50 protein-coding genes (2 of these 50 cut by a window edge) are annotated in these 57,671 nt (G+C 29.1%); 22 read left to right on the forward strand and 28 right to left on the reverse strand.

Translation table 11 applies throughout. From position 1 onward, the window contains the following. The 3 genes from Q0731_RS05345 to fabG form a co-directional block, all read left to right on the forward strand. Positions 1-335, forward strand: partial view of a UDP-3-O-(3-hydroxymyristoyl)glucosamine N-acyltransferase gene (locus Q0731_RS05345; protein WP_299060913.1) — the 3' end only. Its footprint begins 583 nt before the window's first position; 335 of the gene's 918 nt are visible here — the last part of the coding sequence; its start codon lies beyond the left edge, outside the window; the stop codon is at positions 333-335. A 127-nt stretch (positions 336-462) separates the two neighbouring features. Then, entirely contained in the window at positions 463-1,335 is an 873-nt protein-coding gene (gene sucD, locus Q0731_RS05350) for a succinate--CoA ligase subunit alpha (RefSeq protein WP_299060916.1), read from the forward strand. Positions 1,336-1,481: 146 nt separating this feature from the next. Beyond that, positions 1,482-2,225 carry a 3-oxoacyl-[acyl-carrier-protein] reductase gene (gene fabG, locus Q0731_RS05355; protein WP_299060919.1) on the forward strand — a complete coding sequence of 248 codons (744 nt, stop codon included), beginning with the start codon at positions 1,482-1,484 and terminating at the stop codon, positions 2,223-2,225. A 55-nt stretch (positions 2,226-2,280) separates the two neighbouring features. Here fabG and Q0731_RS05360 read toward each other — a convergent pair whose 3' ends face one another. Then, complete coding sequence (locus tag Q0731_RS05360; RefSeq protein ID WP_299060922.1) at positions 2,281-3,180, reverse strand: EamA family transporter; 900 nt, start codon at positions 3,178-3,180, stop codon at positions 2,281-2,283. 468 nt (positions 3,181-3,648) lie between these two features. Here Q0731_RS05360 and Q0731_RS05365 point away from each other — a divergent pair, with 468 nt between their 5' ends. Both Q0731_RS05365 and Q0731_RS05370 read left to right on the forward strand, forming a co-directional pair. Continuing rightward, positions 3,649-5,115: a circularly permuted type 2 ATP-grasp protein gene (locus tag Q0731_RS05365; RefSeq protein WP_299060925.1), complete on the forward strand. Its 1,467-nt coding sequence runs from the start codon at positions 3,649-3,651 to the stop codon at positions 5,113-5,115. 6 nt (positions 5,116-5,121) lie between these two features. Then, on the forward strand, positions 5,122-6,144 hold the full coding sequence (locus tag Q0731_RS05370; protein ID WP_299060927.1) for an alpha-E domain-containing protein: 1,023 nt from the start codon (positions 5,122-5,124) through the stop codon (positions 6,142-6,144). Positions 6,145-6,206: 62 nt separating this feature from the next. Here the strand turns inward: Q0731_RS05370 and Q0731_RS05375 are convergent, their stop codons facing one another. The 3 genes from Q0731_RS05375 to Q0731_RS05385 are packed head-to-tail and all read right to left on the reverse strand — an operon-like array spanning position 6,207 to position 13,101. Continuing rightward, a complete protein-coding gene (locus Q0731_RS05375) occupies positions 6,207-7,169 on the reverse strand; it encodes a transglutaminase family protein (RefSeq protein WP_299060930.1) in 963 nt (320 codons plus the stop codon). Positions 7,170-7,171: 2 nt separating this feature from the next. Further along, the gene (locus Q0731_RS05380; RefSeq protein WP_299060933.1) at positions 7,172-9,742 is read right to left on the reverse strand and encodes a circularly permuted type 2 ATP-grasp protein; all 2,571 of its coding nucleotides are present in this window, start codon (positions 9,740-9,742) and stop codon (positions 7,172-7,174) included. 26 nt (positions 9,743-9,768) lie between these two features. Then, a complete protein-coding gene (locus tag Q0731_RS05385; RefSeq protein WP_299060936.1) occupies positions 9,769-13,101 on the reverse strand; it encodes a DUF2126 domain-containing protein in 3,333 nt (1,110 codons plus the stop codon). A gap of 670 nt (positions 13,102-13,771) precedes the next feature. On the opposite strand from Q0731_RS05385, the gene Q0731_RS05390 reads away from it, so the two are divergent. From Q0731_RS05390 to Q0731_RS05400, 3 genes are all read left to right on the forward strand, one after another. Further along, positions 13,772-14,560: an SHOCT domain-containing protein gene (locus tag Q0731_RS05390; protein WP_299060939.1), complete on the forward strand. Its 789-nt coding sequence runs from the start codon at positions 13,772-13,774 to the stop codon at positions 14,558-14,560. 126 nt (positions 14,561-14,686) lie between these two features. Further along, positions 14,687-16,027, forward strand: coding sequence for a DEAD/DEAH box helicase (locus Q0731_RS05395; RefSeq protein WP_299060942.1), 1,341 nt, complete (start codon positions 14,687-14,689; stop codon positions 16,025-16,027). A gap of 2 nt (positions 16,028-16,029) precedes the next feature. Beyond that, on the forward strand, positions 16,030-17,340 hold the full coding sequence (locus Q0731_RS05400) for a DEAD/DEAH box helicase (RefSeq protein WP_299060943.1): 1,311 nt from the start codon (positions 16,030-16,032) through the stop codon (positions 17,338-17,340). A 572-nt stretch (positions 17,341-17,912) separates the two neighbouring features. On the opposite strand, the gene Q0731_RS05405 is transcribed toward Q0731_RS05400, so the two are convergent. Then, complete coding sequence (locus tag Q0731_RS05405) at positions 17,913-18,875, reverse strand: TIM barrel protein (protein WP_299060944.1); 963 nt, start codon at positions 18,873-18,875, stop codon at positions 17,913-17,915. 140 nt (positions 18,876-19,015) lie between these two features. Between Q0731_RS05405 and Q0731_RS05410 the strand changes: the two genes are divergently transcribed. The 3 genes from Q0731_RS05410 (at position 19,016) to Q0731_RS05420 (ending at position 21,646) form a co-directional block, all read left to right on the forward strand. After that, complete coding sequence (locus tag Q0731_RS05410) at positions 19,016-20,551, forward strand: SDR family oxidoreductase (RefSeq protein WP_299060948.1); 1,536 nt, start codon at positions 19,016-19,018, stop codon at positions 20,549-20,551. Positions 20,552-20,775: 224 nt separating this feature from the next. Beyond that, positions 20,776-21,042, forward strand: a complete 267-nt coding sequence (locus Q0731_RS05415; RefSeq protein ID WP_299060950.1) for a hypothetical protein — start codon at positions 20,776-20,778, stop codon at positions 21,040-21,042. Positions 21,043-21,454: 412 nt separating this feature from the next. Then, on the forward strand, positions 21,455-21,646 hold the full coding sequence (locus Q0731_RS05420; RefSeq protein WP_299060952.1) for a cold-shock protein: 192 nt from the start codon (positions 21,455-21,457) through the stop codon (positions 21,644-21,646). Between the two features lie 715 nt (positions 21,647-22,361). Here Q0731_RS05420 and Q0731_RS05425 read toward each other — a convergent pair. Together Q0731_RS05425 and Q0731_RS05430 are read right to left on the reverse strand one after the other, a co-directional pair. Beyond that, positions 22,362-23,000, reverse strand: coding sequence for a thiamine phosphate synthase (locus Q0731_RS05425; protein ID WP_299060955.1), 639 nt, complete (start codon positions 22,998-23,000; stop codon positions 22,362-22,364). A 59-nt stretch (positions 23,001-23,059) separates the two neighbouring features. Continuing rightward, the gene (locus Q0731_RS05430) at positions 23,060-23,671 is read right to left on the reverse strand and encodes a DEAD/DEAH box helicase (RefSeq protein ID WP_299060958.1); all 612 of its coding nucleotides are present in this window, start codon (positions 23,669-23,671) and stop codon (positions 23,060-23,062) included. Between the two features lie 316 nt (positions 23,672-23,987). Between Q0731_RS05430 and Q0731_RS05435 the strand changes: the two genes are divergently transcribed. After that, positions 23,988-25,310: an ATP-binding protein gene (locus Q0731_RS05435; RefSeq protein WP_299060960.1), complete on the forward strand. Its 1,323-nt coding sequence runs from the start codon at positions 23,988-23,990 to the stop codon at positions 25,308-25,310. 70 nt (positions 25,311-25,380) lie between these two features. Here the strand turns inward: Q0731_RS05435 and Q0731_RS05440 are convergent, their stop codons facing one another. Together Q0731_RS05440 and Q0731_RS05445 are read right to left on the reverse strand one after the other, a co-directional pair. Then, positions 25,381-25,761, reverse strand: a complete 381-nt coding sequence (locus tag Q0731_RS05440; RefSeq protein WP_299060963.1) for a DUF2237 domain-containing protein — start codon at positions 25,759-25,761, stop codon at positions 25,381-25,383. A 50-nt stretch (positions 25,762-25,811) separates the two neighbouring features. Continuing rightward, positions 25,812-28,076: an acyl-CoA dehydrogenase gene (locus Q0731_RS05445; protein ID WP_299060965.1), complete on the reverse strand. Its 2,265-nt coding sequence runs from the start codon at positions 28,074-28,076 to the stop codon at positions 25,812-25,814. A gap of 294 nt (positions 28,077-28,370) precedes the next feature. On the opposite strand from Q0731_RS05445, the gene Q0731_RS05450 reads away from it, so the two are divergent. From Q0731_RS05450 to Q0731_RS05460, 3 genes are all read left to right on the forward strand, one after another. Then, positions 28,371-30,749, forward strand: coding sequence for an outer membrane beta-barrel family protein (locus Q0731_RS05450; protein WP_299060967.1), 2,379 nt, complete (start codon positions 28,371-28,373; stop codon positions 30,747-30,749). Positions 30,750-30,915: 166 nt separating this feature from the next. Continuing rightward, the gene (locus Q0731_RS05455) at positions 30,916-31,458 is read left to right on the forward strand and encodes a pyridoxamine 5'-phosphate oxidase family protein (protein ID WP_299060969.1); all 543 of its coding nucleotides are present in this window, start codon (positions 30,916-30,918) and stop codon (positions 31,456-31,458) included. Positions 31,459-31,581: 123 nt separating this feature from the next. Further along, a complete protein-coding gene (locus tag Q0731_RS05460; RefSeq protein ID WP_299060971.1) occupies positions 31,582-32,181 on the forward strand; it encodes a DUF6642 family protein in 600 nt (199 codons plus the stop codon). Between the two features lie 89 nt (positions 32,182-32,270). On the opposite strand, the gene Q0731_RS05465 is transcribed toward Q0731_RS05460, so the two are convergent. After that, positions 32,271-32,621: a helix-turn-helix transcriptional regulator gene (locus Q0731_RS05465; RefSeq protein ID WP_299060973.1), complete on the reverse strand. Its 351-nt coding sequence runs from the start codon at positions 32,619-32,621 to the stop codon at positions 32,271-32,273. Between the two features lie 500 nt (positions 32,622-33,121). Between Q0731_RS05465 and Q0731_RS05470 the strand changes: the two genes are divergently transcribed. From Q0731_RS05470 to Q0731_RS05485, 4 genes are all read left to right on the forward strand, one after another. Continuing rightward, positions 33,122-34,180, forward strand: a complete 1,059-nt coding sequence (locus Q0731_RS05470; protein WP_299060975.1) for a M14 family zinc carboxypeptidase — start codon at positions 33,122-33,124, stop codon at positions 34,178-34,180. A gap of 75 nt (positions 34,181-34,255) precedes the next feature. Further along, positions 34,256-34,735 (forward strand): winged helix-turn-helix transcriptional regulator, encoded by a 480-nt coding sequence (locus tag Q0731_RS05475; protein ID WP_299060978.1) that lies wholly within the window; start codon positions 34,256-34,258, stop codon positions 34,733-34,735. A gap of 142 nt (positions 34,736-34,877) precedes the next feature. Continuing rightward, positions 34,878-35,882, forward strand: coding sequence for an NADP-dependent oxidoreductase (locus Q0731_RS05480; RefSeq protein ID WP_299060980.1), 1,005 nt, complete (start codon positions 34,878-34,880; stop codon positions 35,880-35,882). After that, positions 35,882-36,067: a CPXCG motif-containing cysteine-rich protein gene (locus tag Q0731_RS05485; protein WP_299060982.1), complete on the forward strand. Its 186-nt coding sequence runs from the start codon at positions 35,882-35,884 to the stop codon at positions 36,065-36,067. The genes Q0731_RS05480 and Q0731_RS05485 overlap by 1 nt, the downstream gene beginning before the upstream one ends. Before the next feature lie 110 nt (positions 36,068-36,177). Here Q0731_RS05485 and Q0731_RS05490 read toward each other — a convergent pair whose 3' ends face one another. From Q0731_RS05490 to Q0731_RS05530, 9 genes are all read right to left on the reverse strand, one after another. After that, positions 36,178-36,882, reverse strand: a complete 705-nt coding sequence (locus tag Q0731_RS05490) for a pseudouridine synthase (RefSeq protein WP_299060984.1) — start codon at positions 36,880-36,882, stop codon at positions 36,178-36,180. Between the two features lie 8 nt (positions 36,883-36,890). Beyond that, a complete protein-coding gene (locus Q0731_RS05495) occupies positions 36,891-38,021 on the reverse strand; it encodes a TlpA disulfide reductase family protein (RefSeq protein WP_299060987.1) in 1,131 nt (376 codons plus the stop codon). Between the two features lie 268 nt (positions 38,022-38,289). Next, positions 38,290-38,712: a DUF805 domain-containing protein gene (locus tag Q0731_RS05500; RefSeq protein ID WP_299060990.1), complete on the reverse strand. Its 423-nt coding sequence runs from the start codon at positions 38,710-38,712 to the stop codon at positions 38,290-38,292. A gap of 41 nt (positions 38,713-38,753) precedes the next feature. After that, entirely contained in the window at positions 38,754-39,146 is a 393-nt protein-coding gene (locus tag Q0731_RS05505; protein ID WP_299060993.1) for a DUF805 domain-containing protein, read from the reverse strand. 49 nt (positions 39,147-39,195) lie between these two features. Further along, positions 39,196-40,530 carry a DUF58 domain-containing protein gene (locus Q0731_RS05510; RefSeq protein ID WP_299060996.1) on the reverse strand — a complete coding sequence of 445 codons (1,335 nt, stop codon included), beginning with the start codon at positions 40,528-40,530 and terminating at the stop codon, positions 39,196-39,198. Positions 40,531-41,589: 1,059 nt separating this feature from the next. Next, entirely contained in the window at positions 41,590-42,594 is a 1,005-nt protein-coding gene (locus Q0731_RS05515; protein WP_299060998.1) for a MoxR family ATPase, read from the reverse strand. A gap of 3 nt (positions 42,595-42,597) precedes the next feature. Then, positions 42,598-43,806 carry a DUF4350 domain-containing protein gene (locus tag Q0731_RS05520; RefSeq protein ID WP_299061000.1) on the reverse strand — a complete coding sequence of 403 codons (1,209 nt, stop codon included), beginning with the start codon at positions 43,804-43,806 and terminating at the stop codon, positions 42,598-42,600. Next, complete coding sequence (locus Q0731_RS05525; protein WP_299061001.1) at positions 43,806-44,528, reverse strand: DUF4129 domain-containing protein; 723 nt, start codon at positions 44,526-44,528, stop codon at positions 43,806-43,808. The genes Q0731_RS05520 and Q0731_RS05525 overlap by 1 nt, the downstream gene beginning before the upstream one ends. After that, on the reverse strand, positions 44,525-45,490 hold the full coding sequence (locus Q0731_RS05530; protein WP_299061332.1) for a stage II sporulation protein M: 966 nt from the start codon (positions 45,488-45,490) through the stop codon (positions 44,525-44,527). The genes Q0731_RS05525 and Q0731_RS05530 overlap by 4 nt, the downstream gene beginning before the upstream one ends. 22 nt (positions 45,491-45,512) lie before the next feature. Between Q0731_RS05530 and Q0731_RS05535 the strand changes: the two genes are divergently transcribed. Beyond that, positions 45,513-46,325: an RDD family protein gene (locus Q0731_RS05535; protein WP_299061002.1), complete on the forward strand. Its 813-nt coding sequence runs from the start codon at positions 45,513-45,515 to the stop codon at positions 46,323-46,325. A 769-nt stretch (positions 46,326-47,094) separates the two neighbouring features. On the opposite strand, the gene Q0731_RS05540 is transcribed toward Q0731_RS05535, so the two are convergent. From Q0731_RS05540 to Q0731_RS05550, 3 genes are all read right to left on the reverse strand, one after another. Next, positions 47,095-48,264, reverse strand: coding sequence for a hypothetical protein (locus Q0731_RS05540; protein ID WP_299061004.1), 1,170 nt, complete (start codon positions 48,262-48,264; stop codon positions 47,095-47,097). A 279-nt stretch (positions 48,265-48,543) separates the two neighbouring features. Beyond that, positions 48,544-49,818, reverse strand: coding sequence for a serine hydroxymethyltransferase (gene glyA, locus Q0731_RS05545; protein WP_299061006.1), 1,275 nt, complete (start codon positions 49,816-49,818; stop codon positions 48,544-48,546). Between the two features lie 152 nt (positions 49,819-49,970). Then, on the reverse strand, positions 49,971-50,297 hold the full coding sequence (locus tag Q0731_RS05550) for a hypothetical protein (protein WP_299061009.1): 327 nt from the start codon (positions 50,295-50,297) through the stop codon (positions 49,971-49,973). 288 nt (positions 50,298-50,585) lie between these two features. On the opposite strand from Q0731_RS05550, the gene Q0731_RS05555 reads away from it, so the two are divergent. Then, the gene (locus tag Q0731_RS05555; protein WP_299061012.1) at positions 50,586-51,221 is read left to right on the forward strand and encodes a DUF937 domain-containing protein; all 636 of its coding nucleotides are present in this window, start codon (positions 50,586-50,588) and stop codon (positions 51,219-51,221) included. 64 nt (positions 51,222-51,285) lie between these two features. Here Q0731_RS05555 and bshA read toward each other — a convergent pair whose 3' ends face one another. From bshA to dnaB, 6 genes are all read right to left on the reverse strand, one after another. Next, positions 51,286-52,422 carry an N-acetyl-alpha-D-glucosaminyl L-malate synthase BshA gene (bshA, locus tag Q0731_RS05560; protein WP_299061015.1) on the reverse strand — a complete coding sequence of 379 codons (1,137 nt, stop codon included), beginning with the start codon at positions 52,420-52,422 and terminating at the stop codon, positions 51,286-51,288. Between the two features lie 188 nt (positions 52,423-52,610). After that, positions 52,611-53,456 (reverse strand): transketolase, encoded by an 846-nt coding sequence (locus Q0731_RS05565; RefSeq protein ID WP_299061017.1) that lies wholly within the window; start codon positions 53,454-53,456, stop codon positions 52,611-52,613. Positions 53,457-53,653: 197 nt separating this feature from the next. Beyond that, on the reverse strand, positions 53,654-54,838 hold the full coding sequence (locus tag Q0731_RS05570) for an asparagine synthetase B (RefSeq protein WP_299061335.1): 1,185 nt from the start codon (positions 54,836-54,838) through the stop codon (positions 53,654-53,656). 79 nt (positions 54,839-54,917) lie between these two features. Further along, the gene (locus Q0731_RS05575) at positions 54,918-55,343 is read right to left on the reverse strand and encodes a PIN domain-containing protein (RefSeq protein WP_299061020.1); all 426 of its coding nucleotides are present in this window, start codon (positions 55,341-55,343) and stop codon (positions 54,918-54,920) included. Next, complete coding sequence (locus Q0731_RS05580; protein WP_299061023.1) at positions 55,344-55,598, reverse strand: DUF6364 family protein; 255 nt, start codon at positions 55,596-55,598, stop codon at positions 55,344-55,346. It lies immediately after the preceding gene. A 214-nt stretch (positions 55,599-55,812) separates the two neighbouring features. After that, entirely contained in the window at positions 55,813-57,324 is a 1,512-nt protein-coding gene (gene dnaB / locus Q0731_RS05585; RefSeq protein WP_299061026.1) for a replicative DNA helicase, read from the reverse strand. A gap of 211 nt (positions 57,325-57,535) precedes the next feature. Here dnaB and Q0731_RS05590 point away from each other — a divergent pair, with 211 nt between their 5' ends. Then, positions 57,536-57,671, forward strand: the beginning of a protein-coding gene (locus Q0731_RS05590) for a DUF3810 domain-containing protein (RefSeq protein ID WP_299061029.1). 959 nt of this gene lie beyond the right edge of the window; 136 of the gene's 1,095 nt are visible here — the first part of the coding sequence; it begins with the start codon at positions 57,536-57,538; the stop codon falls past the right edge of the window.

Here is a 57,671-nt window from a genome sequence, read left to right on the forward strand (position 1 = left end):
ATAAAGGGGTTACAGGAGATACAAGGATTGGAAAAGGAACAAAAATAGACAATCAAGTACATGTTGGTCATGATACTGTTATTGGTAAAAAGTGCTTAATAGCTTCACAAACAGGAATTGCAGGTTGTGTAATTATAGAAGATGAAGTAACCATTTGGGGACAAGTTGGTACAAATAGCGGAATTACAATAGGTAAAGGAGCTGTTATTTTAGGTCAAACAGGCGTTACAAAATCTGTTGCAGGAGGAAAAAGTTATTTTGGAACACCCATAGAAGAATCAAGAGAAAAATTAAAACAATTAGCAGGATTAAAAAGACTGCTAAAAGAAAAATAAATAACAAATAAGTTTTTTATAAAAGTAAACAAAAAGCTATTTTTGTTCTATAATTTAAATATAACTCCATTTTAATTTCTTTCAAGGAAAAATCCGATAGGAAAATGGGCTAAACAAATACAAATCAATGAGTGTTTTAGTAAATAAGAATTCAAAAATTATTGTACAAGGTTTTACAGGTAGTGAAGGTACTTTTCACGCAGGTCAAATGATTGATTATGGAACGAACGTTGTTGGAGGTGTAACTCCAGGAAAAGGAGGTCAAGAACACTTAGGAAAACCTGTTTTTAATACTGTAAAAGAATCTGTAGATAAAGTAGGAGCAGATACTTCAATTATATTTGTACCACCAGCTTTTGCTGCGGATGCAATTATGGAATCTGCTGATGCAGGCATTAAAGTAATTATCTGTATTACAGAAGGAATTCCTACTGCAGATATGGTAAAAGTAAAAGCATACATCGATTCTAAAGAATGTAGATTGGTTGGGCCTAACTGTCCAGGTGTTATTACACCAGATGAAGCTAAAGTTGGTATTATGCCAGGTTTTATCTTTAAAAAAGGAAAAGTTGGTATTGTTTCTAAATCTGGTACTTTAACGTACGAAGCTGCAGACCAAGTTGTAAAACAAGGTTTTGGAATTACAACAGCAATTGGTATTGGAGGAGATCCTATTATTGGAACGACTACAAAAGAAGCGGTTGAGTTATTAATGAATGATGATGAAACAGAAGCAATTGTAATGATTGGTGAGATTGGTGGAAACCTTGAAGCAGAAGCTGCAAAATGGATAAAAGCTGATGGTAACAGAAAACCAGTTGTTGGTTTTATTGCAGGACAAACTGCACCTGCAGGAAGAACAATGGGACATGCAGGAGCAATTGTTGGTGGAGCTGATGACACTGCACAAGCTAAAATGAAAATTTTAGCAGAAAACGGAATTCATGTGGTAAGTTCTCCTGCTAAAATTGGTGAAATGATTGCAAAAGTTTTAAAATAAACAAAACGTCATTACGATTGATAGTAAAGAAATCTTTTGATGAAAAAAGAAAACTTTATTGATTTTGCAGTAATGACAATTAGATATAATTCCCGTGAAAACGGGAATTTCTTTTTTATATTTGATTATCAAATAAATAGTAAATTATGAAATTATTAGAAAATAAATCGGCAATTATTACAGGAGCTACAAGAGGTATTGGACGTGGAATTGCTATTGAATTTGCAAAACAAGGAGCAAATGTGGCTTTTACATACAGTTCTTCTGTAGATGCAGCAAATGCTTTAGAAGCAGAATTGAAAGCTTTTGGTGTTTTAGCTAAAGGATACCAATCTAACGCAGCAGATTTTGATGCAGCTCAAGAATTGGCCAAAGATGTTTTAAAAGAATTTGGTACTATTGATATTTTAGTCAATAATGCTGGTATTACCAAAGACAATTTGTTAATGCGTATTTCTGAAGATGATTTTGATAAAGTGATAGAAGTAAACTTAAAATCGGTTTTTAACTTAACAAAAGCAGTTATTCGTCCGATGATGAAACAAAGAAACGGCTCTATTATAAATATGAGTTCAGTTGTTGGTATCAAAGGAAATGCGGGTCAATCTAATTATGCAGCTTCAAAAGCAGGTATTGTTGGTTTTTCTAAATCGGTTGCTTTAGAATTAGGTTCTAGAAACATTAGAAGCAATGTTGTTGCTCCTGGTTTTATAGAAACAGAAATGACTGCAAAATTAGACGAAGCAACTGTACAAAGTTGGCGAGATGGAATTCCTTTAAAAAGAGGAGGACAGCCAATTGATATTGCAAACGCCTGTGTGTTTTTAGCTTCAGATATGTCTGGTTATATTACAGGGCAAACATTATCTGTAGATGGAGGAATGAACTAATAATTACTATCTATAAACATATAAAAGCTTCAATTTTAATTAATTGAGGCTTTTTTTATGAGTATAATATTAAAAAAACGCCTAGCATAATCCCAAAAAGAGGAACTAATTTTTTTCGTTTATTTTGTTCTTTAAATAGCAAGCCACCAACTACAACTGCAATAATAATCTGACTTCTTTTGATGGCTGATAACAACATAATTAAAGCATCAGGATCTTGCAAAGCTTTAAAATAAAAATAATCTGCAGTTTGTAATAAGATTCCAACTGCTGGTATAGACCATCTAAATTTAAATGCCTTTCTTTTATCAGCATAAGGAAACCAATTTATTGATAAAATGATTAACAAAATAAGAGTTGTGTAAAAACAAAACCAAAACAACAGTGTTTGTGGGTTTAAATGTAAACTTTGAACAAGAAATTTATCATACAAACCACTACAAGCACCTAAAAATGTTGCACCTATTATAGCAAAAATCCATTTATTTCTTTTAAAGTTAATACCTTCTTTTTTTCCTATCCTAGAATATAGTAATACAGATAGAATTATCAGAAAAAAACCAATCCATTGCCAAAAATTAGGACTCTCTTTGTAAATAAAAATTGCTCCAATAAACGTAAAAAATGGTCCAGCAGAACGAATAGGAGTTACAATAGTGATTGGCAAATGTTTTAAAGCTTGATACGCCAAAACCCAAGATGATGCCATAATCATCGATTTTATAAAAATAAAACCATGTGTTTGCCAAGAAATAGCCATAATATAAAAACCAATTTCTTTTAGGTATTCAGGGTAAAATATTGATCCTAGATAGAAAGGAAATATCAGAAAAAAACCTGCAGAAATAGTTCCTAATAAAACAGGAAAAACTTCATTGCCTTGTACTGCATGTTTTTTACATAAATTGTGTAATCCTAAAAATAAAGCCGCTAAAAGTCCTAAGTACATCCACATAATGCGCGCGAAGATACTAGAATATACAAAAATGAAGCTTTTAAATATTACTATTTTTATAAAAGTAAAGAAATGAATCTTATTGTTTGATAAATGATTGAAAAAGAAAGCTTTAATAAATTAAATAAAAATATATTTTGAAAACCTTATTTTTTATGACTTCATGTAAATAATTAGTCATATCTTTTCTAAGTTTTCAATAAAAAAGAGTGTAATTTCACTCAGAATCAACAAAAAAAGTTCAATTATTAATGATTTTTGCCTTTTTTATTGGAAAATACACGTTTTATAAAAGAATATATTTTTTTATATGTATCCTTTTGTATTATTGAGAAAAATCCTGTGTTTTTTTGTTATTATCACAAAAAAATCAATTTAATTAATAGGTTGTTGCAATAATCATATCATATTTTAAAAACCATTGATTTTTTCATAAAATAAATTTATATTTACTAAAAATTAGAAGATTTGAAAAAACCTACCACACTGCCGCTATTTTCAACTTACGAATTAGATTCTAGGTTTTACGATGAACTTTTTAAAAAAAATAAAGAATTAAGAGAAGTTTATAAAACCTTATATAATTTATTTGGTTCTTATTCTGTAACTGAATTTAATCGTTTAAACAAACAAGCAAAAGATTCTTTTTTTAATTTAGGAATTACATTTCAAGTTTATGGAGAAAAGGAAGTTAAAGAACAAATTTTTCCTTTTGATTTATTTCCAAGAATTATCAATAATAAAGAATGGACGACCATAGAAAAAGGTGTTTTACAGAGAAGTAAAGCTTTAAATCATTTTTTGTGGGATGTGTATCATGATCAAAAAATAATAAAACAAGGCATTGTGCCAAAAGAATTAATTACATCTTCAGTAAATTTTTTGCCAGAAATGGTTGGCTTAAATCCTCCAGGTAAAATATACAATCATATTTCTGGTACCGATTTAATAAAACATTCAGATGGTAAATATTATGTTTTAGAAGACAATATAAGATGCCCTTCTGGTGTAAGTTATGTAGTTGGTAATAGAAATGCAGTTAAACATGCTTTATTTGGTGTTTTTAATCAGTATAATGCACACACAGTTGTAGATTATGGAGCTCGTTTATTAGAAACTATGGAATCTGTAAAACCAAAAGGAGTAGATGCTCCTGTTTGTGTTATTATTACTCCTGGGGTTTACAACTCTGCTTATTATGAGCATTCTTTTCTTGCAAAACAAATGGGGGTTATTTTGGTAGAAGGAAGAGATTTATTTGTAGAAAATGGTTTTGTATATATGAGAACTATTTATGGTCCAGAAAAAGTAGATGTAATTTACAGAAGAGTAGATGATTTATTTATAGATCCATTAGTGTTTAAAAAAGATTCGCTTTTAGGAGTTCCTGGTTTGTTTTCTGTGTATCAAAAAGGAAATGTAACTTTAGTAAATGCACCTGGAACTGGGGTTGCAGATGACAAAGCAGTGTACACTTACATGCCTCAAATTATTAAATATTATTTAGATGAAGAACCTATTTTAAATAATGTACACACCTATCATTGCAGTAGAAAAGACGAGTTAAAGTATGTGTTAGAAAACATAGATAAATTGGTTGTAAAACCTGTAGATGAATCTGGTGGTTATGGAATTTCTATAGGTAGTAAATTAACTAAAGAAGAAATTAAAAAAGTACAAAAAACAATTATTGCAGAGCCAAGAAAGTATATAGCACAGCCAATAATGTCTTTATCTACACACCCAACTTATATTGATGAAAATGAGTCTTTTGAGTCTAGACATGTAGATTTAAGAACCTTTACATTATTAGGTAAAGACACTGATTTTGTTTTAAAAGGAGGTTTGACAAGAGTGGCACTTAAAAAAGGAAATTTAGTAGTAAATTCATCTCAAGGTGGAGGCTCAAAAGATACTTGGGTTTTAAAAAAATAAAGAAATATGTTAGCAAGAGTAGCCAATAACCTTTTTTGGATGGGAAGATATGTTGAACGTTCTGAACATTTAGCAAAGTTTTTAAGTGTCAATTATTTTTCTTCTTTAGATGCACCAGATGAATTATCTCAATCTAGAGAATTTGTACTAAGATCTGTAATGTATATGTCTGCAAATGAAATTATTGAAGCAGATGTTACTTTACAAGAAGAGGCCGTTTTATTTAATGTAGGTTTAAATTTAGAAAAACCTTATTCTATTGTAAATACATTTATCAATGCTCATGAAAATGCAAGAAGTGCTAGAGATTTAATTTCAACTGAATTGTTTGAATGTGTCAATAGAATTAATCATAACATAAAAGCATATCCAATTGAAACGTTTGTAAAAAGTGGCTTGTATGAGTTTACAACTTTAGTATCTCAATCTTCATCAGAAATAAGAAGTAAAATTAAAACAACACTTTTACATGATGAAGTACATGCTATTATAATGTTAGGTGTACATTTAGAAAGAGCCATACAAGTTGCTAGAATTATTAATTCTAAATTAAGTGATGTTGCTGCTGCCAAAGAGATTTATGGAGATACTAATGATGGAAGCTATCATTGGGCTACACTTTTAAAATGTGTTTCTGTTTATGATATGCAACGTCGCTCTTATAAAAAAACACCTGCTAGAAAATCTACTTTAGAATTTTTAATCTTAAATGAAGAGTGCCCAAGATCTATTAAGAATAGTTTAAATGAAATTTACAAATACATTTGTATTATTTCTAAAAACAGAGAAATTAAACATGATTCTGCTGCTTTTTTAATTGGTAAAATAAAAGCTGATTTTGAATATAAATTAATTACTGATATTGATAATAACTTAGAAGGCTTTATTTCTGATTTAATTAGCAAATTGATTTTAATTGCAGAAAAATTAGAAGATAATTATTTTAATATTTCTGATGCAATAGCAGTAAATGAAGATGATGTTAAAGTTGATGAAAAGCCTGAAAAGCAAACTCAAACTCAGAAGTAAAAAATCATAACATAAATTAAATAGAAAACCTCACAATTTTTAATATTGTGAGGTTTTATTATTTAATAATATTGATTTTGTTGCTGTTGCTGACTCTGTTGCTGTTGCTGACTCTGTTGTTGTTGCTGATTTAAATCTACAGCAGGTCTTAAATCTACAGAAACATCCATTTTATTATTTCCTGTACTATAAATCACACCTTTTAAAGGAGGTACATCATAATAATCTCTACCATGAGCAACTATAATATGTTGGTTTTTTGGTATTTGATTGTTGGTTGGATCAAAATCTACCCAACCAAAAGTTGGGATAAAAACAGAAAACCAAGCATGAGAAGCATCTGTACCAATTAACTTTACTTTTCCTTCTGGCGCAACAGTTTCTATATAACCACTTACATATCTTGCAGGCAATCCCATAGCTCTAATACAAGCAATTGCTATTTGTGCAAAATCTTGACAAACCCCTTTTTTTTCCTTCATTACTTCTTTTAAAGGTGTTGCAATATTTGTAAAACCTGCAACAAAATCAAAATCTGTAAAAATACGTTGCATTAATTCATAAGAAGCATCGTATAAAGAGCGTTCTGGTTTAAAAGAAAGCAATGCATATTCTTTAATTTCTGCACTCATATCAAAAATTAAAGGAGAAGCTAACACAAATTGTCTTGCTTCAATAATATCTGGTTGAATACCTTTCATTAATTTTAGAGCTGCTGCTACCGTAACTTTTTTACCTTCAATTAAATTTTCATTTTCAACTTGCAGGTTGTAGTCTCTTACCACTTTACTTTTTGCAGTTACTATTAACTCTTTATGGTTTTGTTGAATAGAAAAACGAGTAACCGTATTTCCAAAAAAATCGAGTCTTTCTGAAATGTCTGTTGGTTTAGGACTAATTTCTAAATTGTATTCTAACAACTTTTGCCCTTTAAAACTTTTAGGTTTTAAGGTGGTTATATTATGACAAAACGATGCTCCGTTTTCATAACTATATTTTGTTTTATGCCAAAGATCAAAAATCATAATTAATTAGAAATTTTTCTATCTACCAACTGTTTTTGTTGTTGAGAATGGTTAAAATACGTATCTGAAATAGACAAAGAAGTAATATGTAATAAATCGCTTAAATCTGATAAAAGTTCGTCTAAATTTTTACGCATATTAGAGGTTTTATCAATCTCTAAAATTTGTTGAAGCGTTAAACTCTGAATTTTATTAATAACTGTATCAATGTTTTTTTGACAATTTGTCATTTCTATTGTGGTATCTTCTTTAGGTAAAATATTAATATCTTTTTTAATTCTTTGAAATTGATACATTAAAGAACGAGAATATTCTTTATCTAAAAGCAATAACCTCAATACATTTTCTACACTTAGGTAAGATTTGTAGCTATATCTATAAATATTTAAACTCTCATGGCTGTTTAAAAGAGCTTCTAAAACTTCATATTCTAGTTCATCATCATAATTCACAATAATTAACGATCTAAATTTTTCTATAGTCATAGAAGCTTGTTCAACTTGTAAACCAATAAAGTAGAGTAGCAATCCTTGTCTTACTAAAATGCTTTCTTCTGTTAATGCTTTAAAGGCGATTAATCTAGTTATAATTTTATCAAAAAATTTAGATAAAGAATATACAGAGTGCGTTTCTTCTTCTTTTAGATTTTTTAAATGTTTTTCAATTCCATCAAAAACACGCCACATATCTTTGGACCATAGATTTCTTAATGAAAAATAAGCATTTTTAAAACTTTGCATAGATTGTGCAAAACTCCCTATTTTTTGACTATCTAAAGTTAGTGCTGTAATTTCTTTTAATGGGTTATTAAGAGCCTCATCTTCATTTTTACCTGTAAAACCAGGAAAAGTAGACGTTATATTAGTAACAGATTGAAATAGTATTTTTAAACTCTCAGATTCAGATTTACGATCGTTATTATATTGTACGTGTGTCATTTGGTTTAAAACCATACGTAAGTACCTTGCAGTAACTAAGGTTCTACCTAAATATCTACCAGACCAAAATAAATTTTCTGCAGTATTACTAGGCACATCATTTATGCTAGCTGCTTGGTTAGAAAGGCTTTTATTCCAAGAGTAATTTTGCATGTAATTTTGCTTTTCATCACTTACAACCCAAAAATCTTTACTAGTGCCTCCTCGTTGGTTAGATACAAATAACTCTTCTCTTTCTGCTGCAACTCTAACCAAACCTCCAGGCATTACACTATACCCATTTTCTTTTGCTACAGAAAAAGTTCTACATAAAATTTTACGCGGTTCTAATTCTGTATTCACAAAATTAGGAGCAGTTGAGAAAGATATTTTTTCTTGTGCAATAAAACGATTTGGATTTGCTAAAATTTCTTCTTCTAGATTTTTAAGTTCTTCTTTACTTAAAAATTCGCAGAAATAAATGTTTTCTCTATGAGATTTATCGATTCTTTTAAGCACATAAGAAGACAAATCTTTTAAAACATGTTTTCTTTCCTTTTCTTGTCCACACCACCAAGAAGCAATTTGAGGTAGAATTAACTTTTCATTTAAGAAAAATTTACAAATGTTTTCCATAAATGGGATAAGTGCTGGGTTTTCTAAAATACCACTTCCTATTGGGTTTACAATCGCTACGTTTTGTAAGCGAACTACCTCTAACAAGCCAGCAACTCCTAAATAAGAATCTTCTCTTAATTCTAAAGGATCCATAAAACTGTCATCAACACGTCTTAAAATAACATCAACTTGTTTTAATCCTTTTAAAGATTTTAACCAAACTTTACCATGTCTTACAGCCAAATCATTTCCTTTTACTAAAGGATGTCCTAAAAATGACGATAAGTAAGAATGTTCAAAATAAGTTTCATTATGAGGTCCAGGCGTTAAAATAACTACTGTTGGGTTTTCTTTATTATTAGGTGCAACGTTTAACAATAATTGGTTAAAATCATTAAAAAAAGTAGAAGGCTGTTTTACATTGATATTATGAAACATATCTGGAATGGTTTTACTTGTAGAAAACCTATTTTCTAAAGCATACCCCATTCCAGAAGGAGCTTGAGTTCTATCATTTACAACCCACATTCGGCCATCTTTACCTCTTGCTAAATCTACTGCATGGATTAATAACTGTTTGTCTATTTTATAAGTTATTTGATCACAAGCTCTTAAAAAACCACTATGTGCATAAATAACCTCTGGAGGTATAATTCCCTTTTTTAATAATGTACGTTTACCATACAAATCCTTTAAAATAAGATTTAAAATTTCTGATCTTTGTTGAATACCTTTTTCAATTGTATTCCATTCTTTTTGATGCATTAAAAAAGGAACAACGTTCAAATTCCAAGGTCTATTTAATCCCTTAGGATCATTATAAACATTGTAAGTAACCCCATTTTCAGATAGCAACCAATTTAATTCAACTTGTTTAGAAGCTAGCTTTTTAGGGCCAATTTCCTGTAAATTGTCAATTAAGACTTTCCAGTCTGATGTATTGTCCATTTTAGAATTTAATAATTCATCATTTTTATTTTTATTTAAAAAATAATTTTCAAAAATTGTCTTTTCAATTGTGGTATCAACAGTCTTCATAATGCACACTTCCTATAAAAAAATCTTTACTTTTTTCTTAAATCTAACGTGTAAGGAAACTCAAAATTAACAGGTAATTCTTTAAATCTAAAACGTTTAGAACTGGTGTTTTCTTTTACATTTCTATTTACTGTTTCTGTATTTGGGTTGATGTTTTCTACAGGATTAATTTCCCCTTGTGTATGTCCAAATTCCCAGAAACGATTAATTCTTCTTGATTCTGCTTCATAACTATTTACAGGATATTCATCATAACTTCTACCTCCTGGATGTGCTACAAAATACGTACAACCACCAATTGAACGCTTATTCCAAGTATCTACAATATCAAAAACCAAAGGTGTATCAACAGGAATTGTTGGATGCAAAGCAGAGAACGGATCCCACGCTTTATAACGAACTCCAGCAACAAATTCTCCATGTACTCCAGTACTATTTAATTGTACTTTAACACCATTACAACTTAAAACAAAACGATCTTCGTTAAAATGAGATACTTTCACTTGCAATCTTTCTAAGGAAGAATCTACATATCTAGCAGTTCCTCCACCAGTCATTTCTTCTCCTAAAACATTCCAAGGTTCAATACCTGCTCTTAATTCTAAATGAATATTGTTAATATCTACCATCCCATGTAATGGGAATCTAAACTCGAAGAAAGGGTCAAACCAATCTTCTTTAAAATCATAACCAGCTTTGTTTAATTGATTTACAATATCTTTAATATCTTTTCTAACATAATGTTCAATTAAAAACTTGTCGTGTAATTCTGTTCCCCAACGCACTAAATTATGTTCGTAAGGTTTTTTCCAGAACCAAGCAACCAAAGTTCTAACCAATAACATTTGTACCAAACTCATTTTTGGATGTGGAGGCATATCAAAACCACGTAATTCTAAAATACCTAATCTTCCTGTGGATGAATCTGGAGAATATAATTTATCAATACAAAATTCTGCTCTGTGAGTATTACCTGTTAAATCGGTTAATAAATGTCTAAACAAACGGTCTGTTAACCAATAAGGAACTTCACCATCTTTAGGAATTTGACTAAAAGCAATTTCTAATTCGTATAAATTATCTAAACGAGCTTCATCAACTCTAGGAGCTTGACTTGTTGGACCTACAAAAGAACCTGAGAATAGATAGGTTAATCCTGGATGATGTTGCCAAAAAGTTAATAGACTTCTAAGTAAACTAGGTTTTCTTAATAATGGACTATCAGCAGGACTTGTACCACCTAAAGTAACATGGTTTCCTCCACCAGTTCCTGTATGTTTACCATCTAACATAAACTTTTCAGTACCTAATCTTGCTTTTTTAGCCTCCTCATAAAAAGTGAAAGTGTTTTTACACAAGTCTTTCCAATTAGTAACAGGATGTACATTTACCTCAATAACAGCAGGATCTGGTGTTATTTTTAGCGATTCTAATCTGTTGTCTTTTGGGGGTTCATAACCTTCCATAATAACAGGAATATTCAGTTCTTTTGCTGTCATTTCTATGGCAGCAATTAAATCTAAAAACATTTCTGCAGATTCTAAAGGCGGTAAAAATAAGTATAACTTTTGGTCTCTAATTTCAGTACAAAGTGCCGTTCTAACAAAATAATTAGGTTGGTTGTTGTCTAAGCCAAAATCTAAAAACTCTTGGTATCTTTTTTTAACAATATTTTTAAAGCTCGGTAAACGTTTCTTTTTAGAAAACAAATCGGGTTCATAAACAGGAAAAATTTCATGTTCTGGTTTAGACATTAATGAATCTAAAGGCAACCTTAATCCCATAGGAGAATTTCCTGGCGTTAAAAAGATATGTTGTCTTCTAAAAGTCCAAGCACTTGTAAACCATGCATCTTTGGTTTTATTTAAAGGTAGTAAATATCCAACAGGTGTAGAGGCTCCTTTTTCATAAATCTCTTGCATTTTTTTACGAGCTAAAGAACCATCTTTGTCTTTTACAGGATCTATATCTACAGGTAAATTACCCTGTTCCCATAAATGATAAAAAGGATCTTCGAAACCAGGTAAAATATGTTCTTTAGAAACACGTAAATACTTTGAAAGTGTTTCTAAAAATAGTTTATCAGAATTTTCTGGAACAATCGGGTTTTCTGCAAAAGTGGATAAGTATTTTGGGTTGTACCAAATAGGTCTACCATCTTTTCGCCAGCAAATTTCTATTTGCCATCTTGGTAAAGGTTCTCCAGGATACCATTTACCTTGGGCATGATGTAAAACAGCTCCATTCCCAAATTTATCATACAAACCTTTGGTTAGTTCTCCTGCTAATCTTCTTTTATTTGGGCCATCTGCAGTTGTATTCCATTCTGGAGATTCTAAATCATCTATAGAAATAAAGGTAGGTTCACCACCCATTGTTAAACGAACATCGCCTTTTTTAAGTTGTTTTTCTACTTTATTCCCTAATTTATAAACTTCTTTCCATTGCTCATCTGTATAAGGTTTTGTAACTCTTGGCGATTCTAAAATTCGCGTTACTTTATTCTCGAAAAAGAATTCTGTTTCACATTTATCAGTCATTCCAGAAACTGGTGAGGCACTTTCAAAAGAAGGTGTACAAGCTAGTGGAATATGCCCTTCACTTGCCAAAAGACCAGAAGTGGCATCAAAACCAATCCAACCAGCACCAGGTAAATAGACTTCTGCCCAAGCATGTAAATCTGTAAAATCTTCTTCTGGACCAGAAGGCCCATCTAACGATTTTTCATCAGATTTTAATTGTACCAAATACCCAGATACAAAACGTGCTCCAAAGCCTAAATGACGTAAAGTCTGTACAAATAACCAAGCATAATCTCTACAAGAGCCATTTTTCTGATGTAAAGTTTGCTCACAGGTTTGCACCCCAGGATCCATTCTAATATTGTAATTTAAAAACTCATATATTTTCTGATTGATATCAATTAAAAAGTAAATGGTTTTTCTTGGCGTATAATCGATTGTTTTTATAAATTCTTTTAATAATATACCTTTATCTGTAATCTCTAAATAAGGTTGTAATTCCTTTTTTACAGTTTCTGTATACACAAAAGGGTATTCTTCAGCATATTCCTCTATAAAGAAATCAAAAGGATTGATGGTTTTTAAATCGGCTATAATTTCAACATCAATAGACATTTCATCTGTTTTTTCAGGAAAAACCAAACGTGCTACATAATTACCAAAAGGATCTTGTTGCCAATTGAAGAACTGTTCTTCTGGCGTAATTTTTATGGAATAAGATTCTATAGGTGTTCTTGAATGAGGAGCAGGTCTTAGCCTAAAAATATGAGGAGATAATGAAACCTTACGATCATATTTGTAGGTAGTCTTGTGTGAAATTACAATTTTTAATGCCATGTATACAGAATATTAAGAGTGTAAATTAATTTAGTCAGTTTTAAATAACCTTTTTTAATAAAGCGAAAAAAAATGTCGGCAAATTTAAGTATTTATTATTTGAATATGATACTTAAAAATGTCAATAAAAACACACTTTTTAATGTATTTTAATTAAATACTAAGTTTATTTTTAAGAACATTTTACAATGCTTTTATTTTTTATAAATTTAGGAATAAAACTACAGAAAAGAGTCATGAATTAAGATATATTAATCCATAAAATTGATTTTATAATAATACTTTCAATAAAAAATATTAAAATGATAATTTGATGATAAAGAGCAACTATTTTATTTTCTTTTTAAATTTAATTTGCTGAGAAAAGAAACGAATAGTTAAAAAACAAAAATCATATTAACTTCTTCTTTAGAGTATGTAGAATTAACCTTTTTAATTGGATAAAAAATATAAAAACATAGATAACTACAGATTGATAATAAATATAAAACTTGATAAAAGCATATTTTTTTTAATAGATATTGATAATTCTTTTATCAGAATAAAACAGTGTTAAATTATTGAAAATAAAAATTAAAAGTAGCTAATTAACAGGAGTATAGTCTACTTTTGCAGCAAAATTGTTAGAGTAACATTTTTTAGTTACACAAAGTAATACCCATACAAAATAATGAATACACTATTTACAGAAGTTAGTTTTCAAAACATGACAAACGTAGCCAATAAATATGGAATAAGTACAAATGCTGTTACAGATTTAACGATTGCGTTAATGAATAGTAATGGAACCATGGCACAATTTTATATACCAGAATTAGGTGGTGGAGGCCAATGGATGCAAGGAGGAATGACAATGGTTGGAGATATGTTTAACAACCAATTAAAATCTACTGTAGATGGACTTTGTGTAGAAATTTCTAATTTAATACATCAAGGAGCTATTCAATACAAACCTTTACCTCAAAAAGGAGAAGCTGGTTTTGTTCCAAATTGGTGGGGAGATTTAGGTTTTCCTAATTCAACTGGAAGCCAAAATGGAACGAGTTATGCCATTTTTTCGAACATCAATCGTTTAGCGATTCAAGAAAACGGGCAAGTGACTGTTTTTGATACTTTAGACAATCAAATTGGTGGTGTTGGTCAGCAACAAGGTGGTAATTATGCTGTAACTTTTACAAGTCAATATGGCACTGTAAACTTAAATTCGTTGCCTATAATTTCTGGAGAACAAAACAATCAGCAAGCAGCACAATTTCAAGAACCGATTAAAAATGATTTTATTGAAAATCCAATAATACCTAATAAACCTGAGCCTATTCAAGAATTCACTACCAATAACAATGGTTTAGAAGAAGATATTTTTGATAAAATAGAAAAGTTAGCAGGTTTAAAAGACAAAGGCATTTTGTCTAAAGAAGAGTTCAATACTAAAAAAACAGAATTGTTAAGTAGATTGTAACATCAACAAAAAATAAAATTGAAACACCTGTTATGATAGCAGGTGTTTTTTATTTAAAATTAATAACAATTTAAATTGATAGTAATCCCTAAAAAAGTGTGACTATCTTTGCAAAAACTTTATTTAATGTCAAAAACTTTTTCATCTTTAGGTATTCATAAAGAATTAGAAGCACGTTTAGCAAAATTAGAAATTACAGTTCCTACTGCAGTTCAAGAAAAAACCATTCCTTTTATTTTACATAAAAAGAAAGATATGGTGGTTTTGGCAAAAACAGGTACAGGTAAAACGGCTGCTTTTGGATTGCCTTTATTGCAAAAAATTAAAGCGGATGAAAACCATATTCAAGTTTTAATTTTAGCACCAACAAGAGAATTAGGGCATCAAATTTACAATAACATACTTTCTTTTTCTTCGGATAAACAAAAAGAAAGAATAATTGCTATTTATGGAGGAACTCCAATAAAACCTCAAATAGAAGCGATTAAAAACAAGCCAAATATTGTTATTGCAACTCCTGGACGTTTGGTAGATTTAATGAAACGTGAAGCGATTGACATTACAAAAATCAACTATTTTGTTTTAGATGAAGCAGATGAAATGGTGAGTGCTTTAAAAGAAGAAGTGGAGGCTATAATCAAAGAAATTCCGAAAGTTAGAAGAACTTTATTGTTTACAGCAACTATGCCAGGAACCATAAAGCAATTGATACAAAACTATATGTCTAAACATGTAGAACATATAGAAACAGATATGGATTCTGTTGGGCATAAAGGCATCGATCATCAATATGTGGTGGTAGAACCGATTGAGAAATTGAATGTTTTAATGCATTTTTTAGCAACTAAAGAAGGAGAACGAGGTATTATTTTCTGTAAAACAAAAGCTGCAGTTAATAAATTGGCTAAAAATTTAGCCATCAATAAGTTTTCTTCTGGTGCAATTCATGGAAGTTTAACCCAAGGAATTCGTGATCGAATTATGGGGCAATTTAGAGAAGGGAATATTGATATTTTAGTAGCTACAGATTTAGCAGCGAGAGGAATTGATGTTAAAGAAATATCTTACGTAGTAAATTATCATTTACCAGATAGATATGATACCTATGTGCACAGAAGTGGTAGAACTGCAAGGGCAGGAGCAACAGGACTTTCATTAAGTGTGATTCAGCAAGAAGAAGTAGAAGAAATCCCTGAATTTGAAGAAGATTTAGGCTTGGTTTTTACGGAATATAAAAAGGCAGATGCAAAAAGTATTGAAGATAATAATACTATTTTATGGGCAAAAAAAATATTTAAAACAAAGCCAAATCGGGCTATTTCTGAGGATTTAAAAGCAGAAATAAAAACTGTTTTTCATCATTTAACTAAAGAAGAATTGGTAGATAAGATTTTGGCGAATTATTTGGCTCAAAATGCATCAGCAAAAACAAAAACGGAGGTTTCTAAAAAGAAAAAAAAGAAATAAGTATGGCAAATAACATCAAAAGTCAACAAGATATATTAGACAAATTGCAGATTAAGGAGTTAAATCCGATGCAAAAAGAGGCAATTGCTACCATCAAAAAAAACAATAATGTAATTTTACTTTCTCCTACAGGAACAGGAAAAACATTGGCCTTTTCTTTACCTTTATTAGAATTTTTAGACCCTAATTTACAAGAAGTACAAGCGTTGATTTTAGTGCCATCAAGAGAATTGGCTATTCAAATAGAGCAGGTAATTCGTTCTATGGGTTCTGGTTTTAAAGTGAATGCAGTATATGGAGGTAGACCCATGTCTAAAGATAAAATTGAATTGAAACATATTCCTGAAATTTTAATAGGAACACCTGGTAGAATTTCTGACCATTTTGCAAACGATCGTTTTTCTAAAGACCATATAAAAACCTTAATTTTAGATGAGTTTGATAAGTCTTTAGAAGTAGGTTTTGAATATGAAATGCGAAACATCATAAATCAATTAAATACTTTAGATAACAGAATCTTAACTTCTGCAACACAAGGTGTTGAGATTCCTGAATTTGTAGGTTTACAAAAATCAAACACGGTTAATTACTTAAAAGCAACCACTTCTAAACTACAAATTAAAACAGTAGTTTCACCTGCTAAAAACAAACTAAATACCTTATTGCATTTACTAAATTATTTAGGAAATAAACAAGGAATTATTTTTTGTAATTTAAAAGATTCTATCAATAATGTGAGTGCATTTTTAGAGTCTAAAAACATAAAACATGGTTGTTTTAGTGGAGGAATGGAACAAAAAGATAGAGAACGTTCTTTAATTAAATTTAGAAACGGAACCAATCAATTGTTAATTGCAACAGATTTAGCAGCAAGAGGAATTGATGTACCAGAAATGAGTTTTATAATTCATTATGAATTACCCCAAGCAATAGAAGAATTTACCCACAGAAACGGACGAACAGCAAGAGTTGCTGCAGAAGGAACTGCGTTTGTTTTAAAATGGAAAGACGAACGTTTGCCAGAGTTTATTAAAAACGCCAATGTGCAAGATATTTCTAAACAAGCAGATAGAAAACCTGTTTTTTGGGATACATTATTTATTTCTGGTGGTAGAAAAGACAAAATTTCTAAAGGAGATATTGCTGGTTTGTTTATAAAACAAGGGGAATTGACAAAAGAACAATTAGGTGTTATTGAGCTAAAACAAGATTGTGCTTTTGTAGCAGTTCCATCAACATTAAAAACACAATTGATAGAAAAACTAAATAATACGCGTTTAAAAAAGAAAAAAGTACGTGTTACTAGTGTTTAAGTGATTTTTTTGATACATAAATGCAACTTTTTTGTCACGAAATCAATAATCAACGGTTCTTATACCTTTTTTTACGATTTGATACAACTAAATCATTCTTAATTTTTTCTATTGATAAAAACTGTAATTTAGTTGATTATTAGGTTTTTAAAATTACCAAATTGTCACTTCGAATGGAATGAGAAGTCGCATAAAGAGGAGAACACAAAATTGAGCAACTTCATGTGATTTCTCTCTCCGTTCGAAATGATAGGATTCGTATATTTAAACTGGATTTTAGTTTACCTCAAAGTCTTGTCATTTCTACCTTTTTTGGGAGAAATTACATCAGAAGATCGTACAATGTTTAGCAACTTCATGTGATTTCTCTCTCCGTTCGAAATGACAGGATTCGTATAGTTAAACTGGATTTTAGTTTACCTCAAAGTCTTGTCATTTCTACCTTTTTTGGGAGAAATAACACCAGAAAAGCACAAAATATTAGCTACTTTATGTGATTTTTTCCTTTTATCAAAATGACAAAACTGCTTATTAAAGTAGTATTGGTTTAAAAATCAATAAAAGAAGTCTTATTACTCAGTTTTTTCCCAGGCTTCTCTTAAAAAAATTAAATCTTTTTTAATTCTAGCAAAAACCTCCTTTTTAGAAATTGTTATGTTTTTAAAACCTCTTTCAGCACCTCCTAAATCATGCTCTACATGCAATGAAATAGGCACATTTATTTGCTGTTTTTTTAGCAAAGAAAAATAACGATTAAAATCGACCATTCCTTCTCCTAAAGGCACACTTACAGGTTTCCATTTTCCTTTTACAATTCCCCATTTAAAGTCTTTAATTACTAGGGTATTTATAAAGGGTTGTATTCTTTTAAAACCCAATTCCCAACTTTGTCCTCCTTCAGCAACAGCATGTCTAATATCATATTGAGCACCTATAAATTCGCCTTTTGTAGCTTCTAAAACAGGGATTAAATCCCAAACAGGAGCCCCCACATATTTACCAGAATGGTTTTGATATCCACCAATTAAACCATGTTTTTTATTCAATTTTTCTAATTCATTCGCCTGTTCTCCAAATAACTGCTGACTTTCTGTAATTGTCTTACTTTCAGGATACTTTAACCAATCTGTTCTGTAATATTTAAAACCAAGTTTACTCGCAGTTTCTAAAACCATTTTGTTTGTAGTAGAAGTTGCATCCCAAACATTGGTACTCATTAATTTAGGATTTAAACCAAATTTTTTCATCGCATCAACAGCCTTAGGTAAATCTTCTTGTACATTTTCTGGCAGTACATGCCCTTTTCTTCTTACAGTTAAATCAAGTCCATCAAACCCAATATCAGCAGCAGCTTCAGACATATCATCATAATTTAAAAACTGTAAATGTTTAGAGAAAAGATGTACATTAATAGTGTTATTTTTTGATGAAAATAGATTCATAGAATTTTGAAAAGAAAGTAAAGGAATTGCTGCAAGTGCCGTAGCAGAAAGCTTTGTAAATTCCCTTCTAGAAAAATTTATAGTATTGCTCATGTTCAATTTGTTGAGATGCTCTCAAATATAAGAAATAGTGTTTGAAGTTTTCTTTTTTCTGATTAATAACTTCTAAAATTAGAGAATCACTCCAAAAAGTGTCATTATCTTTGCCAACAATATATGTAGTTATCTAATTTATGAGTGAGCAGAACCTAAATGAAAAAGTAACGACTTGTATTGCTACTTTACAGCAATTGTTAGCCGATACAAATCAGCTTTTTGAAATTCCAGAAGCCCAAAGAATAGCTTTATTTAAAGTTGCTGGCGAATTATCTCGTCCAAACAGAGATGAGTTTCAGCGAAGGAGAAAGGACGCTAAAAAAGCCGCAAAACGCAAAATGATTGAAAGTGATAAACACGCTAGAAAATCAACAGGAATTCGTTCTGCAAGAGAAAATGCTATTTTTGAAGCTCCAAAATTACTGGGAGAAGCTGTTATCAATAAAGATACACCAGAATTAGAATCTCCAAGAAACTGTTATGTCTGTAAAACTGTTTTTACCAAATTGCACCATTTTTATGATACCATGTGTACAAATTGTGGCGATTTAAATTATGCGAAACGTTTTCAAACTACAGATTTAAAAGGACAAGTTGCAGTAATTACAGGTTCTCGTTTAAAAATTGGGTATCATATTACCTTAATGTGTTTGCGTTCTGGCGCTACAGTTGTGGCAACAACACGTTTTCCTGCAGATTCTGCTATAAGATTTGCAAAAGAAGAAGATTATAAAGATTGGAGCGATCGCTTACACATTCATGGACTCGATTTAAGACACATACCCAGTGTAGAAATTTTTTGTAATTATATTGAGCAAAAATATGATCGATTAGATATTTTAATCAATAATGCAGCACAAACAGTAAGAAGACCTTCAGGTTTTTATTTTCATTTGATGGAAAACGAAAAGAAACCCATCAATCAACTACCTAAATTGGCTCAGACTTTATTAAAAGATCACCAAAGTTGTTTAGAAGAATTGTCTAGTTTAAGTGTTTCAACCTCTAAAACCGATAAAAACAACGTTTTACCAGTTACTTGGCATGGTCCAGAACCAGGAATTGGTTTGAGAAATTCAGCTGAATTATCTCAAATTCCTTATAGTTTTGACAATTCTTTACAAACATCAGAAGTTTTTCCAGAAGGCGAATTAGATGCAGATTTACAACAAGTAGATTTACGTAAAACCAATAGTTGGCGTTTGCGTTTGGGCGAAATTGAAACCACAGAAATGGTAGAAGTACAGTTGGTAAATGCAGTTGCTCCTTTTGTGTTGTGTAATCGTTTATCTAACTTAATGATGAAAGAAAACACAGGTAAAAAACATATTATCAATGTAACAGCGATGGAAGGGAAGTTTCATCGATTTAAAAAAGTAGACAGACATCCACATACAAATATGGCAAAAGCTGCCTTAAATATGTTGACACATACATCTGCTTCTACATTTGCAAAATCGGGTATTTATATGAATGCTGTTGATACTGGTTGGGTTACAGATGAAGATCCTGCAGAATTATCAAAGAAAAAAGCAGAAACACACGATTTTCAACCTCCTTTAGATATTGTAGATGGAGCAGCCAGAGTTATGGATCCGTTAATTGATGGTATCAACACTGGTAAACATTGGTGTGGTAAATTCTTAAAAGATTATTTTCCTATTGATTGGTAGATTTTATTTGTGTTTTTTTTTAACAACCAAAACGCTTCACTAAAAGATATAGGAAATAGGATTTTCTCAATGAGTAATTTTTAACCGTTTTGTGCTAAATCATATGTAAAGCTCAACTATTTTTAGTTGCGTTTTTTTTATTTGTATGAATCAAACTAAAATAGTAATTTAGGGCAGTTACTTTGATGTAACATTTTTTATGAACCTTTTAAATTTATACAATTATGTTGCCATACAGAACTGAAATTAGAAATTCGCCTAAAGAACAAACCTTAAAAATCTACTTAAAAGACATCTCTTTAGGAGAAAAATTAAAGAATTTACTGGAAAACACTAATGGTGTTCGTTTGGTTGAAGTACAAGAAAGTATGAGTAGAAATAGAATGGAAGAGAATGTAACGATCTATAGAGAAGAAGGTAGTTCTATCAATACTTTAAAAGAAAAAGTAGATGCTTTTTTAGAATCTTATTTTGAAAAAGTAGATTCATAATCATTCAATAAATTATAAGTACTTCTTTTAAATTTGTATAGATAAAAAATGTATTTAAACTTTGTTAAAGATTATAGGAATGGAATTTGTATAAAATTCTTTTGATACATTTGATACATTATCATATATAGAAAAATAGTAGCAAAAATCTTAGTTTTATAAATAGTGAAATTTAACTGCTACTTGCAGTATATGAAGTGTTTACATTAATATATAAATTGAAACCACAACTTTTTCTAATCTAAAAGTAATTAAGATATCAGTTAAAGATGTATAGATTGAATTAGAAAATATAAAAATATCTTTGTAAATTAAATGAAAACGAAAAAGATTTCAATTATATAGTTGATAATCAAAAAAATGGAATCATATTTGCATAATTATTAGTAAATATAAATTTAATAACATTATTATGAGTCAAGGTACAGTAAAATTTTTTAACGAAACAAAAGGATTTGGATTTATCACTGAAGAAGGAGTAGACAAAGATCATTTTGTACACGTTTCTGGTTTAATAGATGAAATCAGAGAAGGTGACGAAGTTGAATTCGATTTACAAGAAGGAAAAAAAGGATTAAACGCAGTTAACGTAAAAGTTATCTAAGAAATATACTTTAAGTTTTACAAAAGGTCTATCAAGAAATTGATAGACCTTTTTTTGTGAACTATTATTTATAAAACACTTGTAAACAAAGCTTTATATAGACAAATTATCTATATATTAAAAATTAAAAAAACAGCTTAAATTTTAATTTTATAAAAAAAAAAATTAGAAAACTAAAAATTGTTTACAAATAGTTGTTTATGTTAATAAAAACAATTATATTTGTTGTGTACAAAATTTTAAATAGAGATTAGGGGCTTTGTTTTTAACGATGTACACATAAAAAAAAGCTTCAGTTTACTGAAGCTTTTTTTATGCCATTCATTTGACATTTAAGTAAAGTAAATAGCCGTGTTTTTAATAAATTATTACGTTCAAGTAAAATAGAGTATAGAGTAATCTTGTAGAGTGATTTTTAAAAATATAATTACTTAGAAAATCAAGGCTAATTCTAATAATTCTACTCAATCTAAAATTTATAAATACAACGAATTAAAAGTGGTGTGAGTTCAATTATCATTTTTTGTAATAGTATAGTAATTTAAATATTAACAAAGAACTTTCTTAGAATTTAGGACTTATCAAATATTTACTGAAAATATTTTGAAATACTTAGATTAAAAAAATGAATACTAAATTACTTTCATTAAAAATAGTAGGTATTTTTTTTGAATGCTAAAAAAAGTAGCATCCTTTAAAAAGGATATTAATTTTATTAAAAAGTGTGTCTTTTTTCATCAATAGAAGAGGCACCTAATAATTGATTAAACTTTTTAATATTATTAAAATCTTGTGTAATTTGATCTGAAACAGCAATTCCAGAAATCCCTGTTTTTAAAATATCTTGAGTGTCTTTTGTGGTAATTCCTCCTGTAGCAATAATTGGAGTGTCTGTATTCAAAGCTTCAATTAATGTAATGTAACCATTTGTACCTAATTGCTTTACATTTAAATTATTTATACTTTCTAATCTAAAAGGGCCTAAGTTTATATAATCTACTTTTTTTTCAATTAAGGTTTTACATTCTTGTAAAGTATTTGCTGAAGCTCCAAGAATTTGCCAAGTAAATAGATACTCTAAAGCAATTGTAGCACAAAAATTTATATCTACTAAATGAACTCCATCTGCTTTTACTTCTTTGGCTATTTTATAATGGTTATTTATAATAAACCTTGTCTGAAAATGAGATGTAATTTCTCTAGCTTCTTTTGCAAACTTTAAATATTTTTTTTCTGATGAAATTTGTAAATTTAGTTGTACTAACTCAGCACCAGCAGCACAAGCTTTTTGAATGTTTTCTAAATGTTCTTTGGGAGTATTACCTTGAGAGATATAATGTAATTTAGGAATCATTAAAATGTTTTATTTATTTTAGTAGATGTAAGTATTGAAAACTATAAATTAGTCAATTTCTAAACAGAAACTGTTTTAGGATATTTCATAAAATAAGATTCAAAACGCTTTAAAAAAGGGGCTGTTTTTTCTGAATAAATAACATACTGACATTTATGAATACTTTGTGTAATAGCCAAAACAGCAGCATAAGCAGTTTTTTCTACTAAAAAAGTTGCATCATCAATACTTACTATCTTTAGTTGCGTTGTATTTACGCCTTCTAATAACAATAACTTATTCATAGTTTTAGGTGTTGCAATTAAAATATCTACACCTTCAAAAATTTCAGATTTTAATAGTTCTATATGTTCTCTTTCATCACATGCATAAACCCTTAAAGTATCATACTTACAATGTTTTATAAAATTATCTTGTAAAGCCAATGCTTTTTCTGAGTTTTCTACTAAAACTAATGCTCTAGGTGCACTACCAACTTGGCTACATTTTAATTTATGTAGGGTTGTAAGTATTAATGAGGTTGTTTTTCCACTATCTTTTGGTGCTAAACAAAAAACATTTGCCCCACTTTTTATTACAGGAATACTTTTACTTTGAAATAGAGTAGGAGTATCTATTTCTAATACTTCTAGTTTTTCTTTTATGTAAGAATGTAATTTTTTAAAAGGCATAGTATCTATAATCGTAAATAATCAATATAAAATGGGTGCAAAGATACAATTAAATAGCTTTATTTATTAAGGTAACAAAAGCAATTACAAAGGAAATTAAATTCTACTTTTATTTTTTTATTGATTTAAAAAAAAAGAAATTAAACTTGATTTTAATCTTTACAACAGGCAAGCTATTCACCTTAAAAAGAACAAAATTAACTTTCTAAAAGTGCTAATAATTCTCTTATAATAGTTATAAAATTGAAGAATATATTCTATTTTTGATATGTAAATATTAGCTTAATATATAAAAAATACTTACATTATAAGCATTATGACCAACAATACCAAGCCTACAAGTAATTCAGAAAAAGAGTCATTTAAACAAGAAAAAGATAGCATTATAAAGAGACAACTTCGTTTTCAACAGCTTTTAATTAGTATTTCTAATACTTATATTAATGCTGATTTATCTGATATTAATAAAATAATTAGAAAATCTTTAAAGCAAATTGGGGAGTTTGTAGATGCAGATAGAAGTTATATTTTTTATTATGATTTTAAAAAAAATACAACTTCTAATTCTTATGAGTGGTGTTCTAAAGGGATTACACCAGAAATAGATAATTTACAAGATATACCTATCGATTATATTTCTTATTGGGTAGATGCTCACAAAAAAGGTGAAGCATTTTATGTAGAAGATGTAAGCCTTTTACCAAAAGATGGTGAAAATGGTTTGCGAAATATTTTAGAGCCACAAGGCATAAAAAGTTTAATTACCATTCCTAAACTAAAAAATAACGAACTAATTGGTTTTGTAGGTTTTGACTCTGTAAAAACCGTTAATAAATATTCTGAAACAGAAAAAGATATTTTATTTGTTTTTGCAAATATGCTTGTAAATGTTATCAAAAGAAAAGAAAATGAAGAACATATAAAATTACAAGAAAAGAAAAAAGAAGAATTGCTTATAGATCTGTCTAAAAAAAATGAAGCTCTTAATGAATATGCTCATGCAGTTTCTCACGATTTAAAAGCACCACTCTCTAATATACACACATTAATTACTTGGTTTTTAGATGATAATAAAGAAATTTTAAATAAAAGCGATTTAGAAAATTTAGACTTAGTTTTGTTTAATGTTAAAAAAATGGATTATCTAATTAAAGGAATTTTAGATTATTCTTCTGTTGATAGATTAGAGTCTAAAGACATAAAAATTTCTATTGATTCAATAATTCAAGAGGTTTTACAAACGCTTTTAATACCCAATAACATAAAGATTTCAGTACAACCCAATTTACCAAATTTATATGGAAACAAATGGAGGTTTAAGCAAGTTTTTCAAAATTTAATTCACAATGCTATTAAGTATAGTGATAAAGAAAATGGAGAAATAGAGATAGGCTTTACAGACCAAAAAGACCATGTTGAGTTTTTTGTGAAAGACAATGGTATTGGTATTAAAGAACAATATTTTGATCGAATATTTAAAGTTTTTACTAAGCTAGAAAGTGAAAGTTCTTCTTCTGGTATAGGTCTTTCTATAGTAAAAAAAATAGTAAACTATTATAATGGTACTATTTGGTTAGAAAGTAAAGAAGGGTTGGGTTCAACTTTTTATTTTACACTTTTAAAGGATCAAAAAAAATAATTATTTCCACAAAAAAAGCATTTATTTAACCAGTAACTTTATGTTTTTAAATTTAAAACTGCAAACATTACTAATTTTTGATGGTTGCATATTGTTTTAAAAGTTCTAAAGAAACATGTTTTAAAGCAATTGTATGTGTTGCATTTAAATCTACAAACGGAGCTACGTTAGCTTTTTCTGCTTCTTTCCATCTAGAAACGCATAAGCACCATTTGTCCCCAGGTTTTAAACCAGGGAAATTCCAATGTGAAATAGGGGTCATTAAATCATTGCCTCTGGAAGCAGAATAGTTTAAAAACTCTTGCGTAATAACGGCACAAACTACATGTGTGCCAAAATCATCTGGTGTTATATTGCAAAAACCATCACGTAAATAACCTGTTTTTGGGTTGCAAGAACAGGTTTTTAAAGGAGTACCTAAAACGTTTAAGGTTTGTTTTTTAGTTGTCATTATTTTATCTCTTTATAGCTTTATAAAATAGTGTAATTCTATTTTAATTTTTAATTAGCAATTGGTGCTTCCATACAATGTTCTGGAATTCCAAATCCATCTACTAAAACGCCAATATGAGGTCTTAATTCTGTAGAAAGTCTTTCTACACGCTGTCTTATTGCTTTTGATTTGGTACCACTAATATATCCTTGCTCTAAATACCAAGTAGCATCTTTACGTAATTCATGCAAGGCATATAAATTGCCTATTTTTTGGAATAATTTCTTATTTTTTTCATCTTTAATAGTATTTGTAAAATCTACAAAAGTACTGTAAGCCAATTCTATACTGTAGGCTTTTCCTAATGCTAACAAATGAGTTTGCACCTTTAAAAAAGCTTGATAAGAAGGGATTCCTTTTTTAACATAATCTCTAATTCTCATAGCAACTGTATCGGTTAATCTTCTAGTTCTAAAATTGAAAGCATGTTTATGGAACTTAGCATTATATAAATGTTCTGAATCTGTATTATTTGTGTATGCAGGATTAATTGTATTGAATTTATCTCCAATTCTTGCACCCAATAATTTAAGAACTGCTGTAAAACCAGCACTATTAAATTCAGATTTAAAATCTGATAAAACACCCTTTGCTGCTAATTGCAACAATACATGGTTATCGCCTTCAAATGTGGTAAATATATCAACATCTCCCTTTAAATCTGCAATTTGATTTTCTAATAAATACCCTTTTCCTCCACAAGCTTCTCTACACTCTTGTATGGTATCATTTGCAAACCAAGTAATCATAGCTTTAAGGCCAGCTACTTGAGTTTCTATTTTTCGTTTGTCTAACAAATTTTTATCACTATACACTTTCATTATATGTGATAAAGTAACATCATACACATAACAACTTGCAATTGCTGGTGTTAAACGCAATTGATGGCTTGGATAATCCATCAATAAATCTTCTTGTATTTTTATACTATCATTAAATTGTCTTCTTTTTAAAGCATGTTTAACTGCAATTGCCAATGCTTTTTTTGCACCTCCAAGTCCTGCTCTTGCCACACAAATTCTACCACCAACCAAAGTACCTAACATGGTAAAAAAACGTTTGCTTGGGTTTTCTATATCAGAGTGATATTTTCCATCAGAAGTAATATCTCCATATTTATTTAATAAATTTTCTCTAGGTACTTGTACTTGATGAAACCAAATTTTACCATTATCTACACCATTTAAACCTAATTTATAGCCATTATCTTCAATGGTTACACCTGGCATTAAATTATGATTTTTATCTCTAATATTTACTAATATAGCATGCACTCCATGGTTTTTTCCATCAACAATTAATTGAGCAAATACAGAAGCCATGGTTGAGTGTAAGGCATTCCCAATATATTCTTTATTATCATTTTTTCCAGGCGTATGAATAATAATACTATCTGTTTCTTTATGATACGTTGCTGTTGTTTTAATACCTCTAACGTTAGACCCATGACCAGTTTCTGTCATTGCAAAGCAACCTAAAAGATTGGCTTTTCCTGTTTCAGATAAATACATGTCATGATGTTTTTTTGTGCCTAGTTTTTGAATACTACCTCCAAAAAGACCAAATTGCACACCAAATTTTATAGTTAAACTACCATCAACATACATCATGTTTTCAAAAATAGCTGCATAACCAATCATATCTTCTGTACCTCCATAAACTGCATCGTAAGACATTGCACCATAACCTTCTTTTGCTAAAAATTCGACTTGTTTTAATACGTGCTCTCTAAAAGATTCTTTGTCTCTTTTGATGTTCCAATTAAAAATTGGATTTTTTAAAACATGTCTAAATTCGTCAATAACAACAGATTTATTTCCTTTTAAAAGTTTGTCTATTTCGATGGCATTGTAAAAGTCTGAAGTAGCTTCTTTTATAATATCTATTTCAAATAAGTGATTGTAATGGTTTGGCTGAATTCCTAAATTAATTTCTATGTCTTTTAAATGCGGATTAAAAGGACATTCTGCAAAATGATGGCAAATCATTTTTTGACTAAAAGTAGCAAGGGGATAAGTATCACTTTCTACCAATTTTATTTGTGAATTAGAAATTACATTTTTCCAATGCTTAAATTCTTGGTTAGTTGGTGCATTTTTAACATCTAAACAAGCTAACAAGTATAAGTAGTCTTGCTTTTTTAAGGTATTATCTTGTTCGATTGCTTTTTTAACAACAGAAATTTCAGAATAAGATAATAAATCATCAGCCCAAATCACATAAAAGAAAGGGATGTATTGTAAAACGCCAGCAGTATATTTTTTTGTTTCCATAAAAATAAATTTACAAAATTTGTAAATAATTAAATTATAAAAATATCACAAAAAATAGGTTTGCTTAATTTTAGAAATCTAAACAATAATAATTAGTATTGGCCATGGCTATAAATTAGTAAAAAACATAAAAATAATTTAGCCAAATTCTTGTAAATCTATTCGCTATTTTAAACTAAAATAATCAATAAGTTTTAAGAGTTCTTTATCATTATTACTTTATACTTTAAACTATTTTTGTTAGTGTATAAATTATCAAACAATACCATTTTAACAATAAAAGAACAACTCATAATGTTATTATTTAAAAATTACTTTTGTATTGTTTGCTGTATTTTAATTAGTAGTTATAGCATCGCTCAGAAAAAAAACATCGAAATTGTAGGGCAATTAGTAGAGCAAGAAACTGCACAACCAGTTCCTTATGCAAGTGTTGTGTTGTATACTTTAGAAACAAAAAAAATTATTGCAGGGACAACTTCTAGTGATAATGGTAAATTTAATTTAAAAGCATCAAACCCTAATTTTTATTTAGAAATTAGTTTTATGGGTTTTAAAACAAAAACCATCACTAAATTTAATATTTTAAAAGGAAAAATAGATTTAGGAATCGTTCAACTTGAGGCAAATAATAAAACTTTAGAAGAAGTAATAGTTAGGAGTGAAGTTTCTAAAACTATTTTTAAGTTAGATAAACGTGTTTTTAATGTTGGTAAAGATATTAGTAGTACTGGTGCAAGTGCTCTAGAAGTGCTAAATAATGTACCTTCTGTAAATGTAGATATTGAAGGAGCTATTAGTCTTAGAGGAAGTGCTGGCGTGCAAATATTAATTAATGGAAAACCATCTGTTTTGGCAGACGAATCTAGCAACGCTCTAGGAACTATTACTGCAGATATGATTGAAAGTATTGAAATTATTACTAATCCTTCTGCAAAATATGAAGCTTCTGGAACCGCAGGAATTTTAAACATCATCTTAAAAAAAGAAGAAAAAAAGGGATGGAATGGTGCTGTATCTTTAAATACAGGTATACCAGACAATCATAGTATAGGTGTTAGTTTAAACAGAAGAACCGAAAATTTTAATTTATTTGCTCAATTAGGTGCTGGTCATCGATCTATACCTAGAGAAAGAGAATCTATTAACACAGATTTAGAAACCAATGAACGTCTTTTTAGTGATGGAATTGAATATAGAGATGAAACTTTTTACAATATAACATTGGGTACAGATTACCATATAAATGATTTAAATGTTTTAACATTATCTGGAAACTTTGCTTATGAAGTTGAAGGGCAACCCTCTGAAACTAATTTTAGAAGGTTTAATGCAGATAATCAATTGCTATCTAATTGGGTTAGAAATGAAGTTACAGATGCTACCAACCCAAAATATAGGTATGAATTGAATTATAAAAAACAATTTGAAAATAACGAAGAGCATAGTTTGCAACTGAGTGCATTAGGTAGTTTTTTTGGTAAAGATTTAAAATCTCAATTTACAAACACCACTGTTTTTGGAGCAGATAACAATAGAGACCAACAAACTGAAACACATTTTTTACAGGCAGATTATACTTTTAAAATAGATTATGTAAACCCAATTACAGAAAATTATACGCTAGAAACAGGTGCACAATATGTTATTAATGATGTTGGGAACAATTTTGAAGTGAGAGATTTTATAGATAATGCTTTTGTTGCAGATGAAAACTTAACCAATAATTTTGAGTTTGACCAAAAAGTACTAGGAGTTTATAGCACTTTAGCCTTTGAAAAAGAAAAATGGGGCGTAAAAGCAGGGCTTAGAGTAGAGCAAACCAATGTAAGTACACTTTTAACAACTACTATTGAAGGTAACGAAAAAGAGTTTACAAACTTATTTCCTTCTTTTAGTAGTTCTTACAAAATAGCAGAAAATTTTTCTTTACAAGCTAGTTATTCTAGGCGTATTTTTAGGCCAAGATTGTGGGATTTGAATCCATTTTTTAATATTAGAAATAATTTTAATATTAGAGTTGGTAACCCTAATTTACAACCAGAATTTACAGATTCTTATGAGTTTACTAGTATTTACAAAATTGGTAAAGCTTCTTTAAGTTCTAGCGTTTATCATAGATATACAGCAGAAGTTGTAGAACGTGTTGCTACTTTTGCTGATGATGTTACAACAACAACACCCCAAAATATTGGTACTAATGCAACCATTGGTTTTGAGACTAATGGTAAATATAGCTTAAATAATTGGTTAACATTTACAGGCGATTTTAATTTTAATTATTTTGATAGAATAGGCACATTTGAAACACAAGTTTTTGATTTTACAGGTAACCAATGGTCTTCTAGGTTAGGCTCTAAAATAGGTTTACCTGCAGATATTGATATTGAATTAACAGGGAATTACAGATCTGGTTTTAAAAATTTACAGGGAGATATAACTGGCTATGCTTTTTTAGACCTAGGAGTCAGAAAAAAAATATTTAAAGGAAAAGCCATTGTAAATATAGGTGTTAGAGATTTATTTGAATCTAGAATTTCAGAACAATTTGTTTCTCAACCAGCATTTGAAACCTATAGTTTTAGTCAACGTGGGCGTTTTATTACTTTAGGTATTAGTTATGGTTTTGGTAAAGGTGAAGCCATGACTTATTCTGGAGGAAGGAGAAGGTAATTTATCTTCAACGAATTAATAGTAAACACTTTAAGTGTTTTTAGTTAATTGATTACTTTACCCTTAATAAAAAAAGAAAAATATTTTTGTTGATGGTACTTAATGATAGCATAGTAGTGCTATTTGTCTATTTTTAGATGTAATAACTTTTATAAAACCAATACAATTGATAAATCAACTATTAGAAGAAGCAAAACAAGAACTTATAAACGGACATGTAAAAAAAAGACATCCGTTTCGTTATTTCGTTTTATCAACCTTAGAAAATGGCAAACCAAAACAACGCACAGTTGTGTTAAGAAAAACTTTGGCAGATTCTAGTTTGGTGTTTTTTACGGACGAAAGAACCCCAAAAGTAAAGGCAATTGAAAATAATGCAGCATTTAGTGCTTTGTTTTACGATGCTAAAAAATTGTTACAAATTAGAGTAGAAGGCAAAGCAGCAATTATTACAGATAAAGAGCAAATTGCTAGCTATTGGCACACAGTGCAACAAGCCTCTAAAAAAGATTACACCACAAATGTTGCTCCAGGAACGCCAACTAACAATCCAGACAATGTAGATTACAACCCAGATAAAAACTATTTTTGCCCCATAAAATTAGTCCCTAATTCTATTGAATACTTGCGTTTAAAGCGTCCAAATCATTTAAGAGCTTTGTTTACTAAAGTTGATAATGATTGGAGTGGGCAATTTTTAGTACCATAAACTGTTCGTTTTTATGCGGATATTTTAATTGGAAATAAAAGTATTAAATTTCATACAAAATGGCAGAAAAAATTAAAAAGTTACTTTAATTTTGTTTTCAAATACTTTTATAAAGCTTACAATTTGTTAGAGAAAAAACAACATCTACCACAGGAACAATTTACAGATATCGATTATTTTATTTACTGTTTAGAGGCAGTAAATGATGTAGAAGTGGTTACAATTACTAAGACACAAACAAGCTTAGAACATTTAACTATGCAATTTGGTGTGGCAAGTATTTACAAAACCTGCGATACTGTAGAAGGTTTAGAAGCTAGTTTAAATGCATTGGTTTTAGATGATCATCATTTTAAAGACTACGAAATTATTTATTTGGTAATTACAGGGGAAGCAAATAGTATTTGTTTGAATAATTATTACTACAGTCTGCAAGAAATTGCAGAAATTTTTGAAGGCAGATTAAAAGGAAAGATTCTACATTTTTCGAATATAAAAGTACTAGACTTAGATCAAGATGAAGCACAGTATTTTTTAGACATTACTGGTGCAAAAGCTATTTCTGGTTATGGCAATGAATTTAACGGAATTAGCAGTTTACAGCTAGATCAAGTATTTTTTAACTTGTTTAAAGAAGATGACAATATGTTTGAAGTTGTAGAAGAGCTGCACCAAAAACACTATGCACTTTGCAAATTGTTAGATTTTAGGTTGTATTATTAAGCACAAATCGTTATTGCGTTTCAATTTGTCATTATAAACAATAGTGAAATCATTTTTTAATTATTAAAACAACAAACAAAATAGCTTCATTATTTCTGATATTCATCAAAAGTGCCATCAGAATAAAAAACTACAATTCTTTGTATTGTTTTTCCATGACTTTCTGAGTTAGAATCAAAAATAGTTGGAGTAGAAGTAGGGTTGGTTTTAGTGCTTTTAGGAAAACTCCCAGTTCCATTTAACAGCCAATAGATATCTACATCATTAAATTCTGAAGTTACTTTTAGTATAAAATCTAAACTAGGTTTGTTTCTTCCAGAAAGAATATGAGAAATACTAGAGCGTTGCACACCTACTTTATCAGCAAATAAAGAGGCTGATAATTGATGAAATTCCATCACTTTTTTTAATCTAGATGTAAATTCGGTTATGTTTACCATTGTAATATTGCTTGTGTGTACAAATGTAAACCATATTAAAACAACATCAAAGGGTATTGCCTTAAAAGTTTATAAATCTAAATTTAAACATAAAGTATAAGTTTAATTAAACTTCTTAAAATGTTGAATTTGATTGTTTTAAAATAAATAAAACAAGTTTGTTTAATAGCGTCTGTATCTCAATAACAGTAAGTTTAGCTTTTAATATTTATAGTTTACAAAAGTAACATTTAAAACAAAACTACCGATTTACATTTGTAACATTATTGAAATTTACAATTGTAACACAAAAGCTTGATGACAATTGTAAACTGTAAAATTGAAAATAAATTGAGGTTTCAATTAGTAGTGATGCCTTAAATGATCTATTAAAAAAATGTAAAAAGTTTTCGAATTATAGTTGCATCCTATTTAATAAAATTAGAATGACGAATAGATTTCTGTTTCTTGCCCGTAACTTTTAAAATTTCTTTATTTTTGAAAAAATATTTTTAGTCATAATGAATACATTATCAGTCAATTTTTTAGAATCTATTTACAAAGCCGAAAAAGAAACTTCTTTGCATGGAAAATGGATTACTTATAAAGACATCGAAAAATTGTTTTCTAAATACGAATCTAAGTTTGTGGTTTCTCAAATTGGTTCATCCGAAGAAAATAGACCAATTATGCAATTAAAGATTGGTACAGGAGCTAAAAAAATACTGCTCTGGTCTCAAATGCATGGAAATGAAAGTACAGGTACAAAAGCCTTATTTGATCTTTTTAACTGTTTTTTAAATACATCAGAAACTACACTTACCAAAATAGTAAACGAATGTACGTTGGTTTTTATACCAATGCTAAATCCTGATGGAGCTCAAGTATTTACAAGGGTAAATGCAAATGATATTGATTTAAATAGAGATGCTGTAGATAGAGTTGCAAAGGAAAGCAAGCTTTTACGATCTGTTTTAGAAGATTTTAATCCGCAGTTTTGTTTTAATTTGCACGACCAAAGAACTATTTTTGGGGTAGAAGGTACTAAAAACCCTGCTACAATTTCTTTTTTAGCTCCTTCAGAAGAAATTACAAGGGCACTTACAAAAGGGAGAATTGCAACCATGGATGTGATTGTAAGTATGAATACAATGCTTCAAAATAGCATTCCTAATTTTGTTGGTAGATATACAGACGAATTTTACCCAACTGCAACAGGAGATAATTTTCAGAAATTGGGCTATAATACCATTTTGATAGAATCTGGTCATTACCCAAATGATTATAGCAGGGAAGAAGCTCGTAAATATACTTTTTTCTCAATATTACAAGGTTTGCATCACATTACAAATTCTACAATTTTCACTGAATATGAAGCGTATTTTGACATACCAAACAACGATAAGATTTTTTATGATGTAATTCATCGATATTCAGACTCTGCAAAAGATGTTGCTTATCAATTTGAAGATAAAATTATTGACAATAAATTTGTTTCAAAACTCAATAAAGTAGACGAATTTTCGCTAAAATCTAAGTTAGGACATTCAGAAATAAATTTCGACGATAATAAAATTTAAGTATTTATCATTTTAATACTTGTTTAATTAAATTAAATCCATAAATTTGCTTTGTAAATTGAATAATACGTAAAAATGAAAAAATTTATTTTAGATGAAATCGATCATCAAATACTAGATGTCCTAATAGAAAATGCTAGAACTCCATTTACTGATATTGCAAAGCAATTATTAGTTTCTGCAGGTACAATACACGTACGTGTTAAGAAAATGGAAGATGAAGGGATTATTCAAGGTTCTACACTAACATTAAATTATGAAAAAATGGGCTATTCTTTTATAGCACATGTTGGTGTTTATTTAGAAAAATCATCTATGACTCAAAGTGTTATAGCAGATTTAAAAAGCATACCTAATGTTACTGTAGCTTATGTAACTGCAGGCAAATATAATATTTTCTGTAAAGTTAGAGCAAAAGGAACTAATGATGCCAAAGATATTATTTACAGAATAGATGATATACCTGGAGTTAACAGAACAGAAACAATGATTGCTTTAGAAGAAAGCATCAATGACAAAAAGAGAATGATGCACGCAATTTTTAAGGAATTGTAGAATTACTTCTGCTTAGCTATTTTAATCCTTATCATTTTTGATAAGGATTTTTTCGTTGATTAGATAAGAAATTCATAAAAAAAAATAGTTTAAGTTTGATTGATTCTTAAAATTCATTATTTTTATTGTTTAATAATTTATAATGACTAATAAACAGATTATCTTAAAAAATAGACCTCAAGGAACACCAAATAGTGCTACTTGGCAATTAGAAAAAAATTCTATTCCAGAACTACAAGAAGGCGAAATTTTAATTCAGCAACATTATATTTCATTAGATCCTGCAATGCGTGGTTGGATGAATGATACCAAATCTTACATACCACCAGTTGCTTTAGATAGTGTTATGCGTGCAGGTTCTATTGGTAAAGTAATTCAAAACAAAAACAATCCTAACTTTCAAATTGGCGATTGTGTTTCTGGTTGGGGAGGCGTACAACAATTTGTTATTTCTAATGGAGAAGGATGTTTTAAAGTTGATGAAAAAATAGCACCTATGCCTGCTTTTTTAAGCACGTTAGGAATGCCAGGAATGACAGCTTATTTTGGTATTTTAGAGGTTGCTAAAATTAAAGATGGAGATATTGTTTTGGTTTCTGCAGCTGCAGGTGCAGTTGGTAGTATTGTAGGGCAAATTGCTAAAATTAAAGGTTGTACTGTAATTGGAATTGCAGGAGGAAAAGAAAAATGTGATTATATTATAAATGAATTAGGATTTGATGGTGCTATAGACTACAAATCAGAAAATATATATACAGCCTTAAAAAGAAAATGCCCAAAAGGTGTTGATGTATATTTTGATAATGTTGGAGGCGTTATTTTAGATGCTGCATTAAGCAAATTAAGAATGCATGCCACTGTTGTAATTTGTGGAGCAATTTCTCAATACAACAATAAGAAAAAAATAAATGGTCCCAGCAATTACTTGTCCTTATTGGTAACTCGTTCTACAATGAAAGGAATGGTTGTGATGGATTATACCAAAGATTTTGGAAAAGCAGCCAGACAAATGACAATTTGGATGCAAGAAGGGAAATTGAAATCTAGAGAAGATATTTACCAAGGAATCGAAAATTTTCAAGAAACCTATCATAGATTATTTTCAGGAGAAAAAAATGGAAAACTAATTTTAAAAGTTCTAGAATAGTGGAATTAGAACATTTTTTTCAATGTCCACATTGTTGGCAAGAAATTTCAATGATTTTAGATCAAAGTGTTGCTCAACAAACGTATATAGAAGATTGTGAAGTTTGTTGTAATCCTATAGAAATATCACCTATTTTTGAAGAAGGAGAGTTGATTGCTTTTTCATCTCAATCAATTGAGCAATAGGTGTTGTTACGCAAAGTTTTACAGATTTTTTTCACTGAGATTCACGAAGATTTTAAATATTTTCTCTGAGAATCTCAATGTTTTTTCTCTGCGAAAATCTGTGAAATCATCTAATCTAATGGATTTGTCCATTTAAACTTCTCAAAAGCAGCAATCCAATCATTAGAGAAAGGAGCTTTTAAAGTTAAATTTTCATTTAAAAAAGGATGTTTAAACGCTAATTTACCTGCATGTAAAAACATATTTTTCCATCCAAAATTTTCTTCAAACATTAGGTCGTGGTTTTTATCCCCATATTTTGTATCGCCAATTAAAGGATGACTAATTTTGTTACAATGTACTCTTAGTTGATGCATTCTACCAGTTTCTGGCAACATCGATACCAAACTATAGCGAGAAGAATCATAAGGTTTTACAGGGATATCAAGTACAATTTGTGCTAATGTTTTTAAGTGCGTTAAAGCTTCTTTATGTGTAGTAGCATCTCTTCCTTTTACAGGAGAATCAATAATTTTTGTATCTGGAGAAAAGCCACGAACCACACCAAAATACGTTTTCTCAATTTCTTTATTTGTAAATAATTCTTGAAACTTAGAAACAAACTGCGTTTCTTTTGCGAGGAGTATAATACCTGATGTTTTACGATCTAATCGATGAATCGGATAAAATTTACCTCCTAGTTGTTCATCCAATAGTTGTAACAGAGATTTTTCATCGGCAACATTTCTAGAGTGATGTGCATGATGCACCAATACATTATTAGGTTTAGAAACACAAATTATATATTCATCTTGGTAAATAATAGAAATTTCCATTACAACAATTACTTCAAGTTGATTAGAAGACGCTCTAACTCATATAAAGATGCTTTTTCTTTGATAATTTTACCTTCACCGTCTATTAAAATCATATAAGGAATTGCACGAACTCCATGCATTGAAGAAATTCTACCATAATCATCAAAAATATGATGCCAATCTAACATATTATCTTGTTCAATACCAGTTTTCCAGTCTTCCTTATTCTTATCTTCAGAAACGGTAACTACTGTAAAGCCTTTGTTTTTGTATTTCTTGTATAATTGCCTAATTTTAGGAGTCGCTTCTCTACAAGGAGTGCACCAACTTGCCCAGAAGTCTACTAAAGTGATTTTTTTTCCTTTAATAATTTCTTTTAAAGAAACTAAATCATTATTTAAACCATCTCCAGAAAAAAGAATTGCAGCTTTTCTTTCCACTTTTTTAACTTTGGCAACCTTTTTTACTTCAACAACAGGTTTTATAGCAACTACAGGTTTACTTTTAATTTTAGTAATTTCTTTGTCTAAAAGAACTATGAAAGGACTATTATCTGCAATTTTAGAATTACTTTTAATATTGTTAAGTTCCTTTAAGCTATAATTATTTGTTGATGAAAATAGGCTAGTAGACAGAATGTTATCTGCGTTGTCTATTAAATAATTGGTAGCCAGTTTCTTTTGTTGCGTATTTAATTTTTGAATAGATTTCTTTAATACATTAGAAGTAATTTTACCTAACACAAAGGCATCAACCAAAACTAATTTTTTAGAGTTTAATTGATCTTTTAAAGAATTAAAACGAACTTGTTTAGCGTTTAAAATCCCTCCAGAAATTGTTAGCATTTCATCATTTACAAAAACATTATACAAACTGTTTTCCAATACGATAGCGTGTGTTTTTTTTTGATCTTTTAATTGAAGGTTGTACATTTTAGGAGTTGCTAAATTACCTTTTATAAGAAAGCTATTTTCTACAACCTCAGAAGAATCTATTTTTACGTTATTGCTATCTAATAAATAGATTGTTGAAGAATTTGAGTTTGAAACATGACCATTAATTGTAAATGATTCAACATCAGTATTTTTTTTATTCTCTGAATTACAAGAGCTTAAAAGAATTAACCCAATACTTAGAGCAATCAATATTTTGTACATAAAAATAATTTTAAAGTTTGTAAATATATAAAAAAAAACGGGACGTAATAACACTAATTATTGCCTTATAATTGTAGTAAAATTCCCTTTCTTACTTAACTTTTTGATGAAATATTTAATTTAATTCGTCTATTTTTTTGTTTAAGATATATTGTTATAACTGTTAAAAGTAAAAACTTAAAAAACACCAATATCTTCTATTATAATAAATCCATAAAAAAAAGGCTACTTTTCAGTAACCTTCTCAATATTTTATATGCTGTAAATGCTATTCTCTACCAATTTCATTAATGGCTTCATTGTTACCAATTCCTTTTGGGTTTTCTCCCCATTTATTGGCACCATTTTCAGAATCTTTACAAGCAAAAACAAATAATATAAGTCCTCCTATATAAGGTATTAAAGTAATTAAATAAAACCAGCCACTTTTTCCTACATCATGTAACCTTCTAACAGATAATGCAAGTGATGGTATAAAAGTTGCTAATATGTAAATACCTAACCCAATAAATACAAAAGGATTTGGTTCTTCATTATTATAATTTTCTCCTCCTAATAAAACAAATGATAACAACATTATTGCTATGATAATAATTATATGAAAAAGAGTAAACATCCAATATTCTTTACGTCTTGCTCTGCCATTAAAATCTGCGTAATGTTCTTTTAATACTTTTAAATACCAATTCATATTTTTACTGTTTTTAGTTAATAAGTAGCTAATGTAATTAATTATTCTTTACCTATTTGACTGATGGCAGAATCATTGCCAATTCCTTTTGGGTTTTCTCCCCATTGGTTTGGTTTATGCTCACCTTCTGTAGCAAATAAAACAATCAACCAAATCCAACCAATAATTGGTATCAATATTAATAAATAATACCAACCACTTTTACCAACATCATGCAATCTTCTTACACAAACTGCAATTCCAGGAATCACAACTAATAAAGAATAGATCAATGAAATCATGCTAAAAACAGTCAACCCAAAAACCCAATCTAAACCAGATAAAGCATAAGAAATTATTGTATTTATCAGGGTAAACATCCAAAATTCTTGACGTCTTGCTCTGCCGTTAAAGTCTAAATAATGTTCTCTTAATACTTTTAAATACCAATTCATATTTTTACTGTTTTTAGTTAATTGATTAGAAACAAATATAGGTTAATAATTAAAAAAGTCCTCTTGATTTTAATTCTAAATACTTGTTAATGGTATCGCCTGTTAAGTTTTCAGGCTTTGTTAATACAGATTGTATTCCGTATTTTTTTAATTCTTTTACAATGCTTTTCTTTTCATACAGAAACTTTTCAGCAATAATACTGTCATAAACACTTAAAATATCATTATTTTTTGAATTGGTTAATGCTTCTAATTCAGTGTTTTTAAAAAAAACAACCAATACTAAATGGTTTTTTGCCAACGCTCTTAAATAAGGGAGCTGCCTTTTTAAACCATCCATTGTTTCAAAATTTGTGTATAAAATTAACAAACTTCTTTGTGTTATTTTACGTTTTACAACGGCATATAAAGTGCTAAAATCAGATTCTGAAAAATCTGTTTTTATATTGTGTAATGCTTCTGAAATTAAACTTATTTGCGAGTTTCTTTGTTCTGCAACTACCCAGTCTTCTAACTTTGTTGAAAAAGATAGCATGCCTGCTTTGTCTTGTTTTCTTAGGATGACATTGCTAATTGCCAAAGTAGCGTTAATAGCATAATCTAACAGACTTAAATTATTAAAATGCATTTGCATAGCACGTCCTTTATCGATAATAGCATACACAGGTTGTGATTTTTCTTCTACATATTGATTGATCATTAACTGATTTCTCTTAGCAGTTGCTTTCCAGTTTAAAGAACGAATATCATCGCCAGAAACATATTCTTTAATTTGCTCAAACTCTAAAGAATGTCCGATTCTTCTTACTTTTTTGGTTCCATAAGAAATAGCATCATTATTAAAAGCTTTAAAATCGAATTCTCTTAATTTTAAAAAGGATGGATAACATTTAATTTCTTTTTCTTGTCCTAAAACATACTTTTTTGTTGCTAATTGCAAGGGAGAAGATGCATATATATTGATATTACCAAATAAATAAACACCTCTTTCTGTTGGAGTTAAATTATAATGAATGGTTTTTTCTTCTTTGGTAGATAAAATGATGTCAAATATAAAATCTCTCTTTTGAAACTGAAACGGAATTTCTTCTATAATAGAAAGATGTGCATTAAAACCATACAAACTCTTTAATTGCATGGAAATTTTATTTGCATCTCCATTAGATAATCTTTCTGGTAAATATCTATTGACAGTAATTGCTTTTTTGGTGTTGTAGAGTATAAAAACATCTACCAAAACCAAAACAATCAAAATAAAAAGCAACACTTTAGAAATTTCAAAAAAAACAGGAATAAAAAAACCAACCACAAAAAGCAGTGCAATACTTCCTAAGTAATAGAAAAATCGGTTGTTTAAAAATAATGTGTTGTAGAAGTGTTTCAAAAAATGTGTAATTGTTTAACTGTTTATTTGTGTAATTGTCTTTTATTATCTGTCATTCTTGCAAAGGCAGGAATCTAAACTAACTTATTTTTAAGCATATCTGTTTACAAATTGCTAAAAGCATATTTTTTTTACTTTTAATATCTAATACTTTAATGTTTTCACTTCGACAAGCTCAGTGTGACATTGTTTTTTTTAATTAATATTTCATATTTAAAATATTAAAATCAGAATTTCAATTCATTTCACTAATGTCAGTCTGAGCTTGTCGAAGACTTTTTCTGTTTTTTCTAGCTCACTTATGGATTCCTGCTTTCGCAGGAATGACAAACAAATCGTGTTTGTTTAATCGTTTAATTGTGTTTTTTCTGTATTGTCATTCCTATGAAAAGCAAAAATTTAAACTAACTTATTTTTAAGCATATATGTTTAGAAATTGCTAAAAATTATATCTAAAAGCATATTTTTTTTACTTTTAATATCTAATACTTTAATGTTTTCACTTCGACAAGCTCAGTGTGACATTGTTTTTTTTAATTAATATTTCATATTTAAAATATTAAAATCAGAATTTCAATTCATTTCACAAATGTCAGTCTGAGCTTGTCGAAGACTTTTTCTGTTTTGTCATTCCTGCGAAGGCAGGAATCTAAACTAACTTATTTTTAAGCATATATGTTTACAAATTGTTAAAAAATTATATCTAAAAACATGTTTTTTAACTTTTAATATCTAATAAATACTTTAATGTGTTCACTTCGACAAGCTCAGTGTGACATTGGTTTTTTTAAATTAATATTTCATATTTAAAATATTAAAATCAGAATTTCAATTCATTTCACAAATGTCAGTCTGAGCTTATCGAAGACTTTTTCTGTTTTTTCTAGCTCACTTATGGATTCCTGCTTTCGCAGGAATGACAAATAAACCGTTTTTCTTATGTTTTGTCATTTCGACCTTTTGGGAGAAATCGCATAAAGTAGTTCACAGTTCGTTCTCACTGTTATGTGATTTCTCCTGAAGTCGAAATGACAAAAATACATCGAAATAACGTTTTTTTTACCTTGGTATTTCAACTGCCTCAATAATTTGCGCTATAATTTGTTTGCTTGTTAAACCTTCCATTTCTCTTTCTGGTGTTACAATTACTCTGTGTTCTAAAACAGGTATTGTAGCTCTTTTTATATCTTCTGGCGTAACAAAATCTCGACCTTCAATAGCTGCAAAAGCTTTGGATGCAACAAGAATTGCAATACTTGCTCTTGGAGAAGCACCTAAATACAAAAACGAATTAGATCTAGTATTTACTACAATATTGGCAATGTATTTTAGTAAATTTTCTTCAATTTTAATTTGACTGATTAAGTTTCTAAACTCCATAATTTTAGCTCCTGAAATAACGGTTGCTATTTTACTTGCTTTTGTTTTGTTTTCTAAAGCCTGTTCTTTTAACAAAATCTCTAGTTCTTCATCAGCATTTGGGTATTCTACGTTTATTTTGAATAAAAAACGGTCTAATTGTGCTTCTGGTAATCTGTACGTTCCTTCTTGTTCAATTGGGTTTTGTGTTGCTAAAACTACAAAAGGTTCATCCATTTTAAAGGTTTGTCCGTCAATTGTAATTTGCTTTTCTTCCATCACTTCAAACAAAGCAGCTTGTGTTTTTGCAGGTGCTCTGTTAATTTCATCAATTAAAATCATACTAGAAAAAATAGGCCCTTTTTTAAACTCAAATTCAGATGTTTTTACATTAAAAACAGAAGTTCCTAAAATATCAGACGGCATTAAATCTGGTGTAAATTGTATTCTACTAAAGCCAACCTCAATAGTTTTTGCTAATAATTTTGCGGTGATTGTTTTTGCAACTCCAGGAACGCCTTCAATTAAAACATGACCATCTGCAAGAAGTGCAACAATCAATAAATCCATCATGTCTTTTTGACCCACAATTACTTTTTGTAGCTCTTTTTTTATGTTGATAACACTGGCTTGTAATTCAGATAAATTGAGTCTGTTTTTAAACTCTAAATTTTCTTGTGGTTGTTCATTATTTGGTATTTCCATCGCTTATTTATTTAAGAAATTTTCTATCATTTTATGCAATCCAACTAATTCTTCTTCAGAACATTCTGTTCGTTTATTTAAAGTAATAATTGTATGAATTAAATATTTTGTCTTTTGTAGTTCGTTTCCAGATTTTGCCGCTAATTTTTCTATAAAATCGGCATTTAAATTGTTAGTATTTAACAAATAATTTACCCTAACTTTCTCTAAGAAATAAGCCGTTTTTTTATCAACCAAATTCTTATGATTTTGTTCTTTTAAATACAAATTGGCAATGGTTTGTGTAAATGCGACTGTTGTATTTTTTAAAGGATTAATGATAGGAATTGGTCTTTGTTTTCTGCGAGCATTAAAAATCATAAATAATAATAATCCTATTAAAGAAATCACTAAAAACCATGTTAAGGTTTTGTGTTCTAAAAAGAATTTAAATACAGAAGTATTGTCCTCTTTTTTATCAGAATAAATACTCGATTTTATCTGTGGATCCCAAATAAGATCATTATTTGGTAGATATGAAAATACATTTGCAGCATATTGTTCGTTACCATTTAATAAAAAATAGTTGGTAAAAGCAACAGGTTGGGTATGTAAAAAGAAAGCACCTTTACCATAAAAAATCTTAATAAAATTAGGATGTTTTTTGCCATTAATTTCAACATTTCCTAAAACAGTAGTTGTCTTTTTATTATATTCTAAAAAGTAATTTTTGCGGATATTTCTATCAAAAGTAAAAGAAGTAGTAGAAAAAAGGTTATTTTCTAACCTAAAAGTCCCTTTTAACTTTTTTAAATCTTTTACTGCATACACATTTTGGTCTAGAGAATCTAACTTAAATTTTAAGGAAGTTTGCAAACTATCTTTAAAAAAATTAAAGGCTAATAAAGCGTTATTTCCCTTAGCAACAAAGTTTAAAAGTTCTGTAACTCCCTCATTTGTAAGTTTATTTGCAGCATGTTTTATACAGATATAGTTTTGTTTTTCAATGCTATCTATATCATCATTAGCCATCAAATAATCGTAGATATTCTGTTTTAATAAAGTAACATTGTTATTTTTAAAAAGAGTTTTACCTTCATTATAAATGATATAATTTCCAAACGGAGATTTCTCTTTTTCTTTATAATTTTCAACCCAATCTGTTTTATTACAGCTTGATAAAACGAGCAAGAGCAGGAGAGGAGCATATATTTTAAATTGTTGCAATCCCATTATTTTAAATCGTTTTTAAAAGATTGATACTTTTTTTCTGCCAATTTAAAGTTGGTTTCATCAATAGGGAAATCTCCATACCAAACATAAGAATACACATAAGAAAGGTAAGCAAACGCAGTTCTTGTTGCTGTATCTTCAATTTCAAAAAGGTATTCTGAATTGGTTTTATCTTTATGATACTCAATTAGTTTTTGGTTAGAAAGCGTTTTTAAAACTGATAAATAATAGTAACGAATTGCCAATCTGTATGCTTTATTGTTGAGGGCATTTTGTAACAAACCTTCAATATCTGTTTCATGAATATCTTCATCTTGATAGACTAACTTTTCTGCGATTTTGTTTTTTGATTTTTTAAAGTTCCAGAAATGAACATCCATCCCTAAAAAAGTTTTAAGAATGATAAAAATAATAATTCCGCCTAAAATAAAAGGGAATATTTTAGTCATAAATAACACAAATGCTTCTAAAAAAGCGGTATTTATTTGGAATGGTTCTTTTGTTTCTTCTTCCTCTTTTTCCTCTTCTTCAGTATATATAAAGTCTTTATCAGCATACTTTTCTTTTAAATCTTCTTCAAAAGCTCTTTTTTCTTCATGATCAATAGACTTTGCATATTGAAAGTTGTTTGAACCAGAAAAAGTAATTTGATGCGTTTTTACCTGCCCAAAAACAATAGCAACAAAACAAATTAAAAGTAAAAAAAGCCTTTTTTTTATCAACGTAAATTGTGTTTGTTTGCCACCTTAAAAGGAAGAATTAAATAATAATAACTGATTGATGCCAGACTAAAAATAATAATTGCAAAACAAATAATAGTAGGCAATGTATTAGAATATCTAGTGATATAACCTTCTAAAATAGCTGCTAAAAGTGTAAAAGGTATGGTACTCATAAAAATGTAAAACGCATGTTTCATTCCGCGTTTAAAAGATTCAAAACGTTTATAGGCTCCAGGAAAAAGCATGCTTGCTCCAATAATATAGCCTGCAGCAGCTTCTATAATCATGCTAAAAATTTCATAGGTTCCATGAATCCAAATTCCTTTAACACTATCAAAAAAACTGTTATTCTGATAAAAGAAAGCTTGAAAAACGGCTACCATAATAGCATTATACACCACATAAAAACCTGTGCCAATACCCACAAATAAACCCGATAAAAACATTTTTAAGCCAACACGTTGGTTGTTATCATAAATACCAATAAAACTGCCCCAATTGCTGCCACTTTTATAAATTGCCATGGCATCACCACTTTCTATATTTTCTAAAGTTTGATCTATATAACTGTTTCCTAAAATTTGTCGTGCAAAAGATGCATCATTAAAAGTAGATAATAAGCCTATAAAAAAGCACGCAAAAAAAATGATAAACGATAAATAAATATATTTTCTGTATTGATAGGAGAGTAGTGGCACTTTATCAAAAAAGAAATATAAAAGCACATTTTTATTACGCCTTTTTGAGTGGTAGACCTTATCAAAACTAGCTTTTGCAAGCTTATTTAAGTATTTTGTTACCTTGCTTTTTGGGTAGTAGGTTTGTGCATATACCAAATCATTCATGATTTTTATATGCAAATTGGCTAGGTCATCAGGACTTTTTTTCTCTTTATTTGAAAAACCTTGTTCAAATTCGAGCCATTTTTCTTTATTTTGCTTTATAAAAGCGACCTCTCTCATATAGAGCGAATTTAACCATTGCATGAAAAGACTCCAAATAAAAACTGCACAAAATGTAAATATTAATTTTACGCTAGCCAACGTTGGGCAAAGACTTTTTGCATTTGGCTTAGATAATATACTAAAGTTTGCTTACATTTATTTTGCTATTAAATTTTTAGATTTTAAAACCTTTGAAACTGCTTTTGATGGCGATACTTGGTCTATAAAAGCAATAGATATCCTTATTTTTTTACCCGTATCATTTTATTCTTTGTATACTGAGTTGTTGTTAGACGGACAAACAGTTGGTAAAAAAATAATGCAGTTAAAAGTAATTAATAGTGAAGGTTTTAAACCCTCTACCACAGATTTTGTAATGCGATGGTTTTTAAGAGTAGTAGATTTTAACCTGTTTATGTTACTCGTTGTTTATGTTTCTTCTTTAGGTTTAGGTAATGAGAATGTTTTATTTTTCTTGCTTTTTTTCTTCGGAAAAATGATTGGTTTTTTATTGATACTATTTACAAAGAATAATCAACGTTTTGGAGATATTATTGCCAATACAGTAGTGATTAGTAGAAAGGACGATGTACAATTTTCTGAAACTATTATAGAAAATATTTCAAATCAATATGTGCCAACATATCCAAATGTAATTAAATTGTCTGATAATGATGCGCGTATTATTAAAGATACGTTTCAATCTGCTACTAAATTTAATGATGATAAAACATTGATTAAACTAAGTTCTAAAATAATAGAGGTTACTGAAATTAAATCTGTTCATAAAACTGACAAAGAGTTTATAGATGTTGTTTTAAAAGATTATAATTTTTATACACAGAATATGTAAGTGTAAGTTAACTAGTTTTGTATTGGTGTCTTTTCAAAAATCCTATTTAACATAATATAAATTATAGTACATTTGTATAATAATTTCTGTATAGCCGTTTTTACGGCTATTTACACATAATATCAGATATAACACCTTTAGGTTTATATCGTCAGATATTATGTTAAAAGAAATTACGGCTAATTAACTTCTAGATTGTATTTGATAGCAATAATTCTCTATTATGTAAAATATCCTATAAAGTTTGGAACATACAAATAAATATCGAGTTTTTACGAGATTCAAGAACTCCTTTAAAATCTTAAGAACTAATTAAAAAAGTAAGTAAAAATAAAATTCTATGCACTTGTTCTATTTGGAACTATTATTGAACCTTCTTTTGTTTAGTACTTTTAATATTATGTTAAATAGATAATAATATCGTTACTATTAATCTTTCTTTATTTTCTTTTTTTCCTTGATGAAAAAAGAAATCGACTTTTTTAGGAGATTCACGAACACCAACAAATATAAACGCGTGAGCTAAACAAAAAAATCAAGAAACACATATAATTTTGGAAAAAATTACGGCTCGTTTCTCTATATTTAGGCTTTTTAGCTTTAAGAAAATGTACCCAAAGTACATTTTTAGTTAAATTTTTTTTTAATTAATATTTTAGTATAAGTTTATACACAAATACAATCATCCACAGGATAATTATATTTATGTAGTCTAAAATATTACGTTCTACTCTCCTATTGTTTTGCCAAAATTATATTAGGTCGAACACTAAAAATAAACAATCTCTTTTTTATTTATTTCATCAAAAACAAAGAAAATGTTTTCAAATCTTTTAAATACTTGAGGCTCATTAATTTTTTTAATTTTATCTGCAAAATTGGCTTTATTTCCAGTTATTTCATATACACCATCAATTTCTAATTTAGTTAACATTTTATTTTCTTCCAAAAACTCTTTTTCAAAATAATGCTCAATTTCAAAAAATTTAAATTCTTGTTTGTCTTTATTGTATTTAGATAATTCATTTGGGATTGGTAGAATTATAGCATAAATGTTTTTTGTTTTATGCTTTTTTGCAACACCCGCTTTAAAAATTTCAAAATCCTCACTTTTAAAACCATTAAACTCTTGAAAACCTGAAGCATCATTATCAAATATACCTAAAATTGTTTTATTTTGATACTTTCCATTATCCATTTCTTCAGCTATTCCATTTAATGTTTTAGCTAATTCATGTGTTCCTCCTCCTTCTTTTTTTGTTTTAATTTCACATGATTCAACATTCCAATATGGTTCAGTATTTCCTGTCAAGGCTTTAAAAGCTTGCATAAGATAAACAGCATCCGTTTTTCCTTCAGTATATATCTCTACATCTTTTATAGGTTTAATTGTCTCTAAACTAGTAAATCTTGTAACATCAACACCATTTTCAAGATAATACCTAATACCCTTTTGCATTTTTTGAAGACGGTTTTTTAATTTGTATCTACTCTTTAATTCATTTTTATTTTTAGGGTCTATTATATCAAGACCATTGTCAAATAATAATGCAAATATTGGGTTTGATAAAGTGTTTTTCCTAGAATAAAATAAATCTAATTTGTCATTTTTATCAAATTTATCAGAAGATAGTGTTGCTCCTATACAGAAAAGTTTATATTTTAGATTAACTATGTCACTTGGCAAACCAGTATTCTCAATTTTGTCTAATTCTTGACTTAAATCGTCAAATGCTAATTTTAAGGTGTCTTCAAGAGTTTTTGAATTAAAATGATTGAAAAACCAAAAGAAATTCATTAATGCAATATCTGCATCTCTTAAATTTTTAAAGATTGGTAATGTAGATGATAAACGTTTAACATCTTGATCTGCTTTAATTAAAAGTTCTAATGATTTAATTACACCTTCTTTTCTTAAATTAGAATCTGTAAGCCACAAAGATTGTAATATATAACCTAATCCTGAAGATGCAATTAATTCATCTTTAAGCTCAGTATATTTATCAACTCTTTTATTGTTTTTTATAGGAATTCTTGAACTTCATAAATTCGGTTTCATTACATTTTTTAAGAAAGGTTTTAAAAGAAAAAAATAAAAGAAAATCGGAGTTTCTAAAGCTTTTATGTTGTGTTTACAAAAAAAGCATCAAGAATTAACTTGATGCTTTTTTTTATAATTAAATCCACAAAAGTGGAATGCCTAAAATCACTAGGTAATTTACATAACAAATAATCTTCTTGCACTCATCATATGAGCAACACGTTCACCTATTTTATGTAAAGCTTCATCATTATCTGCATGTTGTATTGCTTCATCAATAAAATTAACAACAGCCAACATGTCTTGTTCTTCTAAACCACGGGTTGTTACAGCAGACACACCAATACGAATTCCAGAAGTTACAAATGGACTTTTATCATCAAAAGGCACCATATTTTTATTTACAGTTATATCTGCTTTACCTAAAGCAATTTCTGCATCTTTACCAGAAATGTTTTTATTACGCAAATCAATTAACATACAATGGTTGTCTGTACCACCAGAAATAATGTTATAACCTTTCTCAATAAAAAGCTTTGCCATTTCTGCAGCATTTGCTTTTACTTGCAATTGGTATTCTAAAAACTCATCTGTTAAAGCTTCTTTAAAAGCAACAGCCTTTGCAGCAATTACATGCTCTAATGGTCCTCCTTGATTTCCTGGGAAAACAGCAGAATTTAATAGCATTGACATTTTTTTAGGCTTTCCATTTTTTAAAGTCAAACCAAAAGGATTGTCAAAATCTTGTCCCATCATAATAATTCCTCCTCTAGGACCACGTAATGTTTTATGTGTTGTAGAAGTTACAATATGACAATGAGGCAATGGATCGTTTAAAATTCCTTTAGCAATCATACCAGAAGGATGAGAAATATCTGCCATTAAAATAGCACCAACAGAATCTGCAATTTCTCTAAAACGTTTAAAATCAATATCTCTAGAGTATGCAGAAGCACCAGCAATAATTAATTTAGGCTGCTCTTTGGTTGCTGTTTCTTGAATTTTATCATAATTTAAAACACCGGTTTCTTTTTCTACACCATAAAAAGTTGGTTTGTATAATTTACCAGAAAAATTTACAGAAGACCCATGAGTTAAATGACCTCCATGAGATAAATCAAAACCTAAAATAGTATCTCCAGGGTTTAAACATGCAAAAAATACAGCTGTATTTGCCTGAGAGCCAGAATGTGGCTGTACGTTTACATAAGCTGCACCAAATAATTCTTTGGCTCTGTCTATTGCAATTTGCTCTATTACATCAACTATTTCACAACCTCCATAATATCTTTTACCAGGATATCCTTCAGCATATTTATTAGTTAAAATAGAACCTTGAGCTTTCATCACTTCATCACTTACAAAGTTTTCTGAAGCGATTAATTCTAAACCATTTAATTGTCTTTCTTTTTCTTCCTGAATAAGGTCAAAAATCTGATTATCTAATTGCATTGTTGTTATGTTTTTAAGAAGTATCAAAAATAATGAAAACCTATTTGATAAAAACAAGTTTTAAAGAAATTTTATCAATTTTTGTTATTTTTGCATTTTTAAGGGTTAAGTATTCTTATTTTGACAAACAAACTAATTTTAAAATTTATTAACTACCCTATAATTTTCTTCAAAAAGATGAATACATTTCGTTCTAAAATATCTACAGAACCATCTGCAAAAAAAACATTTTTAATATCTTTTAATAGCTGTTCTTTATCAACTACAGAATACTTATTTTCAGTTAAATACTCTTTAATTTTTTCCATAGATTGATAATCATTATCATGCACAATTTCTGTATGAATACGATTAAAAGTTTTTTCATTTACTTTTGATAAAATATAGTCGCTTTCAGTAGCTGTTTCTATATAGTTACTTTGTGCAGCGTATAATAATACATAAGCCTTAAACTCTTCTTTTGTCCAATTACTGTCCATTATAAATAGTTTGATTTTTTTATTAAACAAGTTACTATTAATTTTCATTTTACCCAAAAACAAGCCAACTTTTATGTATAATTATGGATGTTTTTTTGATGGAAGTTATAAATTGACTGTGATACAAAAACGGATAATTATTATTAAAGTTTTATGATTAATAATATGCTACAAGTTCTTTATTTTATAATTTGATTTTTTTAAACTGAGAAAATAAAAATACTGTGACATTATTTGTATATTGGGTCATATTTTTAACTATTTATATTAATTATTAAACACATAAAAATGGCAGGTATTTTAGACATCTTAAACAGTGATTTAGGCAAACAAATTATTTCGGGAGTTTCTGGTTCTACAGGAAACGATTCTAGCAAAACAAGTAGCGTTTTAACAATGGCATTGCCAGTATTAATGAAAGCAATGGAAAGAAATGCTGCTACACCAGAAGGTGCTGCAGGATTAATGGGTGCTTTATCTGGCAAACATGATGGTAGTATTTTAGACAACCTTGGTGGTTTTTTTGGTGGTGGAGTTGATGAATCTGCTAAACAAGAAGGAGCAGGTATTTTAGGTCATATTTTAGGAAGTAAACAACAAGGTGTAGAGCAAGTTATTGGTCAGAAATCTGGTTTAGATGCTGGTTCTGTTGGTAATATTTTAAAAGTTGCTGCTCCTTTATTAATGGGGGTTTTAGGAAAACAATCTCGCGAAAGTAATGTTACTGATTCTAATGGATTAGGAGGTTTATTAGGCGGAATGTTAGGTGGAAGCAATACAGCAAATGAACAAAGTTTTTTAGAGAAAATTTTAGATGCTGATGGAGATGGTAGCATTGTAGATGATGTTGCTGGAATGGTTTTAGGAGGTGGTAAAAAATCTGGCGGACTTGGTGGTTTGTTAGGTGGTCTTTTTGGAAAATAAAAACAGCTCTATTAAATTATAGATTAAAAAAAAGCTCAGACATTTATTTGTATGAGCTTTTTTATTATTGAACTTTACTCTTATAACAAGATTTATAGATGTCTTCATAAACAGGAAGTATGTTTTCTAAAGAAAATTTTTTGGTATGTTCTCTAGCATTATTTTTAAAAGTTTCTAAAACTTGATCATCTTTTAAAATAGAAATTGCATTTTTTGCCATTTGATCAACATCTCCAACATCACTTAAATAACCTGTAACTCCATCAATATTTACTTCTGGCAACCCACCTGTATTTGAAGAAATTACCGCTGTTTTTGCAGCCATTGCTTCTAAAGCAGCTAAACCAAAACTTTCGGTTTGTGAAGGCAATAAAAAAATATCTGTATAACAAAGTACTTTTGCTACCTCTAAGCTATTCCCTAAAAACAAAATATCATCATTAATTTTTAATTTATTTGCCAAATTTTCTGCTTTAGCTCTTTCTGGTCCCTCTCCTATCATTAATAATTTACAAGGAATATCTTTATGTACTTTGTAAAAAATTTTAATTACATCTTCTACCCTTTTAACAGGTCTAAAATTACTAATATGGGTTAAAATTTTTTCGTTAGGTTTTGCTATTGCTATTCTATTGCATTTTTGTTGATGTGATTTATCATACTTATTTGTATCAATAAAATTATAAATTACTTCAATATCATTTTTAATATTAAAAAGTCTGTTTGTAGTTTTCTTTAAATCGTTTGAAACAGCAGTAACTACATCAGAATTATTAATGCTAAATTCTACTGCAGTTTTATAGGTTGGATGGCTACCAACCAACGTAATATCTGTACCATGTAAAGTGGTTACAACTTTTACAGCAATGCCTTTTTCTTTTAGCATTTGTTTGGCCATATAAGCTGCATAAGCATGAGGAATTGCATAATGCACATGTAATACTTCTAGTTGATGTTTTTCTACAACTTCTACCATTTTACTAGACAAAGCCAACTCATAAGGTTGGTATTGAAAAAGAGGGTATTCTTCTAAAAGTACTTCGTGAAAATGTAAATTATGTGATAAAAAATCTAAACGAACTGGTTGATTATAGGTAATAAAATGCACTTCATGCCCTTTATCTGCCAAAGCCATTCCTAATTCTGTTGCTACTACTCCACTTCCTCCAAATGTTGGATAACAAACAATGCCTATTTTCATATATATTAAAAAGAGTTTAAGAATTAAAACAAATATATCTTTGGTTGTAAATATAAAGTTAATCTTACAAACCAATCAAAATGAACTCATAAAAAAAGAGTTTTTCTATGAAGAAAAACTCTTTTTTTACTGATATTTTAAGAAAACTATTCCGTAAATATTTTATAATTTAAAGAAATTAGGTGAGATTAATAATCACCTAAAGTTACTGGGTTTTGAGATAATGCATTTTCTAATTGGTCGTCATTAGGTGCTTTACCATGCCAAGCATGAGTATGCATCATAAAATCTACACCATTTCCCATTTCTGTATATAGTAAAATACAAACTGGTTTACCTTTACCAGTCATAGATTTTGCTTTTGCTAAACCAGCTAAAATTGCTTCAATATCGTTTCCTTTTTCTACTTCTAAAACGTCCCAACCAAAAGCTTCAAATTTAGCTTTGATGCTTCCCATTGCTAAAACTTCATCTGTAGAACCATCAATTTGCTTTCCATTTAAATCGATAGTAGCAATTAAATTATCCACTTTTTTTGCTGATGCATACATTATTGCTTCCCAGTTTTGACCTTCTTGCAACTCACCATCACCATGTAAAGTATATACTATTTTATTGTCTCCATTTAGCTTTTTAGCTTGTGCAGCTCCTAAAGCAACAGACAAGCCCTGACCTAAAGAACCAGAAGCAATTCTAACACCTGGCAACCCTTCATGTGTTGTTGGGTGCCCTTGTAAACGAGAATCTAACAATCTAAATGTGTTTAATTCTTCAACAGGAAAAAATCCACTATGAGCTAAAACACTATAAAAAACAGGAGAAATATGTCCGTTTGAAAGGAAAAATAAATCTTCATTATTTCCATCCATGTTAAAATCTGTTGAATAACTCATTACTTCTTGATACAAACACGTAATAAATTCTGCACATCCTAAAGAGCCTCCTGGGTGACCAGAATTTACTTTGTGTACCATTCTTAATATATCTCTACGAACTTGTTGCGTAAAATCTTGTAATTTTTGTGTTGTTGACATTGTATTATTTTAATTTGGAGGCAAAAATACAAAAGAGATTGGATTTTTATGCAGTTAAAAAGGTTTATTTGTGTAAAGGGTTTATTCGTTTATCGGGTTATTCGTTTATATAATTTTAGATTTGTGGATTTAAAAGCTTAAAACATACTTTTTTGTAAACAAATAAACGTATAAACTAGTATTCACAACAATCTGATTTACGTCTTTTTCTTCTTTTTCTTTGCTGCAGGAAACAACACATTGTTTAAAATTAAACGATAACCTGGTGATGTTGGGTGTAAATCTAATTCCGTTTTTGGGTCTCCTACTCTATGTGTGTAATCTTCTGGATCATGACCACCATAAAAAGTAAACATTCCTTTTCCTTTGGTTCCATGAATGTAACGAGCTTCGCTGTTTACTTTATTTTCACCTAAAACTAATACATTTGTTTTTACGGTGTTTCTATCAAAAGAAGTGGTTTGTCCCATAAAACCTTTTACTAAAACGGTATGATTTTGAGTTAACATGGTTGGTACAGGATCCCATTTTGCAGAAAACTCAACGAGTGAAAAATAATCGGAAGTTTTAGGTATTTTACGTTTGCTTGTCATATCAATAGAAGAAAACTCATACGTTGTTGGACTTCTAACTAACTGATAGTCTTTAAAAGCGAATGTTTTATTATAATTTATTTTAGATTGATAGTTTACTTCTGATCCATCACCATCAAACATGGCTTCTGCAATATCTACACCTTCTGCAGACAATGCAATATCAAAACTATCGGTTGCAGAACACATGGCAAACATAAACCCCCCACCAATTACATAATCTCTAATTTTTTTAGCAACCGCTAATTTTTGTTGTGATACTTTAGAATATCCTAATTCTTTTGCTAATTTTTCTGCTCTTTTTTTTCCATCAATATACCAAGGAGTTGTTTTAAAAGAGGCGTAAAACTTACCATATTGTCCTGTAAAATCTTCATGATGTAAATGCAACCATTCATATAACAGCAATTTATCTGCCAATACTTCTGCATCATAAACAACATCAAAAGGAATTTCTGCATACGTTAATACCATAGTAACAGCATCATCCCAAGGCATTTTATCTTTAGGAGAATAGACTGCTATTTTGGGTGCTTTTTCTAAGGTAACTGCATCTTGATTAGAAGATGGAGCGGCAATTTCTTCTAAAATAAGTTGTGCTTTTGCATCTGAAATTACTTGATAAGAAACACCACGAATTTTACATTCGTTTTCTACAATTTTATTATTTTCTATTAAAAACGCACCACCATCGTAATTTAATAACCATTTAGATTTTAAACCTGCTTCTAATGAAAAGTAGACAATTCCATAAGCTTTTAAATGGTTTTTCTGATTATCATGACTCATAGGTACATAAATAAAAGATGCCCAAATTGAGTTTGAAATGAGTAGGAATGTGAGTATTGATAGGATTTTTTTCAATTTGCTAAAAATTAATTTCTTTTATGAATCTTTCAGGAGAAAAAACTGAAATTTTAGAATTTTTAAAATGTTTTAAGTTTCTAGTAATGATACAATCACAATTGCTTTTTAAAGCAGCAAAATATTGTAGACCATCCTCAAAATCAGAAAACAATTCGTCTATTAAACTTCTGTCAATAATAGTACTTGTAATGGGAGTAATATCAATTAAAGTTCTTAAATTGATGAAAATTTTTCTTAATTCTTTATCATTTTTAAGTTTAGACTTTGAAAAAATATAGTAAGCGTTTGCTAACGACAAAGAACTAGTTTGTAGAAATATTATTTTATTATCAGCTAAAGAAAATATTTTATTAGCCTCAATATCAAAAGGCTTTCTCTGAGTTATAAAATCTATTATAACATTTGTATCTATAAATATATTTTTCAATTATTTATATTTTTCCATTAAATAGTCAAATTTAGCTTTGTCTTCATCAAAATCTTCTGGCAATTTTATAGAACCACTTAAACTCTTTACAAACGGAGTAATCTCAATTTCTTTAGAAGTATTTTTCTTTTTTTGAGTTAGTGTTGCCAAATAGCCCTCTATCAAACGAGATAAACTTATTTGATTTTTTTTAGCATACGCTTTTGCCTGTTCAATAACAGCAGTATCTAATTTTAATGTGAGTTTAGAATCCATAATAAATAACTATACGTACAAATATAATAAATTATTACGTATTAGTTAAAACTAAAGTATCCATTTTCAAAAACTTCCTTTATTTTTTATCTATATTCTAGAAAAGGTAAATATGCATTTTTCTAATTATATTTATGAAACCAGAATACACAATTACTAAAAGTAATTGTGTATTTGTAGTTAGTTATTTTATTGAAATAATGTCGATTATCGTCTAAAAAGGCACATCATCACCAAAAGCATCTTTTGGATCAATACCTCCTTGACCAGCAAATGGATCTTCTGGAAACTCCTCGTTCATAGAAGACTGAAATTCTGAACTAAAGCCCTCTTCTAAATCTGAGAATTTTGCTAAATGCCCAGTAAATTTTAAACGAATATTATCTAAACCACCATTTCTATGTTTGGCAACAATAAATTCCCCTTGTCCCTCACAAGGCGTATGTTCATCATCATCCCATTCTGTCATTCCATAATATTCTGGTCTAAAAATAAAACTCACAATATCTGCATCTTGCTCAATGGCACCAGATTCACGTAAATCAGATAATAAAGGTCTTTTAGAGCCTCCACGTGTTTCTACAGCTCTAGATAGTTGAGAAAGTGCAATCACAGGCACTTCTAATTCTTTTGCTAAAGCTTTTAAGTTTCTAGAAATCATAGAAATTTCTTGTTCACGATTTCCTCCTGCTTTTCCTCCAGCAGTCATTAATTGCAAGTAATCAATTACAATAATTTTAACCCCATGTTGTGAAACCAATCTACGAGCTTTTGCACGCAAATCAAACACAGATAAAGAAGGAGTATCATCAATAAAAATAGGTGCATCAGACAAACGTTTTACTTTTACGTTTAATTGTTCCCATTCATGTGCTTCTAAATTTCCTTTTCTAAGTTTTTCTGAAGTTAAACCCGTTTCTGAAGAAATCATACGTGTAATTAACTGAACAGAAGACATCTCTAAAGAAAACACTGCAACCCCATGATTAAAGTCGATTGCCATATTTTTAGCCATCGAAATTACAAATGCAGTTTTTCCCATACCTGGCCTTGCTGCAATAATCACTAAATCACTGGGTTGCCACCCAGAAGTTAAAGCATCTAATTTGGTGAAACCTGTTGCCAAACCAGACATACCTTCTTGATTACCAATCTCTTGTATCTTTTTTAAGGCTTGTTTTACTAAAGACCCTGCAGCTTCAGAACTTTTCTTTAAGTTTCCTTGCGTAACTTCAAAAAGTTTTGCTTCAGCGTCATCTAATAATTCAAAAACGTCTGTACTTTCATCATACGCATTTTCAATAATTTCACTAGAAATAGAAATTAATTTGCGTTGAATAAATTTTTGTAATATAATTCTGGCATGGAACTCAATGTGTGCAGAAGAAGCTACTTTTTGAGTTAAACGAATCAAAGCAAAATCGCCACCAACAAATTCTAATTTGCCATTCTTTTTTAACAAGTTAGATACTGTTAAAAGATCTATAGGTTCAGAATTTTGAAATAATTGATAAATTGTTCCATAAATTTCTTGGTGTTTTTGATCGTAAAAAGCATCAGAACTTAAGACGTCTATTACATCATCAATTCCTTTTTTATCAATCATCATTGCACCCAACACAGCTTCCTCTAACTCTACTGCTTGAGGGGGAATCTTCCCTTTTTCAAGATTAATTAATCTTGATTTATCTATCTTTTTTCCTACTACAGGAGTCGTTTTTTCCATGATCACAAATGTACTTTTTTAGGTTGAAAATATTTTCTAAAATTTCACTTTAATTTGTAAACAAAATTTGTAAACAAAAATGTTATTATCTTGTTAATAACCAGTCAATTTAAAAAATGAAATGTTATTTTTATCCACGTAGTGAAATTAATAAAAACTTATTTTAACTATTTTTACGTAAATAATTGAACCTTTTAATTCCTTTGATTCTTTGATTATAAATAAAAAACATCTTGTTTTAGCCATTTTATTGCCAGTTCAGTTTTTACTGTTAAAATTAGCAGCAAAAAACCCTGAATTTATAGAACGTTATTATTCTAATGGAATTTATCCTTCGATTTCTGCTT

The organism is uncultured Polaribacter sp., from assembly GCF_947497695.1.
Classification (GTDB): domain Bacteria; phylum Bacteroidota; class Bacteroidia; order Flavobacteriales; family Flavobacteriaceae; genus Polaribacter.

Bases quoted from the DNA above. Each gene is read 5' to 3' on its own strand.
- Q0731_RS05490 (WP_299060984.1), bottom strand. From the start codon at position 36,882: ATGGAAATTTCTATTATTTACCAAGATGAATATATAATTTGTGTTTCT.
- Q0731_RS05580 (WP_299061023.1), bottom strand. From the start codon at position 55,598: ATGGATTCTAAACTCACATTAAAATTAGATACTGCTGTTATTGAACAG.
- Q0731_RS05375 (WP_299060930.1), bottom strand. From the start codon at position 7,169: ATGATTTTTGATCTTTGGCATAAAACAAAATATAGTTATGAAAACGGA.
- Q0731_RS05415 (WP_299060950.1), top strand. From the start codon at position 20,776: ATGTTGCCATACAGAACTGAAATTAGAAATTCGCCTAAAGAACAAACC.
- bshA (WP_299061015.1), bottom strand. From the start codon at position 52,422: ATGAAAATAGGCATTGTTTGTTATCCAACATTTGGAGGAAGTGGAGTA.
- Q0731_RS05515 (WP_299060998.1), bottom strand. From the start codon at position 42,594: ATGGAAATACCAAATAATGAACAACCACAAGAAAATTTAGAGTTTAAA.
- Q0731_RS05425 (WP_299060955.1), bottom strand. From the start codon at position 23,000: ATGATTCCTAAATTACATTATATCTCTCAAGGTAATACTCCCAAAGAA.
- Q0731_RS05530 (WP_299061332.1), bottom strand. From the start codon at position 45,490: ATGAGAGAGGTCGCTTTTATAAAGCAAAATAAAGAAAAATGGCTCGAA.
- Q0731_RS05440 (WP_299060963.1), bottom strand. From the start codon at position 25,761: ATGACAACTAAAAAACAAACCTTAAACGTTTTAGGTACTCCTTTAAAA.
- Q0731_RS05520 (WP_299061000.1), bottom strand. From the start codon at position 43,806: ATGGGATTGCAACAATTTAAAATATATGCTCCTCTCCTGCTCTTGCTC.
- Q0731_RS05535 (WP_299061002.1), top strand. From the start codon at position 45,513: ATGAAAAGACTCCAAATAAAAACTGCACAAAATGTAAATATTAATTTT.
- Q0731_RS05385 (WP_299060936.1), bottom strand. From the start codon at position 13,101: ATGGCATTAAAAATTGTAATTTCACACAAGACTACCTACAAATATGAT.
- dnaB (WP_299061026.1), bottom strand. From the start codon at position 57,324: ATGGAAAAAACGACTCCTGTAGTAGGAAAAAAGATAGATAAATCAAGA.
- Q0731_RS05495 (WP_299060987.1), bottom strand. From the start codon at position 38,021: ATGTACAAAATATTGATTGCTCTAAGTATTGGGTTAATTCTTTTAAGC.
- Q0731_RS05570 (WP_299061335.1), bottom strand. From the start codon at position 54,838: ATGAGTCATGATAATCAGAAAAACCATTTAAAAGCTTATGGAATTGTC.
- Q0731_RS05390 (WP_299060939.1), top strand. From the start codon at position 13,772: ATGAATACACTATTTACAGAAGTTAGTTTTCAAAACATGACAAACGTA.
- glyA (WP_299061006.1), bottom strand. From the start codon at position 49,818: ATGCAATTAGATAATCAGATTTTTGACCTTATTCAGGAAGAAAAAGAA.
- Q0731_RS05465 (WP_299060973.1), bottom strand. From the start codon at position 32,621: ATGGTAAACATAACCGAATTTACATCTAGATTAAAAAAAGTGATGGAA.
- Q0731_RS05445 (WP_299060965.1), bottom strand. From the start codon at position 28,076: ATGGAAACAAAAAAATATACTGCTGGCGTTTTACAATACATCCCTTTC.
- Q0731_RS05410 (WP_299060948.1), top strand. From the start codon at position 19,016: ATGAGTGAGCAGAACCTAAATGAAAAAGTAACGACTTGTATTGCTACT.
- Q0731_RS05505 (WP_299060993.1), bottom strand. From the start codon at position 39,146: ATGAATTGGTATTTAAAAGTATTAAGAGAACATTATTTAGACTTTAAC.
- Q0731_RS05380 (WP_299060933.1), bottom strand. From the start codon at position 9,742: ATGAAGACTGTTGATACCACAATTGAAAAGACAATTTTTGAAAATTAT.
- Q0731_RS05450 (WP_299060967.1), top strand. From the start codon at position 28,371: ATGTTATTATTTAAAAATTACTTTTGTATTGTTTGCTGTATTTTAATT.
- sucD (WP_299060916.1), top strand. From the start codon at position 463: ATGAGTGTTTTAGTAAATAAGAATTCAAAAATTATTGTACAAGGTTTT.
- Q0731_RS05405 (WP_299060944.1), bottom strand. From the start codon at position 18,875: ATGAGCAATACTATAAATTTTTCTAGAAGGGAATTTACAAAGCTTTCT.
- Q0731_RS05360 (WP_299060922.1), bottom strand. From the start codon at position 3,180: ATGTGGATGTACTTAGGACTTTTAGCGGCTTTATTTTTAGGATTACAC.
- Q0731_RS05500 (WP_299060990.1), bottom strand. From the start codon at position 38,712: ATGAATTGGTATTTAAAAGTATTAAAAGAACATTACGCAGATTTTAAT.
- Q0731_RS05430 (WP_299060958.1), bottom strand. From the start codon at position 23,671: ATGCCTTTTAAAAAATTACATTCTTACATAAAAGAAAAACTAGAAGTA.
- Q0731_RS05480 (WP_299060980.1), top strand. From the start codon at position 34,878: ATGACTAATAAACAGATTATCTTAAAAAATAGACCTCAAGGAACACCA.
- Q0731_RS05550 (WP_299061009.1), bottom strand. From the start codon at position 50,297: ATGGACAGTAATTGGACAAAAGAAGAGTTTAAGGCTTATGTATTATTA.
- Q0731_RS05370 (WP_299060927.1), top strand. From the start codon at position 5,122: ATGTTAGCAAGAGTAGCCAATAACCTTTTTTGGATGGGAAGATATGTT.
- Q0731_RS05435 (WP_299060960.1), top strand. From the start codon at position 23,988: ATGACCAACAATACCAAGCCTACAAGTAATTCAGAAAAAGAGTCATTT.
- Q0731_RS05555 (WP_299061012.1), top strand. From the start codon at position 50,586: ATGGCAGGTATTTTAGACATCTTAAACAGTGATTTAGGCAAACAAATT.
- Q0731_RS05475 (WP_299060978.1), top strand. From the start codon at position 34,256: ATGAAAAAATTTATTTTAGATGAAATCGATCATCAAATACTAGATGTC.
- Q0731_RS05470 (WP_299060975.1), top strand. From the start codon at position 33,122: ATGAATACATTATCAGTCAATTTTTTAGAATCTATTTACAAAGCCGAA.
- Q0731_RS05400 (WP_299060943.1), top strand. From the start codon at position 16,030: ATGGCAAATAACATCAAAAGTCAACAAGATATATTAGACAAATTGCAG.
- fabG (WP_299060919.1), top strand. From the start codon at position 1,482: ATGAAATTATTAGAAAATAAATCGGCAATTATTACAGGAGCTACAAGA.
- Q0731_RS05565 (WP_299061017.1), bottom strand. From the start codon at position 53,456: ATGTCAACAACACAAAAATTACAAGATTTTACGCAACAAGTTCGTAGA.
- Q0731_RS05395 (WP_299060942.1), top strand. From the start codon at position 14,687: ATGTCAAAAACTTTTTCATCTTTAGGTATTCATAAAGAATTAGAAGCA.
- Q0731_RS05420 (WP_299060952.1), top strand. From the start codon at position 21,455: ATGAGTCAAGGTACAGTAAAATTTTTTAACGAAACAAAAGGATTTGGA.